The following is a 57,671-nucleotide window of genomic DNA, read 5'->3' on the forward strand; positions in this document are numbered from 1 at the left end:
TACGACAAACGTCGTGTGGGGTTTTTTCGTTTACAGCGCCAAAACGTCAATCCCAAGCTCCGACTCGTAGGGCGCCGTTAGGCCGCAGGCCGTAATGCGCCGCTGGGTGCAAAGCGCCCATATAACTGATATTGAACATATCGATTGTGGTTATCCATTTACTTGCGCCTGTCTCGTACCTCGACGCGTCTGCGTAAATGCATAACCGCAACCTATTAAATTTTATTGCATCCCCAATCGTAATGCGCCGCACCCATGATTGAACCAAATTGCGTTGGTGTAACATGAGGACTACGCCCTCGGCTGTAGGGCGCCGTTAGGCCGCAGGCCGTAATGCGCCGCGGGTGCGAAGCGCCCATATAACCGATATTGAACATATCGGTTGTGGTTATCCATTAACTTGCGCCTGTCTCGTACCTCGACGCGTCAGCGTAAATGAATAACCGCAACCTATTAAATTTTATTGCATCCCCAATCGTAATGCGCCGCACCCATGATTGAACCAAATTGCGTTGGTGTAACATGAGGACTACGCCCACGGCTGTAGGGCGCTGTTAGGCCGAAGGCCGTAATGCGCCGCGCCCATGTGACTCCAGCAAATTACGTTGGTGTAACACGAGGGCTGCGCCCTCGGCGTCAGATTCGCTTCGCGAACCGTGACCTACAAATTGCCCAAAATCCATGGAGATCATTTGCCGCCAATCGTAGGGCGCCGTTAGGCCGAAGGCCGTAATGCGCCGCGCCCATGTGACTCCAGCAAATTACGTTGGTGTAACATGAGGACTACGCCCACGGCTGTAGGGCGCCGTTAGGCCGAAGGCCGTAATGCGCCGTGAGTGCGCAGCGCCCATGAATGAACTAAATTGCGTTGGTGTAACACGAGGGCTACGCCCTCGGCGTCAGATTCGCTTCGCGAACCGTGACCTACAAATTACCAAAATCCATGGAGATCATAGGCCGAAGGCCGTAATGCGCCGTGGGTGCGAAGCGTCCATATATCCGACCAAATTGCGTTGGTGTAACACGAGGGCTGCGTCCTCGGCGTCAGATTCGCTTCGCGAACCGTGACCTATAAATTGCCCAAACTCAATGGCGATCATGCGCTATGGGTGCGTTAATGCATAACCGCAACCCATTATACTCTTATACAAAGGTTGCGGGGTTGCTTCTATTGGAGGCACCTTTTACAACTAACGTACGCTGTTGGCTAGCTCACTTAACAATTGACGCTGTGCGCTTCGATAAACATCTTTACGCGGCTTGTTGAGCTGATAAGAGCCGTCGTTTTGCAATATCCAGCTTTGGGTGTTGTCTGACAGATACGCTTCTAGCTCTTTCTTAACGCGTCTTGCCAATTTGTAGTCTTGGATTGGGAAGGCAACTTCAACACGGTTGTTAAGGTTACGTTCCATGCCATCCGCACTAGACAAAAAGACTTCTGGGTTACGGTTATTATAGAAGTAGTAAACTCGGGTATGCTCTAAGAAGCGGCCGATAATACTTCTTACCCGGATGTTTGAGGACACCCCTTTAACACCAGGGCGCAGTGTACAAATGCCGCGAACAATAAGGTCGATTTTCACTCCAGCCTGAGAGGCCTTATAAAGGGCTTGCACTAGGCGGCGTTCGGTAAGTGAGTTAACTTTGATGATAATACGAGCAGGCTCGCCATTTTGAGCGTTTTTAGCTTCTCGTTCTACCATTTCAAGCAAGCGGTCTCTTAGAGTGAACGGCGCATGCAGGAGCTTTTTAACTTTTAGCTCTTTGCTCATGCCGGTTAACTGTTGGAAGACTCTATGAACGTCATCACCAATTTGTTTATCGCATGTTAAGAAACTGTAATCTGTGTATAAACGGGCGTTACCAGCGTGGTAGTTACCTGTCCCTAGGTGAACATAGCGTTTTAACTCTGCTCCTTCACGACGAACGATCACAATCATTTTTGCGTGGGTTTTATGGCGTACCACACCATAAACAACGATTGCTCCTGCGTCTTGTAAACGGCTTGCTAAGGCAAGGTTTTCAGCTTCGTCAAAACGTGCTCTCAACTCAATGACTACAGTGACTTCTTTTCCATTACGCGCCGCTTCTACTAAAGCATTTGCGATAGGTGAGCGAGCTCCTGTACGGTATAAAGTTTGACGAATAGCTACTACTTTCGGGTCTTTAGCCGCTTCGCTAAGTAAATCCACTACTGGCGCAAAACTTTCAAATGGGTGCATCAGTAAGTAGTCGCGTTGTCTAATCGCTTCGAAAATAGTTCCTGAGTTTGATAGCTTTCTTGGTAGACCTGGCGAGAAAGGTGAGTACATTAGGTCACTTCGATCCACAAGGTCCAATACCGCCATTAATCGGCTGAGGTTTACAGGGCCATCAGTTCTGTATAGGTCTTGTTGCTCAAGGTCAAACTGTTTTAGTAGGGAGTCAACAATGTTGTCAGGGCAGTTGTCAGCAATCTCTAAGCGCACTGAACTACCATAGTGGCGGCTTTGAAGCTCTGTTCTTAGAGCGCCTGCAAGGTCGACACCGATATCGTCAGAGTCTACTTCTAAGTCGGCGTTACGTGTTAGGCGGAATTGATAGCAGCCTTTAACGGTCATACCGGGGAAGAGTTGGTCTGCATGCGCGTGAATAATGGAAGACAAGAAGACCATATTGTCTCCGCCTTCACAGACGTCATCTGGTAATTTGACAAGTCGTGGTAATGAACTTGGTGCTGGTACGATCGCCAGGCCGTTTTCACGCCCAAATGCATCACGCCCTTCTAGTTCTACAACAAAGTTAAAGGTCTTGTTTGCCAGTCTTGGGAATGGGTGAGTTGGGTCCAATCCAATAGGGCTAATGACAGGCAAGACATTTTCATTGAAGTACTTTTTCACCCAGGCAGCTTGTTTGTCAGTCCATAATGAACGACGAATAAAGCGAATGTTTTCTTCCGCTAACTTAGGGAAAATGATGTCGTTTAATATTTTGTACTGACGGCGCACCAATTTATGAGTGCGTTCGCTAATGAGTTTAAGCACTTCTTTAGGGTGCATGCCGTCTGGGCCGTTTTCTTCTCGGCTGTATTCTATTTGGCTTTTTAAGCCTGCGACACGAATTTCAAAAAACTCATCCATGTTAGAGCTGAAAATACACAGGAACATGAGGCGGTTTAAAATAGGATGGTTTTCATCCATAGCCTGCTCAAGGACTCGCGCGTTGAACTGAAGATGGCTGAGCTCGCGGTTGAAATAGAGTTCTGGATCTGAAAGGTCTATTTCTTCAGGCAGGCGCTCTTCTATGGCTAATTTACTCGCATCTTTGGGCTGTTCGGGAATCGGCTCAAGTACCATTTCTTCTGCATCGGCTTCGGTGGCCGCAGCGGTTGAATCGATTTCTTTTATTACTTCTGGAGTGGCTTCAGTGCTTGGTGCTTTTGCTACCACTTCAACTTCAGACTGTTCAGACATGTTTATTTTCCGTTTACATAATATAAAGTATGAACCAGCCTATAGAGAGCTCTATAGACTGAGTAAAATCCTGTACTATGCCTGAGTCGGTTTGGGGAAGCTGTTTACGCTTCCTTATTAAGCTCTAATCAGGCGTGCTACATCTTTTGCAAAATAGGTAAGAATACCGTCTGCACCAGCGCGCTTAAATGCGAGTAGTGATTCCACCATCACGCTGTTTTTATTAAGCCAGCCATTTTCAAATGCAGCCATGTGCATGGCGTATTCACCGCTGACTTGATAAGCGAAGGTTGGCACTTCAAGTTCTTGTTTGACCCGACGAACGATGTCTAGGTAAGGCATTCCGGGCTTCACCATGACCATATCTGCACCTTCATCAAGGTCTAGCATAACTTCACGGATGGCTTCGTTGGAGTTAGCAGGATCCATTTGATAGGTGAACTTATTACCTTTGCCAAGATTACTGCTTGAACCAATGGCATCTCTAAACGGGCCATAGTAAGCCGATGCGTATTTCGCCGCATAGGCCATGATCATGGTATTGATAAACCCTTGTGTCTCAAGCTCGGCGCGAATCTCACCGACACGGCCATCCATCATATCGGATGGGGCGACAACGTCTGCGCCGGCTTCAGCGTGAGACAGCGCTTGCTTAACTAGAGTGTCTACCGTGACATCGTTTAGTACATAGCCATTGTCATCCAAGATGCCGTCTTGTCCATGGCTAGTGAAAGGGTCAAGGGCTACATCGGTAATTATACCTAGGTCTGGATAAGCAGCTTTAAGCGCTCGGACCGCGCGTTGCACTAAACCTTCAGGGTTATAGGCTTCTTCAGCAAGCAGTGTTTTTTTGTCTGCTTCTATGTAAGGGAAAAGAGCAATCGCGGGTATACCCAACTCGACTAATTCTTTTGCCTCTTCTAGTAAGGTATCGATAGAGAAGCGATGAATGTTTGGCATGGAGGAAATGGGTTGCTTTACCTGCTCACCTTCAACAATGAACATAGGGTATATTAGATCATCGGTGGTGAGATGGTGCTCTCTCATGAGACGGCGAGAGAAATCATTTTTGCGCATTCTGCGCATTCGAACATATGGAAATGCCATCCATTAACTCCTACTTCATTATCTTTTAATTTACTGCTCAAATGTGACAGTTTTAAGTCATTAAGCCTTTTTGTTGGGAATGAATCAACTTAAACTGTTTTCAGCTTCTTCTAATGCTTCTTGAGCTTCAAACCATGCTTCTTCATGCTCTTCTAACACTTTTTTCCATTTAGCTTCATCACTTAATAGTGTTTGCAGTTTGTTTTTATTGGCGTCCTCATAGAGGCTGCTATCAGCCATTTCTTCACCAATACGATCAAGATGGCGTTGTGCATCAATCGTGTGTTTTTCATGTTTCTCGATCGTTTTACGAAGAGGGCGAAGCTTCTCTCTCAGCTCTGCGGCTTTACGACGCTCTTCTTTTTTATCTACCTTAATACTGTTCGTTGAGCTCTCAACTGACTGGCTAGCGGCTGACTGTCGAGCTTGTAGCCATTGATGGTAAGCAGCTAAATCACCATCAAACTCGGCTATTTTATGATCTGCCACCAAGAAAAATTGATCTACAGTACTGTTTAATAAATGGCGGTCGTGGGAAACCAGTAGCACGGCACCAGGGAAGGCTTGTAGAGCTTCCGTGAGGGCCTGACGCATTTCTAGGTCCAAGTGATTGGTGGGTTCGTCTAGTACTAATAGGTTTGGCTTTGTCCAGGCGATTAAGGACAAGGCAAGGCGAGCTTTCTCTCCGCCTGAGAATCCTTTAACAGGCCGTAAGGCATCGTCTCCTATAAAGCCAAACCCACCTAGGTAACGGCGAATTTCATTTTCTAGGATAGTAGGCGTTAAACGTTGTATATGAAGTAAAGGTGATGCATCAAGATCTAACGCACTCAGTTGATGCTGGGAGAAATACCCCACTTTTAAATTTTCACCACAGACTCTTGCTCCTGATAAAGGCGGTATTTCACCGACCAGCGATTTGATCAGTGTGGATTTACCCGCCCCATTAGGACCAAGTAGTCCTATTCTTTGTCCATCTCTGATGGTGAAATTAGTTTCACCTAATTGAACCTGTTGTTGTCCGTTTTCTAAAAGGTAACCTAAGTCTGCTTGGGCAAGGTCTATAAGTTGCTGAGATGTTTTGTCTGCAAATGGAATGCTAAACTCAAACTGTGAATCAATGTGAGCAGGTCCAATTACTTCCATTTTTTCGAGCATGCGTAGACGGCTTTGAGCTTGCTTGGCTTTATCGGCTTTATAGCGAAAACGGTCGACATATTGTTGTAAGTGAGCGCGCTTCGCTTGTTGTTTTTCATAATTTACTTGTTGCTGAGCAAGGTGTTCTGCGCGCTGCCTTTCATAGTCTGAGTAGTTACCCTTATAAAGAGTTAACTGTTTCTGATAGAGATGGACAATATGGCTACAGGTGCCGTCTAAAAAATCACGGTCATGGGAGATCAGCAACAAGGTGCCAGGGTATTGGCGCAGCCAATTTTCTAGCCACATGACGGCATCTAGGTCTAAGTGGTTCGTAGGCTCGTCGAGGAGTAATACATCGGAAGGACACATTAGTGCTTTGGCGAGGTTGAGTCGTATACGCCAACCACCAGAAAAGTCTGCTACGGGTCTGTCCATGTCCGACATTTTAAAGCCTAGGCCTTGTAGAAGCGTTTCTCCTCGCGATTTTGCCGTGTAGCCCTGTGCAGCTTCATACTCACCAAGCCATGTTGCATGGGCATGATCATCTTGTTTGTTTTGTGCTTGGCGGATTTGGCTCTCGATATGGCGTAACTGTTCATCACCATCTAAACAATAATCTAAAGCACTACGCTGGGTCTCAGTAACTTCTTGAGCCATAAAGGCAATGCGACGTTGGCCGGGTAAAATGATTTCTCCAGTATCAGCGTGTAGCTCACCTCTAACTAGAGCAAATAACGATGATTTACCTGCACCGTTGGCTCCTATTAGCCCCACTTTTTGTCCTTCAAAAATGGTCATGTCTGCACTTTCTAGTAAAAATTGTGTGCCACGCTGCAAACTTACTTCTGTGAATTGGATCATATTACTTGGTTGTCTCTTAATGGGGTCTCACGGAGGAGGTGCAAATTAATATTTGTTTAGGCTATTTGGCATTTTAGAGTGCCTAACACTTAAACGAAATAGCGCTGCTAAGAATATTCCAAGTTTATCCTTGCTTTAACGTAGATGAATGCTTGCCTCAAAGGTAAAATGGAACAATATATGGTATTAACTTTTTTGATGTGCAGTGCAGACTGCACTAGGTGAGTATTTTTGAATAATTTAACGGTCAATGAAATTCAACGTTTCTCTTTTGACCACACAAATGTGCGTGGTGAAAGAGTGCTTTTAACAAGCGCTTATCAAGAGATTATTCGTCGTAAAGAATACCCTTTGGTGCTTGAGAAGCTTTTAGGGGAGTTTGTCGCGGCAATTGCGCTTTTGCGTGACATTGTAAAAATAGATGGCACCTTATCTTTGCAAGCAAAGGGTAATGGCTTTTTGTCTACCTTAATGACGGAATGTGATGAAAAACAAAACCTGAGGGGCATTGTTCAGTGGCAAGAAGATGCTCAACTACCAGAGCAAATTTCTCTTAAAGAGGCGCTTCAAGGTGGTTACTTAGTCATTACCATTGCTCCTCGCAATGGCCAGACTTATCAAGGAATTGTAGAGTTGGTAGGAGATTCCTTGGCGGAATGTCTTGAGCAATACTTTTATCAGTCAGAGCAACTTCCAAGTCGCATTTGGTTATCGGCTAACGGCTCACAATGCGGCGGCTTATTTTTGCAGCGTCTACCTGAAGAGCAAGCTAAAGAGAATGACGAAGACGCCTGGGAACGATTTGTTCATCTTGCTGATACCGTCAAAGATGAAGAGCTAGTAGGCGTTGAGACAGAGGTATTATTGCACCGTCTGTATCATGAAGAAGAGCTACGTCTTTACGACAAAAAAGTCATGCAGTTTGGTTGCTCTTGCTCCAAGCAACGTACCTTTGATGCCATTCTATCAATCGGCGCGGAAGAAATTCGGGAACTGCTGATTGAACAAGGCAAAATTATGGTGGATTGCCAATTTTGTGCTGAAAAGTACGAATTTTCTGAACAAGACTTTAGTGGTTTGTTGGGCGACCAAGCAGAAACTCATTAAGGCTTTTTGATACTAGGTCTTATGAATGATAGAAATGCCTGTTGTTCATAAGACTAACGTATTAAATAATCTATATTTATGCCCACTATTTCCAATTAGATGATTTCTCATCTATATAGTAAAACTGATATTAAATCTTTTAAAATCAATATAATACGATAGTTTTTGGACTGTTTTGAGCATTTTGATAGCTCCTGTTTTGAATCTTACGTATTTCTTCACACACTCGGTCAAGACATTCATTTGAAAATACGTATAATCGACCTGACCTACTCAAAATCCAAAGCAGGTTGTTCGTTTTTTCCTTCGATTTAGTGTTGGAAAACGATCAGAGGAAAGTAATGGGTAATATTCAGCAAGCGCCTCTTTTCTTTTGAGCAATGTCTGGCCAAAAGCCTTTTACCTGTTATTTTCAAATTCATAATTAGCTATAACACGGCGAAATCATATGACCTCAAACTCTGTAGACGTTTTATTAGTCGGGGGTGGTGCTATGAGCACAACCCTAGGGATGTTATTGAAACAACTTGAGCCTTCCATGACCATAAAAATGGTTGAACGCTTAGATAGCATCGCGAAAGAAAGTACGGATGGCTGGAACAATGCAGGTACAGGCCACGCCGCATACTGTGAATTAAACTACACATCCAAAAATTCTGATGGCAGCATTAATATTGATAAAGCCGTTAATATTAATGCTGCTTTCGAAGTGAGCTTGCAGTTCTGGTCCTACCTAGTAGAGCAGGGCAAATTGCCTACTCCTGAAGAGTTCATTAATCGTGTTCCTCACCAAAGCTTTGTTTGGGGTGAAGACAATGTTAATGCTCTAAAGGCACGCTACGAAGCCATGAGTGCTCACCCTGCTTTTAAAGAAATGCAATACACTGAAAACCGTGAAAAAATGGCGGAATGGATGCCATTAATTATGTCACAGCGAGATGCCAGTGAACCATTAGCAGCGACTCGTATTGAACACGGTAGTGATGTGAATTTTGGTGCTATTGCCCGCCATATGGGGCAGCACCTAATGCAGTCTGAAGGCTTTGAATTGAGCCTCAACAGTGAGGTTGAAAAGCTTACTCAACAGCAAGATGGTAGTTGGGATGTGGTTGTTGACCAAAATGGCCAGTCGCAAACTATTAATGCTAAATTTATTTTCTTAGGCGCGGGTGGCGGAGCTTTGCCACTGTTACAAAAATCGGGTGTTGAAGAAAGCAAAGGCTATGGTGGCTTCCCTGTGAGTGGTCAGTGGTTGGTTTGCGAAAAGCCCGAGTTGGTGAAACAGCATTTTGCGAAAGTTTATGGTGCTGCACCAATAGGAGCGCCACCAATGTCAGTGCCACACTTAGATACTCGTATTATTGATGGCAAAAAAGCGATTCTGTTTGGTCCTTTTGCTGGCTTTACAACCAAGTTCTTGAAAAAAGGCTCGTTTTTGGATCTGCCAAAAAGTATTCAGCTCGATAACCTCAAACCTATGTTGAGTGTTGGAAAAAACAACATGGATTTGACTCGCTACTTGATCAGCGAAGTCCGCCAATCCCATAAAGATCGTTGCGATTCTTTGCGCAACTTCTTCCCAGCGGCAAAAGATGAAGACTGGACCCTGGCTTATGCTGGTCAACGTGTACAGATCATCAAGAAAGACGAAAAATCGGGTGGAAAGCTTGAGTTCGGCACTGAAGCTATTGTGACCAAAGATGGATCACTGGCTGCTCTACTAGGAGCCTCGCCAGGAGCGTCTACTACCGTGAATACCATGCTGGGCATTCTTGAGCGTAGCTTCCCAGAGAAAGTAGCAAGTGAAGAGTGGCAAGCAAAATTAAAAGCCATGGTGCCTTCTTATGGTGAGTCTCTTGTTGATAATACAGACTTGTTATTATCAATTCGTGAGCGTACCCTCTCCACACTAAAACTAAACCCATAATAGGTTTAAGTTGATCTATTAAAAGCTGGGCTAAGCCCAGCTTTTGTGTATCTGAATAACTAATTTGATAATCGAGAACAATATGAACGTAACCTTTGCAGAGCGTGCAGACCAATTAAGTGATGCACTGAGGGAGCTTGAGCACCAAGCTCAAGATGGAGATCAATTATTTTACTGCGCATATTTACTAGGGCTGCTAGGTTTGCATAGTGGTGTTGAAGGCGAAGGCCAAGAAGCTTTTGATGGTGGGTTTTACGAGGCGCTACAAGAGGCATTAGTGGCTGAAAATGTTGCAGACCAGGATCAAAAAAATATCCTGGCATTATGGGAAGCAACACGCAAAGCAACAGAGCAATAATAAAAAAAGCAGAGGCATAGGCCTCTGCTTTGTTATCAAGTTCTTTCCTTAGGATGCTTTCCTATGGGCGAGGAGCATAAGCATATACGTCTGAATAGCTCTTGTCCTGCTCTAGTCCCTTCTGCTCTAACTGTTCTAATGTTCCATACACCATGCCAACTGAGCCGCAAAGAAACGCATGGTAATCGCTAAGGTTTGGGTGATCTGCTATGACGGCTTCATATAACCAGCCAGTGCGCCCCTGCCACTCAGAGTGAGCTTCATTAATTACTATGTTGACATCTATGTCCGGGTTGCGCTGCGCTTCTTCTATCCAGCTTTCTTCAAAGATATCCTGATAAGTGCGCAGTCCCCAATATACAGACACTTTGCCTTGGTAGCCTTGCTTAACTAAGGTGTCATGTAGGCTTTTTATTTGCGAGAAACCAGTGCCGCCACCGATTAATAAGAGATGTTTAGGCGCTTGACCGAGAACACCATTCTCTAGATGGCAATCTCCACCAGGTATGTTGAGAGAGACTTCGGAGTTATTCTGAAAGTGCTCGACAACTTTATGTGCCAAGGAAGTTTCTTCAGATACTTGAATATATAGAGTTAAGGTTGGCAACTCATGGGGAGCACAGCCAATGGAATAGGGAACTTGCTCCCCCGTTAATAAGGGCACCAATAAATATTGTCCCGCAATAAAACTCGTTGCTTCAAGGTGTAAAGAGACCTTGTAGACATTTTGGTTGATAAGTTCGACCGAATTTACGTTCGCAATTACATCTTTCACAAAAACTACTCCAATTGAAGGCATAGCGTTAGTAATTTCAATACTTTAACGCTATGGCTTAGTCATACAGTAAAAAAAAGCCACTTAATAAAAGTGGCTTTATTTGCTCATAATGTTGAGCTATTTATTCTTGCCCTTCATAGATTCGAAGAACTCATCATTGGTTTTCGTTACTCGTAAACGGTCAATCAAAAATTCCGTTGCAGCAACATCTTCCATTGGGTTAAGCAGTTTACGTAGAATCCACATTCGTTGTAATTCATCTTCTGACGTTAGTAAATCTTCACGACGAGTGCCTGAGCGACGAATATTGATAGCAGGGAAAGTACGCTTTTCAGCAATCTTACGGTCAAGGTGAAGCTCAGAGTTACCTGTACCTTTAAACTCTTCGAAGATGACCTCGTCCATTTTTGAACCTGTATCAACAAGAGCGGTTGCTATAATGGTTAAACTGCCACCTTCTTCGATATTACGAGCAGCACCAAAGAAACGTTTAGGGCGCTCTAGAGCATTGGCGTCGACACCACCGGTTAATACTTTACCAGAGGAAGGGATAACCGTATTGTAGGCACGTGCGAGACGTGTAATAGAGTCAAGTAATACAACCACATCACGTTTGTGTTCTACTAGGCGCTTAGCCTTTTCAATTACCATTTCAGCAACTTGAACGTGGCGCGCTGGTGGCTCGTCGAAGGTTGATGCAACTACTTCACCGCGAACAGTTCGAGACATCTCTGTTACTTCCTCAGGGCGTTCGTCAATGAGAAGAACAATGAGGTGACACTCTGGATTGTTACGGGTAATGGCATTTGCGATGTTTTGGAGCATGAAGGTTTTACCAGCTTTTGGCGGTGAAACCACCAAAGCGCGTTGACCTTTACCCATTGGCGCAACAAGGTCAATGATACGTGATGTAACGTCTTCCGTTGAACCATTACCAGCTTCCATGATCAAACGTTCATCAGCAAACAATGGCGTTAAGTTTTCAAATAGTATCTTGTTGCGAACACTTTCAGGCTTATCAAAGTTAATCTCATTAACTTTTAGAAGAGCAAAGTAGCGTTCACCGTCTTTCGGTGGGCGAATTTTCCCTGCAATGGTATCGCCCGTACGAAGGTTAAAGCGGCGAATTTGGCTAGGAGAGACATAAATATCGTCTGGGCCAGCTAGGTAAGAGCTATCAGGAGAACGTAGGAAACCAAAACCGTCTTGGAGGATCTCCAAAATACCGTCGCCGTATATATCTTCACCGCTTTTAGCGTGGCGCTTCAAAATCGAGAAGATTACATCTTGTTTACGGGAACGAGCCATATTATCAATGCCGATTTCTGCGGCGATATCCAATAGCTCATGTACTGATTTCTGTTTTAATTCTGTTAGGTTCATAAAAGGATTTTTTTGATGGCTCATAGTGAGGGCAATTGACGAAATTAGTGTTGTTGTAGTTTAGTTAAAACGCTAATTAGTGTTTGGAAGTATTTAGCATTTGATTAGCTATAAAGTTCAAATCACAAGTAGTGTATCTTGCTTGTTTTGAGTTACTCAAAATAGGTCAGATGATACAGCGTGAACTTACTTGATTGGGGTCTACGACTAATGATGCTGACATCATTTAGCCTCTAGAACACAGTTACTATAGATGGAGTTAACCCCTAGGTCTATAGCCAAAACTCCTAAAAAGTGTTTTTTTTGGCAGTTTTTTGATCAATTCCACTTTTTTCACTCTAAAATTCTGCATTTTCTCTTTGAAAAGAAGAAGGAATCAAGCTTAATCTTACGCAATAGAATATATTTGTATGATAAAAAGGCGAAAATAGCAATGGTGAACTATCTGAGCTATCCTAGCCGCATTCAGTTTTAAACAAAAGGCTTAGCTAATGGAATCCCTCTTTCTGCAACAGTCACATGATTTTCCTTTTGAAAAAATTGCCGCTATCGATTTGGGTTCGAACAGTTTTCATATGGTGGTTGCGCAAGTTACTCATGGTCAAGTTCGTATTACTTCTGAGTTTGGTGAAAAAGTGCAGTTGGCTGCAGGCTTAGTAGATGGTTACTTAGACGATGCCTCACAAAAAAGAGGGCTAGATTGTTTAGCGCAATTCGCTCAAGTTATTGAAGAAATGCCAATTGGCTCTGTGCGTGTTGTAGGGACAAATGCCTTGCGCGTTGCCAAGAACAAGTATGACTTTATTGGCAAAGTAATGGACATCATGGAACACCCGATAGAAATCATAGCGGGGCGAGAAGAAGCACGCTTGATCTATATGGGAGTGGCAAGAACCATGGATCATGGTGAGTCAAAACGTTTAGTTGTTGATATAGGTGGTGGTAGTACAGAGTTCATCATTGGCCAACAGCTTGAGCCCATGCTAACAGAAAGCTTACATATGGGGTGCGTTAGCTACAAAAAGCGTTTTTTTGATGATGGAGAAATCACAAAGTCGCGCTTCCAAAAAGCCATTACCGCCGCGCGTTTGGAGCTGCTAAGTATTCAAGATGACTATTTAGATGAAAGTTGGGATGTGGCAATAGGCTCTTCGGGCACAATTAAAGCAGCTTACAACATCATTAAAGAAAACGGTTGGAGTAAAAAGGGGATAACCCTCAAATCGCTGAAACAAATACAAAAGATGCTGTTAAATGCAGGTCATGTCGATAAGCTAGATTTACCTGGGCTAAAGCCAGAGCGAAAAATTACCTTTGCGGCAGGTGTGGCAATTCTTATTGCTGTGTTTGAATGTTTTGACATTAAGCAGATGGATTTTTCTGTCGGAGCGCTGAGAGAAGGTGTTCTATTCGATATTATGGGGCGGTACGCTGATACTGATATTCGTGAACGCACCGTTAATTATATTTTAAATCAGTACCATATCGATGTAGAACAGGCAAAAATGGTTACCAGTACGGCTCTTTCAGCATTAGAGCAAGTTCGCGAAGCGTGGCGACTTGATTCAATCTCTAGCGAAGACCTGTTGCGCTGGGCGGGCTTAATGCACGAGGTGGGCTTGGGAATATCCCATAGCCGTTACCATAAACATGGTGCTTATATTATCAGCGAGTCTGATTTGCCAGGTTTCTCTCAACAAGAACAACAAGCCCTAGCAAACCTAGTATTAAGACACAGACGCAAGTTCACTCAATCACTAGATTACCGTTTTTCTAAAAGAGACCAGCAAGATTTAGATCGTTTATCTATTTTATTGCGATTAGCTATTATTCTGCATCATGATAGGAAAGAAGGTGATATGGCGATTTTCTCTTTGAAAGCATCGGGTAAAGATCTACACATAGAGTTTTTAGAAGAATGGCTGGATGGAAGACCATTAACAGTCGCAAACTTACAAAGTGAAGCCGAAGTGTTAGCAAACAGTGGTTACAATCTGACTTTCAGCTAAGTCATGTTTTCAATGGATCTGTATAGGTCGGTGACTTCGGCACGACTTAATCCTGTAATACGAGAGCTTCTACCAATACTAGAAGAGACCTGAACCGATTCATTCGTTTTTTCATCTTGGCTTTTGTCTTGAGTGGAGCCTTGCTGGCTTTGCGCTTCCTGCATTAATGAGCGTGCGTACTCTGAAAGTTGTACTGTATCTTGAGGTGATGATTGATTTTGCTGCGGCGAATTGAAGTCCGCTGTCGTTCCTTGAGAAGACAACATGCTCTGCCAATTGTTGTTTGAAATTGAAGAAATAGCCACAACAAACTCCTACTCCATCAGTTGTTTAATTATTGTTCAGTTTTGTAAAAAACACAATGATATTTTTTTGCTTTCCGTGTTTATCTTATTTTTCAAAAAAACGATTTGTATAACACTTATTCCTTCTTGTTATGTCTGAATACAGATAGTTGGCCTAGCATTTGAATGTGTTTTATAAGGTGCAAAAGTCATAGCGGTTGCACCAAAAAATGAAAAAGAAGGGAGATTTAGGGTCTTCTTGGTGCAATTGGTCGCTCTGAATTTGTGCATTATTGGGACGAGTATGTTTGATTGGTTTTGGATGCTGATTTCTGCTGCGTTAGTATTTGTGATGCAGGCAGGTTTTTTATGTTTGGAAAGTGGTCGAATACGCAGTAAAAATAGTATCAATGTTGCGGCCAAAAATATTTCAGACTTTATTGTTTCAACGAGTATTTTCTGGCTGTTCGGCTTTGGCATTATGTTTGGAGAGTCGGTTTCTGGCTGGTTTGGTAGCAGTGACTTCTTCTTCGGTTCAGCGCATTCGCCTGAGCAAATCAGTTTTTTTGTTTTTCAAATGATGTTTTGTGGTACAGCAGCTACGCTAATGTCAGGTGCGGTAGCAGAACGCATGTCTTTCATTGGTTATCTTTGTATTGCGGTATTATTAAGTGCCGTTATTTACCCTGTTGTTGGTCATTGGGCGTGGGCTGGCGCTTATTCAAATAATGCCAGTGGTTGGCTTCAAGCAATGGGCTTTGTTGATTTTGCTGGAGCGACTATGGTGCACTCTGTGGGTGGCTGGGTTGCACTTGCGGCAATCATCATCATTGGACCTCGTCTTGGCCGCTTTGAGCAGGGTATCCGTCTTCCGCCCGGAAACAACCTGCCTTTATCTGCCTTAGGTGTATTGCTTATTTGGTTCGGCTGGATCGGCTTTAATGGAGGGAGTACCTTAGAGCTCAATGAGCAAGTGCCTATTATTCTTTTGAACACTTTCGTTGCCGCTGCATGGGGAGGAATTGGTGCCGCTGCACTTAACTACTACCACGACCGTTATATTGATGTAAGCAGTGTGTTAAATGGCACGATTGCTGGGTTGGTGGCAATCACTGCTTGTTGCCATCTGGTTACGCCCGTCGACTCAGTGGTTATTGGTGTAGTGGCTGGCATCATTGTTTTTTATGGTGCTCTGTTAATGGAAACGCTGCGCTTAGATGATGCTTTAGAAATTATTCCTGCGCATCTATTTGCGGGAATATGGGGGACCTTGTCCGTTGCTTTATTTGGAGACCTATCAGTACTTGGTGAGAATGTCGGTGCTTGGCAGCAATTTTCGATCCAAGCTTTCGGTATTTTAGTGATTGGTATTTATTGCTTCGCAGTTTCTTATGTGGGAATACGGTTACTCAATACCATTTTGCCCCTGAGAGTGAGTAGAGAGCAAGAAGAGCAGGGGCTAAATGTTTCAGAACACAGGGCAACGACTGAGGTCTTAGATTTATTAGTGTCTATGCAATATCAGCAAAAACAGGGTGACTTCTCAAAACCCGTTCCAGAGGAACCTTTCACTGAAGTTGGGCAAATAGCTCATCGTTATAATCAAGTGATTAATAGAGTTCAGTCTGAAATTAACCATAGAGACGACGCGCTAACCCAGTTCAAAGAAAGTGAAATGCGAAAGTCTGCAATATTAAACTCCGCAATGGATTGCATAATCAGCATTAACCAGAAAGGGTTGATCACAGAATTTAATCCTGCGGCTGAGCGTACGTTTGGTTGTTTGAAAAAACAGGTGAAAGGTAAAAGTTTTATTGATGGTTTCGTACAAGAGCAACATAGAGCTGAAATTCGAGAGAGCCTTGAAAGTGGTTTCTTATCGTCTTCGGGGTTGATTTTAAACAGACGCAATGCCTTTCCTTTACAGCGTTCTCCCAATCACGCCTTTCCCGCCGAGATTGCAATAACACGTGCTAACTCAACAAAAAGCCAAGATAGTGAATTCACACTGCATATAAGAGATGTTTCTCAGCGTCTAAAACTACAAGAAAAAATGCGTTTTCTTGCGTATCGGGACCCGCTTACCGAACTGTTTAATCGGGCCTATTTCATGGAGCGATTAGAGTCGATTTTAAGCTCAGACCATAAGCAGCACAGTGCATTGGCTTTGTTGTTTTTAGACTTAGATAAGTTTAAAAATATCAATGATACATTGGGCCACAAAGCTGGAGATGAGTTACTCTGCGAAGTTGCTCTGCGCTTGCGAAAGGTATGCGGTGAATCTGATGTGATCGCACGCTGGGGTGGAGACGAGTTTGTTATATTGGTTTGCGAGAATGTTGTTCAAGAGAAGGTGCTTGAGCAAGCAGAGAGAATACTAGCAGCCATGCGTCAACCCTTCTCTCTGTTGGGTAAGAGTGTCGACGTACCAACAAGTATTGGGATCAGCTTATCGTTAGAAGGTGAGCACAGCGACGCAGATCGCTTTATACAACAGGCGGATATGGCTATGTATCAGGCAAAAGAGCAAGGCAGAGATAACGCCCAGCTCTTTAGCCGTTAGAGTGTTATCTTCTTAGCTGTTTTCGTTGCTTCGAGATTGTTGTTCTGCGAGGTTCTCTCGTTCGCGAATGGTATCCATAAGCTCCACATTTTGAGTCTTTTTATGGGGAGCCACACGATGGTGAAGAGCCGCTTTTGCTACCATGTTGGCCGCCACCGGTGCGGTAATAAGCAAGAATAGAGTGATCAAAAACTCTTTAATAGAGAAGATTTCTTGCCAATAGCTTTGCAAGATCATAGAGGCTAGCAACACACCTGTAATCCCCAGCGTAGAAGCCTTTGTTGGGCTGTGCAGACGCGTATAAATGTCTGGTAATCGCACTAGACCATAGGAGCCTAAGAGTAGGAAACCGCCGCCAATTAGCATTAGGGCACAAACAATCACTTCAAGATAAAAAGGCATAAGTTATCCTATTCAATAATATCGCCGCGAAGTAAGTACTTACATATTGCTGCGGTACTTACAAACCCTAGCATGGCTATTAATAATGCGGCTTCAAAATAGATGGCAGTTTCAACCAGCATGCCATACAACAAGATCAAGGCAATGGCGTTAATGTACATGGTATCTAACGCCAGTATGCGATCGGTTGCCGTAGGTCCTTTCAATAAACGCCATAGATTAAGAACTAAAGCTGCGCAGATACACACAGCAACAATGGAGATAGTGCTCTCTAACATTGAAAAATCTCCTTAACGGGGGCTTCGTAACGGCTTTTTATTTGTTCAATCAAGGCTGTCTCGTCTTCAAGATGTAAGCTATGAATATAGAGGTAAGCTTTATCTTTGGAAACTTCAACGCTCACCGTACCTGGTGTTAAAGAGACGGTGCTGGCTAAAACGGTAATACCCAAATCTGAGTTCAGGTTAATAGGGACAGCAACAAAGCCAGGTCTAAGTTCACTTACCGGGCCAATGATCAACATGGCAACCTCAAAGTTGGCCGTAATGATGTCTTTTATCACCATAAAAACATATCGAATAGCCAACCAAGGTTTTTTAATTCTTGGGTGGTTCTCGTGCATGCTGGCAATTAACAGCGGGATTGTGATGGCAAAAAACACAGCTAACACAATGTGTCCAGGACTAATTGAATTGTTGAGTAACAGCCAAACACAAAACAACATTAGACTGTGGAAGGGCATAGGAAAAAGCTTCATGGTGTTTCTCCTGGCAATAGTCCAACCGCAGACTGTTCTACGTCGTGCAAATAGTTAGCTGCCTGTAGGGTAAATTCGGTGATATCACCACCAAAGATAACCAGCGTAGGTGCGGCTAGAAGCAAGAAGGCAATGGCGAAGATCTCAGCCGGTTGAGCTTGTTGAGGCTCATCGATAGATGATCCACTATGGCGCCAGAACAGTGTAGTGCCAGCGCGCGAGAAGGCCACTAAAGCCGCTAGACTGCTTAATAGTAAGACTGGCCAAATCCAGAGCGTTTCAGCAATCGACTGCGTAGCTTGTAAAATCATTACCTTACCAACAAAACCAGAAAGTGGTGGCATACCTACTAGGGCCAAAGCAGTGAAAGCAAAAGCAAACCCAATTAGCTTGGGTTGCTGTAGCAAGCGTGAGCGTACGAAACGATCTTCTGCCTTGCCTCTTTGTCTGCTAATCACATCAGCGAGTAAAAATAATCCAGCAGAAGCAAGGGTGCTATGCACCAAGTAATACAAAGCAGCCCCTGTGGCTTCTACCGAGTCAATGGCAGCACAAACTAATAAAGTTCCGCTGGAAGTGATCACCAAATTGGCGCTCAACGTTTTGAGTCCAGGGCTTGCTAAAATACCGACTGTCCCTATTACAATAGTGGCAAGTGCTAGAGGCCACAACCAAGGCGTTGCAATATTGGCAAGTTCACCAGCGTGATCACCAAAAATCACTACGTAAACACGGAAGATACTGTAAATACCTACCTTGGTCATAATGGCGAATAAAGCAGCAACTGGTGCCGTGGCGCTAGCATAGGTTTTAGGTAGCCAAAAGTGCAGAGGTAATAATGCGGCTTTTAAGCCAAAAACAACTAGCAATAATAAAGCGCCCGTTTTGGCTAGTGTGGCAGTCCCACCTTGTAGACTGGCTACTTTTAACGCCATATCCGCCATGTTTAGGGTGCCTAACGTGCCGTATAGAATCCCTAATCCAAATAAGAATAAGCTGGAACCGACGAGATTCAATATCACATAATGCAGGGCAGCTTGAGTTTTTTGCTTACCGCCCGCGTGTATCAGCAAGGCGTATGAGGCAATCAGTAAGATTTCAAAGAAAACAAATAGGTTGAAAATGTCTCCAGTTAGAAAAGCGCCATTAATCCCCATGAGTTGAAACATAAATAATGGATGGAAATAGGCTCCACCTTTATCACTGCCTGCAACTGCATATAAACACACCGCAAAGGCTAAAACTGACGTTATCAACACCATGATAATGGATAAAGGGTCAGCAACTAAGGCAATACCAAAAGGTGGTTGCCAACCACCTAGAGCGTAAACAATAACGCCTTGATTTTTGACTTTCAAAAATAGATAGATTGTTGCTAACAGTAGTAACAAGCTACCTACAACAGACGCAACCCGCTGCGTATTTATCTGACGCGATAATGGGGGTAACAGTAATAAAGCCCCGAGGCATAAAGGAATTAAAATCGGGAGAATAGCAAGATGTTGCATTTAGCGCTGACCTCCAGATTTAGATTGACGTTCTTCAGATGGCTTTGGCAACACACCATCTACATGGTCATTGCCTAAATCCGCTCGTGCTCGCATGGCCAAGATAACCACAAACGCCGTCATAGCAAAGCCAATTACAATGGCGGTGAGAACAAGCGCTTGTGGTAGAGGGTCACTGTAAGTATCTGACTGACCTAAGACAGCCGCCGCATTTAGCTTCAAACGGCCACTGGCAAATAGGAATAAGTTCACCGCGTAAGACAATAACGTGAGCCCAACAACAACAGGGAAACTGCGTCCGCGTAGCACTAAAAAGACTCCGCAGGCAGTTAAAATACCCACACAAAAAGCGTACATACCTTCCATTACTCTTGCTCCTCTTGTGTCAGTCTCTCTGAGGTTGTGAGCTGGCCTAAATTGGCAAGAATTAACATGGTGGCTCCTACAACGGTTAAATAAACGCCTAGATCAAAGACCATAGCGCTTGCAAGTTCAAACTTACCTATAGCGGGTAGATAGAAGTAATCGAACCAAGTTTTGAGGAAAGCTTGACCGAATAGCCAGCTTCCTAAACCACTTAGTGTCGAGATACCAACACCAAGCCCGATCATGATTTGATAATCTAATTTTATACGGCTTTTTATCCATTCGACACCGTGTGCAACATACTGTTGGATAATGGCAACAGAAGTAATAAGGCCGGCGATAAAACCACCGCCAGGCATGTTGTGACCACGTAAGAAAATATAAGCAGAAACCAATAGTGCTAGAGGTAATAAGCTCTGGGAGATCACGGCCAGCAAAATAGGGTGTCTATCTTCAGACCAAGGGCGTCCATTGTTGTCGCTGGATGGCATGAATAAACGCATACGAGCAATCAGTTTATAAATACCAAGTGCAGCAATACCCAATACTGTTATTTCACCTAGTGTATCAAAGCCCCTAAAGTCCACTAGAATCACGTTAACAATATTGGTTCCGCCTCCCCCTGTTTTACTGTTGGCAGTAAAGAAGGTAGAAATGGTATCCAGCGGCCGGGTCATTAAGGCGTAACAAATAGTACCAATGACACCCCCTGCAACAGAGGCAATACCTAGGTCTCGAACCACACGACGAGGCGATGACTCTTTTGGTGTTTTCTGAGGAAGGAAGAAGAGCGCCAGCATCAGCAATACAACTGTCACTACCTCTACGGATAATTGCGTTAAGGCCAAATCAGGTGCAGAGAACTTAGCAAACGCCAATGAAACAATTAAGCCAACTACAGACAAGGTTAGTAGCGAAATTAAACGTCTGCGGTGCCAAATAACGGTAGCCAGAGCGGATAAACTCAGCAACACGGCGCCGGTTATTGACACCCAATCAAGAGGGATTTCTGTTCTATGACCCGCCGTTGTATTTAGGTTCATTAAACTTGCAGATGTCATAATTAAAGCGAGCACTAAAGTAAAGAAAACATAGCGCTGTAAAGAGCCATTTTCAGTAAAACTAATGAAACGACCTGCTTGATGGGCAAGGTTCTGAACCACCCCTTCAAAGACTAATTTAGGGTCTTGACCAGGGAACTGAGACTGAAACTTAAATAAATGAGAGCGGCTGTGGTATACCACCAGACCACCAATAAGAGCAATCACACTCATTAAGAGCGGCAAATTAAAACCGTGCCAAATGGCTAGACTATATTCAGGAACAATGCCATTCAAAGTGGCGCTAGCGGCGGCTTGTAGTAGGTCTCCGACCACTAAACTCGGAAAAATACCCACAATCAAACAAAGTGCCACTAATATTTCTACTGGTACTCGCATATAGCGTGGGGGTTCATGGGGTGTTTTGGGTAAGTTAATGGGCTCTCCATTAAAGAACACATCGTGAATAAAGCGTGTCGAGTAAGCAACGGCCAAAATACCACCTAACGTGGCTAATACAGGAATAAACCAAGATAAAGAGCCTAATGAGGCTTGATGTAGAGTTTCGGTAAAGAACATCTCTTTCGATAAAAAGCCGTTCATTAAGGGGACGCCAGCCATAGAGGCTGAGGCCACCATTGCTAAGGTGGCAGTAAAAGGCATGTATTTCCACAAGCCATTGAGTTGGCGCATGTCACGAGAGCCTGACTCATGGTCAATTATGCCAGCCGCCATGAATAAAGAGGCTTTAAAAATAGCATGATTGATAATATGAAAGATGGCCGCAACGGCTGCAAGGTCTGTCCCCATGCCTAGCAATAGGGTGATCAAGCCAAGATGGCTAATCGTGGAGTTAGCCAATAAACCTTTTAGATCATGTTGGAACAAAGCAATATAAGCTCCAACTAAGAAAGTAGCTAAGCCGGTCAAACTGACAATAAGGAACCAAAGGTCGGTTGTAGCAAGGGCAGGATAAAAACGCGCCATTAAAAATATGCCGGCCTTAACCATTGTGGCTGAGTGTAAGTAAGCACTTACTGGAGTAGGGGCTGCCATGGCATTAGGTAGCCAGAAATGGAATGGGAATTGTGCAGATTTAGTAAAAGCCCCAAGTAGTACCAACACCACAATAACAGGGTAGCTCGCACTGGCTCGAATTAAATCGCCACTGTAAAGCACCACTTGAAGGCTGTAACTGCCTACGGTTTCTCCCAATACTAATAAACCTGCTAGTAATGCCAGGCCACCTGCTCCTGTAATAGTAAGAGCCATTCTGGCCCCTTTTCGAGCTTCAGTTTTATGCCCCCAAAAACTGATCAATAAGAAAGAGCTAATACTGGTTAGCTCCCAGAAAAACCATAATTGAATCAGGTTGTCAGACAACACCACACCCAGCATGGCGAACATAAATAAAATTAAATAGGCGTAGAATTTACCGATGGAGTCTTGGGCAGACAAATAATAACGAGCATAAAGAATGACTAATAAGCCAATGCCTAAAATGAGGATGGCGAACAGTAGTGCCAAACCATCTAACCGGAAGGCCAGTTCTAACCCTATGGAAGGAATCCAGGGGATAGAAGCCTGAAATAAACTGCCTTGAAAAATAGCGCCTGCATGAGACAGTACCATGGCAAGTGCTAAGGCGGGAAAAGCCGCGGTCATAAAAGCACAAGCAGTTCGACTAAAGTGGGCAGTCATCAAAGGGACGAACACCCCAAGTAAAGGCAACAGAGGAATCCAGATAAGAGAATTCAAAAGACGAACTCCTTATGACAAAAAACAAACACTTTCATATAGTGATACACAAGTACGTCATCCTATTAGTCAAAAAAAACTAGGCGCTTGCCCAGTATCTTTACATAGACTAAACATTACCAAAATCCCCACGGCCTCGACTAGCTTTTTCAAAAAATATGCATAAAAAAAGCCAACGGCACAATAACATACCGTTGGCAAAGGGTAGGGAGTTAGCTTAGGCCCCCATGAAAACAATGATGAAAAGAAAACCAACCATGCTTTGTTAAGGCCTTAAGCTCTTACAACAAAACGACTGCGATTAACGCTTTTGGATACAACACAGAAAGCGGGAACAGTGCCGATAGCTTCTGAATTTATCGGAACCTTCATTGAGTATAGAAGGGAATCTCAGAAAAGGAGCCAAAACTACAAAAAGCTACGAAACACGTGAGTTGGCTTGAGAGGGTAAGTCATTCATTACTGTTAAAGGATAAAAAAACCGCAAGTAGGGACTACTTACGGTTTTAATATTATTGCAGTCAGTTGTGCGTCGTGTCTGCAATGCTCTGACTTAAAACTTCTTTTAAATCAAGCGCTTGATTGGTGGAGATGGGGGGATTCGAACCCCCGTCCGCCAGTCCTCTGCCATCGGCTCTACATGTTTAGTCACTTCTATTTTTTGACCACGAACCGCCCGAAGGACAGGGTGTTAATGGCGAGCCTACTTGATCTTAGAACCTTATCCCTAGGCGGGGCATCGGTTAGCATCTTGTAATTTATGATACTGCGGAATCTCTGGCTACAAGCAACCGGAGGGCAGCACACTAGCAGGTGTTTAGGCTGCTAAAGCGTAGTTTTCGTCGTTTGCGACTATTAAATTGATACGAGTGGATTTACGAGATCACGTATCACTCTCGACATGCACCTCAGGTTTTGTAACCGTCGTCGAAACCAAGTCATCCCCGAAGTTGCGGCCATTCTAACGGAAACAATTGTGTTTCGCTAGAGATAACCGACTTTAAACACTGTGTTTCATTAGGCGTTCTTTATCTCTTGCCCAATCTCTTGCTTTGGCCGAGTCACGTTTATCGTGGTCTTTCTTACCCGTTACCAAGGCGATTTCACATTTGATTTTATTGCCTTTCCAGTACAAAGCCATGGCCGCACAGGTTTTCCCTTTTTGTTCAGTAATTTGAACAATGCGATCTAGCTCCTTGCGGTTAAGCAATAATTTACGTTGCCTAAGTGGTTCACAAACCACGTGGGTTGAGGCACTTAAAAGTGGCGTGATGCGCGCGCCTACAAGCCAAGCCTCATTCTGGTGAATAATCACGAATGAGTCGACTAGTTGGGCTTTACCCTCTCTTAGGCTTTTTACTTCCCAGCCTGCAAGGGCAACACCAGCTTCGAATTTTTGGTCAACAAAATAGTCGTGTTTGGCGCGTTTATTTAGCGCAATGGTGCCACTGTTGTTGGATTTTTTCTTTGCTTTACTCATAGTCAGAAATTATACGGTCGATACGCGCAAAAACCTATGCTTTTCTTGAGGTATGCGCCTTAATGTAAGAAAATTCAGTTTTATTTAACTATATTAAGCTTTTGCGTGTGGGTAAAAGGGTGGTTGTCCACTTAAGTTTTGGCCCTTGCACGCTCTACTTTTATTCTAGAGCCGTAATTTATGCCTGAAAGTCGATGTTTACAAGGTATTTGGTCAAGCCCATGGGTGTTTATTTTTGCAGCCAGTGGCTCGGCTGTGGGGTTGGGCAATATTTGGAAGTTTCCTTATCTAGTTGGTGAAAATGGCGGTGGAGCGTTTTTGCTCATTTATTGTTTGTGTTTGTTGCTGGTGGGGTTACCTGTGCTGATCGCAGAAGTGGCTTTAGGGCGCACTGTCCGCTCTAACCCGATTGATACTGTTAATGACCTAAGCGAGCGTCAATATTTGCATAAATACTGGGTGGCGGTGCCTTGGCTTGCTGGTATCACAGGTTTTCTGATTTTAACCTTTTATAGTGTGATTTCAGGTTGGTCTCTTGGTTACCTTGAACGGGCGATTGTCGGAGATTTTGTCGGTTTAAACCATGCAGATGCTGTTGTCATGTTCCAAGATTTACTCGCTAAACCCAGTGAAATGTTGTTCTGGCACTCCGTTTTTATGTTTCTTGTGGTATTGACAGTAGGGCAATCTGTCACGCGTGGCTTATCTAGGTTAGTGCGAATATTGCTGCCATTGTTGTTGTTTGTTTTGTTAGCGTTAACAGCCTATTCCCTGACTACTGGCGCGGCTTCGCAAGCGTTAGCTTTTTTGTTTGATTGGTCTTGGGAAGATGTCACATTCGGTGTGGTGCTTTCTGCGGTGGGGCATGCGCTTTTCAGTTTGAGCGTGGGTATGGGGGCTATGTTTGCATATGGCGCTTATATGAGCAAAAGCATGTCCATTGCGCGAGCTTGTGGCATAGTGGTTTTGATCGATTTGGTGGTAGCGGTTTTAGCCGGCTTGCTTATTTTCCCTTTGGTATTTGCATTTCAAATCGATGTTGAGTCTGGCCCTAGCCTTACCTTTATATCACTGCCTATTATTCTAGGAAGCTTGCCAGGTGGTCAGTTCATAGGATTAGCCTTTTTCTCTTTATTGGGTATTGCCGCCTTAACCTCGGCGATTTCTATGCTGGAACTGTTTGTCGCTTGGTTGCACGAAAAAATTTATATTGGGCGCTTGCAAGCGGCTTTTCTTATGGGAGGGGCTGTCTGGTTTATAGGTGTGGCGGTTTTGTTATCATTCAATAAGTGGGACGGTGACATCATGTTTGGTCTAAACGCCTTTGGCTTATTAGACAAACTAACCTCAATCGTTCTGTTGCCTGTTGTGGCTATTTTATTGTCTTGTTTGGTTGCTTGGGCTTTACCTAGAGATATGCTGCAGAAAGAAATGATAGCCCAGCAGAAACATCATTTTGTCTGGTGGCACCGAGTTTTGAAATACATCAGTATTCCCGCCATGGTTGTTATTACCTTAGCGGGTTGGATAGGAGCGTGACTTGAGTTTAATAGAGCGTTTTGCTCATGTGAATTACAGTTGTGAGCAGATGTACCGTCTGGTGAACGACATTAATGCATACCCCGAATTTTTACCTGGGTGTTTAGGGGCGAATTTAATTTCATCAACCGATTTGGAAATAGTCGCCTCTTTAAATGTTGGTAAAGGGCCAATAAACCAGTCTTTTACCACTAAGAACTATCTTGAGGAAAACCGCCAAGTTGAAATGACTTTGCTGGAAGGGCCTTTCAAGAAGTTGCACGGAGTGTGGACATTTACAGAATTGTCATCGAATAGTTGTAAAATTTCCCTTACTATCGAATTTGAGCTTAGTGGCATGCTAAAATTTGCTTTTGGTGGTGTGTTTAGCCAAGTTGCTAATACCATGGTGGAAGCCTTTAGCAAACGCGCAAAAGTTGTGTATGGTGAATAAAATGAAAGTAGAAGTTGCTTATGCGCTGCCCAGTAAGCAAAAAATAGTGGCACTCGAAGTGGAAGATGGCTGTACAGTTCGCGAAGCGGTGCGTCGTTCAAATATCAACGCTTTTTTTCCGGAACTGGATCTGGAGAACGCTAAGCTAGGTATTTTTGGTAAAGCAGTTCGTAATGCCGACTCTCAGGAGCTAAAAGAGGGTGAACGAGTTGAGATTTACCGAGAGCTGCTGGTCGACCCTAAACAAGCAAGGGCAAACCGAGCAGCGAAGGCGAGTAAGAATTAATCGTTAATAATGTCGGTTACTACGCCTTCTGCGAAAATGAGTGTTAAGTTATCTGCTGCGCTCTCTGGTGTTTCTGGTGTAGCGTAGCGAGTAGTGTAAAGGTAGTGCCACTGGTCGGGTTTAAATGTATCTCTGACCATTGGCTCGCCCAATAGGTATTTAACTTGTGATTCTGTCATGCCAACTTGCAATTGTGCGAGTTGCTCTTCAGTAACCAAGTTGCCTTGTTCAACGGGTACCTTGTATGGTGCTGGAAATAAACTGCATGCGCTTAATGAGAAAATGGCGCAAAGAACAAAAATTGATTTTTTCATTGGTAATATCCTAACTCTGGTATGCTAATGATAAAGTAATTATCAACAAGATCGAATAGAGAATGACTCATGAGCAGTGAAAATCAAGAACTAAAGAAAGCTGGACTTAAGGTTACGCTTCCTCGCGTAAAAATTTTACAAATTCTTGAGAATGCAGGGGAGCATCATCTAAGTGCTGATGATGTGTACCGTACCTTGTTAGATCAAGGTGAGGATGTAGGGTTGGCAACCGTTTATCGCGTGTTAACTCAGTTTGAAACTGCAGGTTTGGTTATGCGTCACCACTTTGAGGCAGGCACTGCTGTTTTTGAGTTGGCGAAAGGGGACCACCATGACCATATGATCTGTTTAGAAACAGGCAAGGTCATTGAGTTTGTTGATCCTGTTATTGAAAAACGTCAGCATGAAATTGCAGAAGAATATGGCTATGAAATTGAAGATCACAGCCTAATCATGTACGTACGCCCTAAAAAATCATAAGGCGTTTAAATTTTATGTAAAAAAGCGGAGGTCACATATTGTGCCTCCGCTTTTTTGTTTGAGCTTTACTCTGGTGCCCTGAATTATTGTAGTTGAACGTTACCTAGCATTTCTTTGGCATGAGCAAGGGTTTGTTCCGTTAATTCGATGCCCCCTAACAAACGCGCAATTTCTTCAGTGCGATCGGCTTCTTGTAATTGATTAACTTGCGAAGAGGTAGCTTGATCGACCACCTGCTTGCTGACTCTTAAGTGTTGATTACCTTGTGCCGCGACCTGTGCTAAATGAGTAACACAGAACACTTGTCCGCGAGCACCAACAGAGCGCAACATGCGACCAACGACTTCCGCAACACCACCGCTTATTCCTACATCCACTTCATCAAACACAAGGGTGGGAATAGTGGATGTATGAGCAGTGACAACCTGAATTCCCAAACTAATGCGTGACAGCTCACCACCTGAAGCCACTTTACGAATGGCTTGAGCGGGTTGGCCCGGGTTGGAGGCGATCATATATTCTACTTCTTCAAATCCGTTAGCACTCACCTGGTTGAGAGGTTGGCAATCAATATAGAAGCGCGCATGTGGCATACCTAAGCCGTGTAGTTGCTCTTCTACTTTCTGAGCGAGTTTATCTTTAACTTTGAAACGCTGTTCAGTTAATGAGGTTGCTAATGCAGTGAGTTCTTCATACGCTTGCTCTTCTTTGTCTTTTAGAGCTTCTATACTCGTTTCACTACTTTGTAGTTGAGCAAGTTCTGCGTCAACACTTTCTCTTAGGGGAATAAGTGCTTCAGGGAGTTGTTTGTGTTTGCGAGCGGTGTCGTAAATGTCCGACAAGCGGCTTTCTACATCTGCTAAACGTGCTGGATCTTGCTCCAGAGTGTCTTGATAATGGTGTAGACTGTCTGCTGCTTCTTGGGCTTGAATAAGTGCTTCGTTCATGAGCTCTAGTGCATCTTCCAGCTCCTTGGTAGGAGGGGAAATTTGCGATGCGTTATGAAGAGCCTGATTCAATAAAGAACAAACACTGCCTTCGTCGTTGTCGACCAAAATGCCGCTGGCAAAGTATGCTTTACTTTGGGAGTCAACTATATTGGAGAGAAACGCCTGTTCTTTCTCTAATTCTGCCAGTTCACCCTCTTTTAAATCAAGTTGAGCCAGCTCCTGGGACTGATAAGAAAGTAATTGTATTTTGGCGTCTTGTTCAGAAGAGCGGTTTTGTTGGGCGGCAAGCTCATCTTTGAGTTGACGCCAAATTTGATATTGTTGAGCAACTTGCTGACTCAATGTCGTTAACTGGCCGTATTCGTCAAGTTGTTGGCGCTGAGCGCTTTTCTTTAAAAGCGACTGGTGTTCATGTTGGCCATGAATGTCGACTAAGTGACTGCCAACCTCTTTTAAATCCCCAAGAGTACAAGGGCGGCCATTAATATAGGCTTTAGAGCGACCTTCTTTGCTAATCACGCGTCTTAAGATACATAAATTGTCGTGCTCAAGGTCTCTTGTTTCTAGCCATTGATACACTTCGGGGTATTGTTGAATATCGAAAGTAGCAGAGATGTCTGCTCGTTTTTCTCCGTGGCGAACGACTCCCGCGTCAGTACGGCCCCCCAAGCAGAGAGATAGGGCGTCTACCATGATAGATTTGCCAGCCCCAGTTTCTCCAGAAATGACTGTCATACCGGTCTTGAACTCCAAATCTAGGCTTTCAACAATGGCAAAATTCGAAATCGCGATGCTATTTAGCATAACAAACTCCCAACAAGAGAAATTAAAATATATGGTTATTTATACAGTAGTTTTTTGCTTTTTGCCAAATGCTATTGTTGTTATTTTGTTCGATTTTATTTTTTACTTTTGTAAATTCTATTTAAATCAATTATTTATATGGTTTTTGCGTGGTTTTCTGAAAAACATTAACGAGAGTAAAGAAATATTCGCTTAGATGGCCCTAATTTTTATGAGGTTTTAGTGTTGAAAGGACAAAAGTTGTCCCAATATAGGCCACACAGATAGACAACAGTTTCTGTTATTTGGAGTAAAAAATGAGTGAGCAACAAGGCAAATCAACAGTCGAAGAACAAGTAGCGAGTAACGAAGTTGAAGAGCAGGTAGAAGGCATTCTTGAGCCTGAATCTGAGATCTTTGAAGAAGCCCCAGAAAGCGACGAATTGGCTAAGGCTTTAGAAGACGTAGCTCAGTACAAAGAAGCGGCTTTGCGCGCCCAAGCTGATGCGCAAAATGTGCGACGCCGTGCTGAACTAGATGTAGAAAAAGCACATAAATTTGGCTTGGAGAAGTTTGCTAAGTCTATTGTGAGTGTTGCGGATAACCTAGAGCGTGCTTTGGCCTCCGCTGAGCAGACTGAAGAGTCCGATCCAGTGCGCGAAGGGGTAGAGCTAACCTTAAAAGATCTAGTTGAAACCCTTGCTCGCTTTGAAGTGAAAGCTGTTGACCCACACGGTGAACCTTTCAACCCTGAATTACATCAAGCTATGACTATGGTGCCAAATCCTGAGATGGAACCAAACACTGTCATGGATGTGATTCAAAAGGGTTACACCTTGCATGGACGCCTGTTGCGCCCAGCAATGGTAGTGGTTTCAAGTGCCCCATAAAAAAACGTCATTTTTTTGACACTGGTCGCTTGAAAAGTATTAAAGCGTACCCAAATACAGAATTATCAACGTAACAATTGAACGAATAAACGAATTTATTGGAGATCTAAACCATGGGTAAAATCATTGGTATTGACTTAGGTACAACAAACTCTTGTGTTGCTGTGTTAGATGGCGAAAAATCGCGAGTGATTGAAAACGCAGAAGGCGATCGTACTACTCCTTCTATCGTCGCTTACACTGACGACGGTGAAACTCTTGTTGGTCAATCTGCTAAACGCCAAGCAGTGACTAATCCAAACAACACTATCTTCGCGGTTAAGCGTTTGATTGGTCGTCGTTTCCAAGACAATGTTGTGCAAAAAGACATTTCTATGGTGCCATACAAAATTGTAGGCGCTGAGAATGGCGATGCTTGGGTAGAAGTTAAAGGTGACAAAAAAGCACCACCACAAGTATCTGCTGAAATTCTTAAGAAAATGAAGAAAACAGCGGAAGACTACCTAGGTGAAGGCATTACAGAAGCGGTTATTACAGTACCGGCTTACTTTAATGACTCTCAACGTCAAGCAACTAAAGATGCAGGTAAAATTGCTGGTCTTGATGTTAAGCGTATTATCAACGAGCCAACTGCAGCAGCACTAGCATACGGTCTAGATAAAAATGCTGGGGACTCTACAATTGCAGTATATGACCTTGGTGGTGGTACATTTGATATTTCTATCATTGAAATTGCAGATGTTGATGGTGAGAAGCAATTCGAAGTGCTATCTACAAACGGTGACACTTTCCTAGGTGGTGAAGACTTCGATATGCGTGTTATCGAATTCTTAGCAGACGAGTTCAAGAAAGAGTCTGGCATTGACTTACACAGTGACCCGCTGGCACTACAACGCCTAAAAGAAGCGGGTGAAAAAGCTAAAGTTGAGTTGTCTTCTTCATCTCAAACTGAAGTGAACTTGCCTTACATTACGGCTGATGCAACTGGTCCTAAGCACTTAAATGTGAAGTTGACTCGTTCTAAGCTAGAATCTTTGGTTGAAGAGCTAGTTGTTAATTCCCTAGAGCCTTGCCGTCAGGCGCTGAAAGATGCCGAACTTTCTGCATCTGAAATCGATGAGGTTATCTTGGTCGGTGGTCAAACTCGTATGCCTCTAGTTCAGTCAAAAGTGGCTGAGTTCTTCGGCAAAGAGCCACGTAAAGATGTGAACCCAGACGAAGCGGTTGCTATCGGTGCTTCTATCCAAGGTGCTGTATTAGCAGGTGATGTTAAAGACGTATTGCTACTAGACGTTACACCTTTGTCTCTTGGTATCGAGACCATGGGTGGTGTTATGACGGCTCTTATCGAGAAAAATACGACTATCCCTACGAAAAAGTCGCAAACATTCTCGACTGCTGAAGATAACCAGAATGCGGTAACTATTCACGCTCTACAGGGTGAGCGTAAGCAAGCTGCACAGAATAAATCTCTAGGTCGTTTTGACTTGGCAGATATTCCACCTGCACCACGTGGTGTGCCGCAAATCGAAGTAAGCTTCGACATTGATGCGAACGGTATCTTGAGCGTATCCGCTAAAGATAAAGCGACTGGTAAAGAGCAGTCTATCGTGATCAAGGCGTCTTCTGGTCTAAGTGACGAAGAAGTTGAACAAATGGTTCAAGACGCAGAGGCAAACGCTGAAGAAGATCGTAAGTTCGAAGAGCTTGTGCAGGTTCGTAACACTGCTGACGGTATGATCCACGCTACTCGTAAAACCTTAACTGACGCTGGTGATAAAGCGACAGAAGAAGAGAAAACTGCGATTGAGACAGCAATTAGCGAGCTAGAAGAAGCACTAACGTCTAACGATAAAGAAAAGATCGAAGAGAAAACGAATGCGTTGACTCAAGCGTCTGGCTCTTTGGCTCAGAAAATGTATGCTGAAGCTGAAGCAGCACAGCCAGGTGAAGCAGGTCAAGAATCTGCTCAACCACAAGATGATGCTGTAGATGCAGAGTTTGAAGAAGTAAAAGACGATAAAAAATAAGCCCTAGGCTTATTTTTTATCTCCCCTGAAATTATGGGGGAAGCTAGAAAACACGGTTTTAGGGCCGTGTTTTGCTATCTATAACCCTTCCATTTTAGGGTGAAAAGTAATTTTATTTACGACTCAGACTTAATGATTCAGGAATGCCTGCAATGAGCAAAAGAGACTACTATGAGGTTCTTGGTGTAGCCCAAGACGCAGATAAAAAAGCGATCAAAAAAGCCTATCGCTCACTGGCTAACAAGTACCATCCGGATAAAAATCCAGACAACGCTGAAGCACTTGAAAAGTTCAAGGAAATTGCAGAGGCCTACGAAGTTTTATCCTCTGAGGAAAAGCGTTCAGCCTATGATCGATTTGGTCATGAAGGTGTGAATGGCCAAGGTGGTTTTGGTGGTGGCGCTGGAGCAGGTGGTTTCAGCGATATCTTTGGTGATGTATTTGGCGATATTTTTGGTGGCGGTGGACAGCAAAGCCGTACCCGTCGTGGTTCTGACTTACGTTACACGCTAGAGCTAGATTTAGAGCAAGCTGTATGGGGATGCGACGAGAAAATTCGCATACCAACGGCAGTGTCTTGTAAAACATGTGACGGTACAGGAGCCAAAAAAGGAACGAAACCTGTTACTTGTCAGACCTGTCAAGGGCAAGGGCAAGTGCGTGTATCGCAAGGCTTTTTCTCTGTACAGCAAACGTGTCCACAATGTCATGGCCAGGGTACTATCATCTCGGATCCATGTCATGACTGTCATGGTCAGGGCATGAAGCAAGAGTACAAAACACTGTCTGTTAAAATTCCTGCGGGGGTTGATACAGGTGATCGCATTCGCCTATCTGGTGAGGGTGAAGCTGGACCTCATGGTGGACCGTCAGGAGACTTATTTGTCCAAGTTTCTGTGAAACCACATAATATTTTTGAACGTGACGGTGCTAACCTATACTGTGAAGTGCCCGTTAGCTTCACAACTGCGGCGCTAGGTGGCGAAATAGATGTTCCGACACTAGATGGTCGTGTGCGTTTAAAGGTAACGGCTGAGTGTCAAACGGGTAAGTTATTCCGACTACGCAATAAAGGGGTAAAACCTGTGCGTGGTGGCCCAGTTGGTGATCTAATCTGTAAAGTGGTTGTGGAAACACCGGTTAACTTAACAGAGCGTCAAAAAGAGCTGTTTACCGAGCTTGCTGAAAGTATGGGGGAAGGTACTGATCATTCGCCTAAGCAAAAAAGCTGGTTCGATGGAGTAAAGCGCTTTTTTGATGATATTAAAAAGTAACATTGCTCAACGTAAGAAAAAGGCGCTTATTTAGCGCCTTTTTCTTTTAGTAAGTAGTCTATGTGGTTGCGCAATAAGCTGGCAGCGTTAGTAAAGCTTTTGTTATTAGGGATGATAAAGTCCGCTTTGCTCCGAATCTCAATGGTTTTAAGAGCGGCTTGGCGTACATGACGCATGTAGCGGCTAGTCACTTCATTAACATTACGTCCACGTTCAGCAATGTCTCGCTTCAAACGTCTTACCACAGCAATGTCCATATCAGTATCTACAAACAATAAATAGTCTACGGCATCACGCACACCAGGATCTTGGAACATCATGTGACCTTCCACCAGGACAATATGAGTGGGTTCCAAGTTACGGTAACCAACACGCTTATGCTGAGAGTGGTCATAAACTGGAATCTCATTTGGTTGTTGGCGGTTCTTACAATTGTGAATGGCCAAGGTTAAGCTTTCTAGGTCAAGAGAGCTTAGGTCGTCAAAGTTATACACATCAGGGTCGATGCTGCCACATCCATTGTAAAAATTATCTTGGCATAAAACGGTAATTTTATCGTCTTGTCCTTCTGCCAAAAGAGAGCAAAGGCGGCTTTTACCACTGCCTGATACTCCAGTTACGCCAATTACGAGCGCCATTCGTCACCTCAATGATTAGATAGTTTTATTGCTAACTGCTTTACACCATTTTAACAGAGATCTGTAATCTACGCTGGAGATATATACAAAATTGTTTGCTTAGTCAAAAAGGTGGCTTGCTAGATCTATCTTTTGTTGTGAAATTGTAATCATCTAGTTAAATGAGTTTGTTTGAGGGTGTTTTATTTTCAAGGCTTGGTATGCTTTATATCTAAGGACACATTGACGAGCGTTATGGGTATGCGAAAGTTCTTCTTCATTTTTTTATTCATCCTATCTCCTTTTAGCGTACTGGCCGAAGAGTCAGAAGAGCTAGAAATTGAAAAACCTAAGCTGTTAACTGAAGCTATGTTATTTGGCCTGCCGATTAATGACCTCACGCAAACGGCTTTAGACAAGCAACTGAATGCACGTGGTATAGAAAGCTACCCTTCTTACAAAGAGGGGGTAGTAAACTATGGTTTAGGGGAAGAAGGGATTCTAGGAATAAAAATTCTAACCGTACAATACAATCGTTCAGGGCATTTTAAACAGGCAATTTTTGCAGGCATAGTAGAAGATAACGGTAAGCGTAAAGCCATAGGGGAGTTATTAGAAAGGCGCTATGGCAAACCAGAGTTAGGTTTTGTAAAAGACGGTTATGGCCGAGCAAAGTGGTTATTTGATGACAACTGCTATATTGAACTTCATAATACTACTTTCGATGTGTCAGTGAGTTATGTTGATGCTAGGCCTAAAACGGTTTCTCCATCTGGTCGTATTGATGTACAGGCATTGTCACGTAAGTCTCAATAGCTTTTGGTACAGCCCAAGATAATTCATGCCCTTTTCCGACTTTAATTTAAGATTTGCTTATTTCATTCAGCCTTACCTTAGTGACATTGCACTGGCCCTAGTGGCTACCTGTCTGGTTATTTATGGCGATAAAATTAATGCCTTCATTAAACGCCAAGTTTCTTCTTGGGTCTTTGTGGCCCGCATAATGGCATTTATTCTTATGTGTACTTTTGGGTACGGCTTTCTTACCTTGTGGGGGCAACCAATTGTGCTTTGGACATTGTTGCAGATAGATTTGGTTTACCGGCCCGTGAGTGTGTTGATCTGTTTTAGCATTTTAGGATTTCTTGCCGAAAGAAAACGTTATTTGTAAAAAAAATCATGAAATTTCACTTCATTTTTTGTTATTGAATTACGATATAAAAGAACGAAGTCCGCTTAGCTTTTACTTTTCTATCTTGGTATGTAGTAAAGTTTCTATATCTAGGTTTATTTCTTGTTATTTCAATAAAATATTTTCTAAATATAAGATTTAAAAGGCTTTTTTGTAGCCTTCTTACAATTTGTTTTTACCAATTTGTGACGTTAGACTGCGCCCATGTTGAACCTAAAAGGTCTTATTCAGAGGTAAAAAAATGTCAAATACTTGGTTACAAGCTCTTTCTCAAGCGGAATCTATGATTCCTTTGCTAGGTAAACTGGGCCGCGAGCAATCTGTTAAAGTGCAATTGGCAGGAAACACGCTAATGGCTGATTCTGTAACAAGTTTGATGGAGACCTTTGAATCTTATCCTGAGTTAGATCTTAGCCAAGTATACCAGTTGCTCACGCAACTACAGGAAAGCCAAATTGCTAATACCACCGTCGAACTTGAAACTTTATTAGCAGAAGATGACTTGCAAAACATAGCGAATAGTCAGTCTACAAACACCGATGAAACACCTGTAGTGCTTTACGGATTTGGTCGTATTGGTCGTTTGTTAGCACGCCGCATGTGCTCATTAGGTCATACGACTCCAGGAATGAAGCTTGCTGCGATTGTCGTTCGCAAAGCTTGTGAAACAGACCTAGTTAAGCGTGCTAACTTATTAAAGTACGATTCGGTGCATGGCACTTACGACGGCATTGTAAAGATTGATGAAGCAAACCAAATTTTAGTGATTAATGGTCAGTCAGTAAAAATAATTTACGCCTCTGATCCTGCCACAGTGAATTACCAAGCGCATGGAATTGAAGGTGCGCTGCTAGTTGATAACACTGGCCGCTGGCGTGATCACGATGGTTTGAGTGTGCACCTAAATCGCCCTGGTATTGAGCGTGTGGTATTGACAGCTCCAGGTAAAGAAATGAAGAACGTTGTTTTTGGTGTTAATGACGGTGATATCGCTGAAACAGATCAAATTATCTCCGCTGCTTCTTGTACCACTAATGCAATCACACCAATTCTATCGGTTCTTGAAGAAAAATTTGGCATTGTCTCTGGGCATGTTGAAACTGTTCATGCTTACACAAATGATCAAAACCTGATTGATAATATTCATAAAGGAGATCGACGCGGTCGTGCAGCCGGAACGAATATGGTGATGACAGAAACGGGTGCTGCTAAGGCGGTATCCAAAGCGATACCATCTTTAGAAGGTAAGTTAAGTGGTAGCGCTATCCGTGTTCCTGTCATTAATGTATCAATTGCTGTGCTCAGCTTGAACTTAAAGCAATCGGCATCGGTTAAAGAAATTAATAGCTTGCTGAAAGGGGCGTCAAATACTGCAGAGTTGTCAGGGCAAATTGGCTTTAGCGATTGTGCTGATGCGGTAAGCTCGGATTTTATTGGTTCTCAACAAGCAGGAATTGTTGATTCCTTATCAACAAAAGTCCGTGATAATCAGGCAATCCTATACGTTTGGTACGACAATGAATACGGTTACAGCTGTCAGGTAGTGCGCTTGATGGAAAAGCTTGCGCAAATGAAAAGCCTAGAATGCGACATATTAGACAGTGAAGCTGCTTAGAAAAGCTATTTAATATTCCCTTTAAAAGCAATGTAGCTTACCGCTATGTTGCTTTTTTTATGGAGCTAGAAGGAGCTTAACTGAAATTGCTAAGCACATACAAATTACCATAGGGCGAATTAGTTTAGCTCCCTTGGTGATGACTAAGCGTGAGCCAATCTGAGCCCCCAGCCATTGGCCGACTCCCATCACTATCCCTAATAGCCAAAGAATGTGGCCTGTAAAAGCAAACAAAAACAATGATGTGCAATTGCTGGTGGCATTAAGGACTTTAGTATGGGCGGTTGCCGAAACAATCGATAACCCCATGAAGCATAAATAGGCAGTAGAAAAGAATGCTCCAGTACCTGGGCCGATTAGACCATCGTAAAAGCCAATGCTGGTTCCTACGAAAAAGGCGAACTGGTTTTTTGTTAGCGCAACACGGCTAGCAATAAAGGGTTGGGCTTTGGGTAGGAAGAAGAAAAACACCGCCACAGCGATCAAAATGATTGGCACTGCTTTTAATAAAATGCCACCGTCGATATAGGAAACGAGCAGTGTGCCTAGCATACTTCCGATGGCGGTCATTAAAATAGGCAAACGCATGTCTTTTAACTTCACTTGGCCTTTTTTAACAAAGTGGTATGAAGCAGATAAAGTGCCGGCACAACCTTGTAATTTGTTGGTGGCAAGGGCTTCGGCAGGAGAAAGCCCTGCCATAAGAAGAATAGGCACAGTAATGAGCCCTCCACCTCCGGCGATAGCATCAATAATCCCAGCTATTAAGGCAACTAGAAAGAGCGCTAAGTACACCCAAATAGAAATATCGAACAGTACAAAGTCCATGTATCTTCTGTGTTTGTGAAGAGAGAAATGAAGGCTCAGTTAGTATAGCAAAAAAGCTCACTTAGACAACGTCATAAGTGAGCTTCCTAGAGCTGATAGCTAACCTGAACTATTTATTCATGTATTGCTCAAGTTTGCTTACTTCTTCAGAGGATACTTCAAGACCCAGCTTAGTTCGACGCCATAATACATCTTGTGCAGTGAACGCCCACTCTTGCTCAATTAGGTAGTCTACCTCTGCTTGATAAAGGTCGCTGCCGAAATGCTCCCCCATTTCTTCTAAACTGCCTTTACCTTCCAAGAACAAGTGAGAACGGCTGCCATAGCTATGGGCCAATCGTTTAGCAAGGTGAGCGCCAATAAATGGGTAGCTCTTTTGCAGCTCCATAGTGTAAGTATCTAGCGAAACAGAGAAGTCGCCACCTGGTAATGGTTTACTGTGCGTCCAAGCTGGGCCAAGTTGATCGAAATATGGTGTCAGTTTACTCATCGCCGATAGAGCCAGTTTTCGGTATGTAGTGATCTTGCCACCAAATATGCTTAATAGCGGGGCTTGGCTATTCTCATCTTCTAAGTGTAAGGTGTAGTCACGTGTTACTGCAGATGGGTCGTTAGACTCGTCTTCGAGTAGCGGGCGAACACCTGAGTAGTGCCAAATAACATCATCTTTTGTCAGAGATTTTTTAAAGTGGTCATTGGCTACATTTAAGATGTATTGAGTTTCTTCATCCGAGATTTTTACCTCTTTCGGATCGCCTTTGTACTCTACATCGGTCGTGCCCAATAAGGTGTAATGCTCGCGATAAGGAATGGCAAACACAATACGCTTATCGGTATTTTGCATTATAAAGGCATTAGAGAACTGATGGATTTTTGGCACCACAATATGGCTGCCCTTAATCATTCGGATGCCATAAGGTGCTTTTTTCTCAAGTTTGCTTTCAATGAATGAAGAAACCCATGGTCCTGCTGCATTAACTAGAGCACTGGATGTCACGGTTTGAACTTCATTGGTTAATTGGTTTTCTAGAGTAATGACCCATTGGCTGCCTTCTCGTTTAGCGCCAGTGCAGCGCGTGCGAGCGTAAATGGCACCACCGTTTTGCTGAGCACTTAATGCGTTTGTTACGACTAAGCGCGCATCATCAACCCAGCAGTCTGAATATTCGAAACCCTGCGAAATATCGTTTTTTAGGGGACTGTCTGCGCCGTATTTTACCTTATGAGAGCCGGCCAAGGTGTCACGCTTGCCTAGGTTGTCATACAAAAATAGACCAATGCGGATAAGCCAAGCAGGACGTAAATGAGGTCGGTGAGGCATTTGAAAACGCATAGGTGTGACAAGGTGCGGAGCGACTTTCAAAAGCACTTCTCGCTCAGTTAAAGCTTCTTTGACCAAGCGAAACTCGTAATGCTCCAAATAGCGTAAACCACCATGTATGAGTTTACTACTGGAAGATGAAGTGGCTTGTGCTAGGTCTCCCATTTCACACAAGCCGACTTTCAAGCCTCTACCAGCGGCATCCGCGGCAATGCCTGTACCGTTAATGCCGCCTCCAACTACGAAAAGGTCAAAATGTGCGTTTGTCATGCTGTGCCTCACAAAATAAAATGAACATGAATGTTCGAAAGTGAACATAATTGTTCGATAATAAACTTAACAGGTACCATAGGCAACCAAGCATTGTGAATATTTAATGAAGATCTGAAGAGGGTGATCGAATAAGCGATCACCTAGTCACACTACTTACCTTTGCAAAGCTCCAGTTTGACCTGATGTTCTTTCATTAATTCCGTGATTTCTAAGGGGGGAGTCAGATCCGTGAATAAGGCATCAACTTGTGTGAGGTTGCCAAGTCGTACAACGGCGTTGCGGCCAAACTTTTCACTGTCAGCTGCTAGAAAAACGCGCCGAGAATTGCGAATAATACTTTGGGCGACACGTACTTCTTGATAATCATAATCGAGCAAGGAACCATCTACGGGGTCTATCCCGCTAATCCCAATAATGCCGTAGTCCACGCGGAATTGATTAATAAAGTCTATGGTTGCCTCTCCCATAACTCCGCCGTCCCTTGAGCGCACAGTTCCGCCAGCAATGATGACGTTAAAATCGTCCTTCGAACATAGTATTGTCGCAACATTCAGATTGTTAGTGATAACTTGTAAGCCTTCATGATTCAGTAAGGCTTTGGCCACTGTTTCTGTTGTTGTCCCAATATTAATAAAGAGTGAAGCGTGGTTAGGGATTTGAGCGGCTATGCGTTTTGCTATTTGCTCTTTTGCACTGTGTTGCAACACTTGGCGTGTTGCATAGGATACATTGGTGGTGCTTGAGTCATAACTTGCACCTCCATGATGCCGCCTTATTTTGTCCGTTTTAGCGAGGTTGTTAATATCGCGACGAATGGTTTGCGGGGTGACGGAAAATTGCTCAGCAAGTTCATCAATACTCACATATCCACGCTTTTTAACGAGGGTCATTATTTGTTCTTGACGGGTTAGTTGCCCCATAAAGACGGTTACTCCATTGGTTTCTACTTGCTTAATAGAGGTGCATTGGTTTTTAATATAAATATTCGAATTTGAATATCAATGTTCAAAAATAATAATGAGCATCTTTCTGGGTGCCAACGACCTATAAAAGAGAATACATCATGTCACATTACATTCTTGCCATCGATCAGGGAACCACAAGCTCAAGAGCTATTTTATTTGATGAGAGAGGCCAGCGGATAGCGCAATCTCAACAGGAATTTAAGCAAATATTCCCAGATGATGGGTGGGTCGAGCATAACCCAGAAGACCTTTGGACCTCTACTTTGTCTGTCTGTCGCTCTGTCATAGAGGATACAGGGATTGATGCGCAATCGATAGCCACCATTGGTATTACTAACCAAAGAGAAACAACAATTTTATGGGACACTGAAACAGGTGAGCCTGTTTATAATGCTATTGTTTGGCAAGACCGCCGCACCAGTGAATTTTGTCAGCAACTTGCTGAACAAGGCTATAGCGATATGGTGCAAGAAAAAACTGGCTTGTTAATAGACCCTTATTTTTCTGCCACTAAAATTCGCTGGATTCTAGACAACGTGGATGAAGCGAAAGAAAAAGCTCAAGCCGGTAAGTTAGCTTTTGGTACAGTCGATACCTTTTTGCTTTGGCGACTTACCAATGGACAATCTTACAAAACAGATGCAACCAATGCTGCACGTACTATGGCGTTTAATATCCATAGTCAAGAGTGGGATCAGGAGCTGATTTCTCTACTAGGTATTGGCGATGTGAAAATGCCGGAGGTTATGGATTCTAGTGCCGATTTTGGTGTGATTGACCAAGCTTGGTTAGGGGCTGAAATTCCAGTGAATGGCATTGCTGGTGATCAGCAAGCTGCTTTAGTAGGGCAGGCATGTTTTGATCCGGGGATGGTGAAGAGCACTTATGGTACAGGTTGTTTCTTAATCCTTAATACTGGCGACAAAGCGATTAAGTCAAATCATAAGCTACTGACTACCGTTGGATATCGCATCAATGGCAAAGTGACCTACGCCCTAGAAGGCAGTATTTTCGTAGCGGGGGCCGCCGTGCAGTGGTTACGAGACGGACTACGCTTGTTTGCCGATGCGAAAGAAACTCAATCGCTTGCAAAAAATGCCAAAAATGACAGTTCGGTTTACCTTGTCCCTGCTTTCACAGGATTAGGTGCACCCTATTGGGACCCTGATGCGCGTGGTGCAATGGTCGGGCTTACCCGCGACACCAGTGTGGAAGACATTGTAAGCGCAGGCTTGCGTTCTGTTTGTTATCAAACAAAAGATCTAGTGCGCGCGATGCAACAAGATGGCGCGGAGTTCCAGTCATTACGTGTCGATGGTGGCATGGTTGTGAATGATGTTGTTATGCAGTTCTTAAGTGATATCTTGGATATGTCAGTGGAACGACCTGTTATTACCGAAACAACAGCATTAGGGGTGGCCTTCCTGGCTGGGTTACAGCAGGGCATATATGAGTCATTGGATGATGTGGCAAGCTTTTGGCAAGCCAATAAGCGTTTTAACGCTGAGCTAGATAATCAAGATAGAGAGAATCTTTATAAAGGGTGGCTAGGAGCTATTGAACGTGTTCGTACTCGAACTTAATGTTACAGCTTGTGTTTCTGACTTGAAAAGTGGTTTTGTTATCAGTTAAATTTAGTGTTTACACAATTTTGAGTGTTGCCAGCTAATATTGTCTGGTAATTAGGATACTTAGATGACAAAACTGTATGCAGAAGTCAAAGCAGAAGACTTTATGACGTTTGGTGGTGAAAGACCAAGTTATTTGCAAATTGAAGATGCACTCATGGCCTTAGGTGGCCATGGAGTGTCTGGTAATCAGTACAAAAATGAAATGGTAAAGCTTGCGGGTTGGACTGGTGGGGCTCTCACCACCTACGCTCAACGGCCAGAAGTCGCTCAAGCTGCATTTAATAAAATTCGATTAGTATTGCCTAAGGTTAAAAAGCCTGAAAGCTTAAAAGCCTACTTGTTAAAGACGCAGAAATCTTCTTAGCCTTAAACAAACAATTGGGTTGCGATCCTTTTGATTATGAGGTGATTTTATTCCGCATCGGCAATGACATTTATGCCGTACTCTTCATCAAGAATACGGCCAATAACATTACTGCCTGCAAGGTGATGAGCGTATTGCATATGTAGGCAGCGTACTTGATCCCAGTTGGCTATACCGCCAATACCTAGTTTTTCAAATAACGGTTTGAAGCCTTTCTCTTCAATAATAACTTTATGCTCAGGGCTCATAACTTCCCAGCGACGTTGTATATAATCTCTGTGAGAAGCATGATGGGCTTCTCTTAATTCCTCATCATCTTTAATGCGCTGTTCAAGCTCTTTTACGACTCCTTGGCTTTCGATTTTTGCTAAAGCCTTATCAATCGCTTTACTGGAGAGCCAGTATAGAGTGGGGAAGGGTTGATTAAACACCCAAGTTTCCATTTCTAATACTTGTGGAATACCGTTTGGGGAGTAGTGTGCAATGGCACTGATACCGCTTGGGGTACGACCAAGTTGTGAAGTGATAATATCAAGGTCGTGTTGAGCAATAGCTTGAGTCATAAGAAGGTGTCGTTTAGTAATCGAAAGAGAGAATGAGGTTTATGCGCTGAAAGCAGGGAAGGAGGCGGCGAACTTCTGAATCCACTCGGAAGCGGCTTCGTTATAATTTAAACGGCGACCTTCATTTTTTGCGTTTCTTCGATAACTCTCAATATGAGATAGTTGTTCAACCATACGGACCGAGTAGCAATCTTCTTCGGAAGGAAATTCAATTGCAATTAAATAGCCGCTATCTTGCTGTTGACACCAAGCAACCCTACCACGAACACAAAAGTTGGGATCGATTTCTTCTAAAGTAATTTGTACTGAACGTCCAGAGTCAAAAGCATCATGAGTCAGATAGGTAATTCCTACGAATCCTAGTCTATCTTTGCTAATAGGAGGAAAAGGTTGGTCCTCTATAGCAGTGACGTTTAAAGGAAGTTCATTTGGGTGTTCAACAAATTCCATCGAAACGAGCCATTTTTATATTTAGATAATATGCTTATCGGCCAATTTGGCTGAGTGTTTAAAAAAAGAATGCGAATTGTACGCTTTTTGTTCGTCCTGTACAGATGAAATTGCCGAACTGAGCCATCATTTTCATAGATTTCACTTATATTAAGCCTCTAAATTAGTTGCCTGGTTAATGAAGACATAAACCCATGTTCGTTTACTCTTCACCGGCCTCCTTTTGGAGCGCATAGCATAATTTACCAAGCAATCTTAATGCCGAATCTGTGTAATTATCCCAATTTAGTGCATAGTTTAAACGAAAGTGGTGTGGGTATTGGTCACTAAAGCTGAATGCCGCACCAGGTAGTATGCCAATGTTATTAGCTAGCGCTGAGCTGTGTAAAGAAAGAGCGTCTATACCTTGCGGTAATGTGACCCATAGAATAAACCCGCCTTTGGGAGAGGAAGCATGAGTGCCTGTGGGAAAGTATTCAGTAATGATTTGTTGGCAATGCTTTAGATTCTCTTGATAGGTTTGTCTCGTTTTTCTTAGGTGTCGATCATAGGCGCCATTTTCTAAAAAATTAGCAATGGCTGTTTGAGTAAGAGTTGGAATTGCTAAAGACTGTGCGTACGCCAAGTGATTCACCTTGTCTTGATAAGTGCCTGCCAAGATCCAACCAATCCTAAAACCAGGAGCAATGCTTTTTGAAAAGGAGCTACAATAGATCACGTTATAGTTTGTATCATCTGCTTTTAATGCGCGCTCACGACGTTGGCTGTAGCCTAGTTCGCCATATACATCATCTTCAATAACAACGAAATCATGTAGCTCTGCGAGCTTTAGTAATGATTGACGGGCAGCTAGATTGAGTGTTGCTCCTGTAGGATTTTGATTATTAGGTGTCACAATACAGGCTTTAATCTCTGTATTTTTGGCCTGTTCAGATAGGGTGTGTAAGTCAATACCTGCTTGGCTGGAGCATGGGATTTCAATGACCTTAAGCTTTAAAACTTCGATGGCTTGAAGTATGCCATGATAAGTAGGGCTCTCAATTGCAACAGTATCCCCTGGTTGCGTAATGGCTTGCAAAGCAAGTATCAGAGCGTTTTGACAGCCTAGGGTAATCAAAACATCATCAGGCTGTAACTGACAGCCCGCATCTAACATGCGAATGACAATCTGCCTACGTAAAGCTAATGAGCCAGGAGTGAACTCATAAGCCGCACAAATTTCAGGCTCTAAGCGCATTAACCGGCCTACAGACCTCTGCAGTTGGCGAATAGGTAAGAATTGACTATTGGGAATAGCCGCGCCAAATTGAATGATGTTTTCGTCTTGCGAAGCATGCAATAAACGGTGCAAAAGGGAATGGATGCTTGAATCATCCATTTCAAGGTCCAGTTTGTTTCTATGATCATGAGAGGGCTGATGATCTTGGACAAAATACCCCTTTTGAGGTCGCGCTTTTATAATGCCTCGATCCTCTAGCAAACTGTAAGCTTGTAAGACGGTAGCGACACTGACTTCAAGTTGCTTGCTGGATTTTCGTACAGATGGGATTTTAGTGCCAGCCGGAAATACTCCTTCATGAACTTGTTGTTCTATTGTATCGGCAATTCTTTCGTAAAGAGGTAAGTCCATAAAGTTGAAGTCAAACATGCAATCTAAAAAGAAACAATTTACCAGATCACAGAATTGAAAGAAAACCGAATCATAATGATAGCGTTTAAAAGGGGGGTATCAAAACGGAGAAGACCTAGAAATGAGTTGTTCGCGTGATTCTCAAGTGTGATATAAAATGCAAACAAGGATGCTTTATAAGGGAAATGTAAGTTTTCGCTCAAGAGCGAGAAAATAGGCTTATTTAGTGAAAGAGTTCTTAATGCTCTAAGCTGAACATATGTTTTATTTACTTCTGATTTGAAGGTTAAGTTATGTCACTGTCCGTTATACAGAGAATTGTATTAGGTTTTACTTGTTTGGTTGTGTTACTACTGTTAATCACAGCGTCCGGTTTCTTTGGAATTTCGAAGTTAGAGTCTCGTTTAAAAGTGGTTACGGGGGAAGTCACAGACCTTGTGGCTTATAGTAACCTCCTCAGTGAAGAACTATCTCTATTAAATACTTCCATGCTGCAATACTTGCTGAGTAACTCTCCTGACTCATTACAGAATCTCGAATCTTCTTTTCAGGAGCATAGGGGCACTTTGCAAAAAGTATCTGATGATTTAGCTGAGTTGGTGGAAGGTCAAGAAATTATGACTGACGCGCTTGCCACAATTCAGAACGAAGCGAGAGTGTTTTTTGCCAATACGGACACTGCCTTTCAAAACCATAAACGCATGCTCGAGATAAACAGTAATATGCAGTCAAACAAAGTTGACTTGAAAGACTCACTAAGCTTTGCTGTGGAAGATCTAGCCTACCTCGAAGAGGATGGTGAAAGTTCAGAAACTCGCTTTGCTGCAGCCTATTTGCGTAGCCAAATGGAAAGCTTACAGGTCACGGTCAACGACTATTTTGATGAAACTGATTTGGCTCTGTTAGCCAATTATCGTGAAAGCATGAATGCAGTTATTACTAATATTCAGTCGAAACAGTCTGACATGAATGACGACAATATTAATGAGCTGATAACGGAAGTAGAGTCAGGTGTGTCTTTAAATGATGGGACGATTAGCCAATTCTATGAATATCATGAGCTAAAAGCCGAATCAGAGCGAACTGCGCAGCTTTTGGCAGAAAGTGCAGATAACATTAAGCAGCAAAGTGCTCAATTATTAGCGCAAGCAACAGCGATTCGCGAAGCAGCAGAGGAAGAAGCCAGTAATGTTGCAAGCCTGTCTGTGACAACTATGGGAGCGGTGTCTTTGGTTTCCGTTGTCATTGCGGTACTTGTGGCAATTTGGGTGAGTAAAAGTATCCGTCGTCCACTTGGTGAGGTGATGGCGGTTTTGGCTGAAATTGCTAAAGGTGACTTTACTCAACGTAGCCAGGTTAAAACTAAGGATGAGTTTGGCGAGTTATCTAAATGGGTCAATGATCTCGTTGAGAATCTACAGGGGCTCATAAAAAGTATTAACCAAACGGCTAATCAAGTTGCCGAGTCAGCGCATGAAAATGTTCAGCGCTCCGGAGGCTCAAAAAAATTAATGTCTTCTCAAAATGACCAAACTACTAGTGTTGCATCCGCCATGACCGAAATGGTTGCTACCGTACAAGAAGTTGAGAAAAGTACAGAGGTGACATTCCATCAGATACAGTCGGTTGATCAAAGAGCGACTGAAAATAGATCTAAAATGGAAGCTAATATACAAGAAGTTGAAGTATTGGTAGAAAAAATTGAACACTCGGTTGAAGTGGTTAATCAGCTTGACGAGTATTCACAAAACATTGGCCGTATTTTGGAAGTCATACAGGGTATTGCTGAGCAAACCAACTTATTGGCTCTGAATGCGGCGATTGAAGCCGCCCGAGCAGGGGAGCAAGGCAGGGGGTTTGCCGTGGTTGCAGATGAAGTGAGAACATTGGCGACTCGGACCCATGACTCAACGGAAGAAATCCAAAACGTGATAGGGCAGTTACAGAAAGGTGTGAAAGAAACGGTAGTTAGCATGGAAGCATGCTGTAATAGTGCTCACTCAAGTGTTGCTGAAACACGTATGGTCGGCGAGTCTCTTGCAGAGCTGCAAGAATGTATGCAGGAAATTCGAGACATGAGTACGCAAATATCTACTGCTGCGGGTCAACAGTCTGTTGTTGCTCAAGATATAAACCGCAGTATTCATGATATCTCTTCTATGTCTGAGCAAGCCTCAGACAGTGCGGATCAAAGTGAACAATCGAGTACTGGATTAGCATCGTTAGCTAGCCATCAAAAAGACTTGTTAAGTAAGTTTAAAGTTTAGCGACGACGTAAATGCATTTTATTAGCGTGAAATGGTGTAAAATATCACTATCTTGATAACTTTGGAGAAATAAATGTCGATTCAAGTTGGTGATATGCTACCTAACGGTCAGTTTCAGGTGATGGGGGAAGAAGGCCCTGAAATCATTGATATGACAGAGTTTTTTAGTGGTAAACGAGTATTGATGTTTGCTGTACCTGGGGCTTTTACACCGACTTGTAGTGCGAGTCATTTACCTGGTTATGTGGTGCATTACGATGCTTTGATTGAGAAAGGCTTAGATGACATCGTTTGTCTAACCGTTAACGATGTTTTTGTGGTCAATGCATGGGCGCAAGCGCACAATGCTGAAAACTTAGTTATGGCTTCAGACGGCTTAGCTGAACTAACCTGTTCTCTGGGTCTTGAGTTGGATATATCTGCCGCAAAAATGGGCGTCCGTAGTTTACGTTACGCCATGCTAGTAGAAAACGGTATCGTTCAGCAATTGTGGTTAGACGAGCCGGGTGAGTTTAAAGTCAGCTCAGCAGAATACGTGCTGAGCCAGCTGTAAGAACGAATACGGAGAAAGAGCCCAACAAAAAAGTTGGGCTCTTTTTTAAAGTTATTTACTAAGTAGCTTGGTTACTGTCTCTGAAACGTGTTCAGCTCCTTTTAGAATTTCTTCGATAATGCCAGAAGCATTGCCAATCAGTTGTGCGTTATTACTTGAGCTTTCGCTTACCTTGTCCATACTGGCCTTAGCTTGTCGAGTCAGCTGACTGTTTTGTGCCACCATTTCTTCAATCTCAACCGTAGAGCGGCTTGTGCTAGCGGCAAGCGAACGCACTTCGTCAGCCACAACAGCAAAGCCACGGCCATGTTCACCTGCTCGTGCGGCTTCTATTGCAGCATTAAGAGCCAATAGATTAGTTTGGTCTGCAATAGAACTGATAGTGGTAACAATCTTGGCAATGTTCTCAGACTGAGCGTTTAGCTGCTCGATTAAGGTAGTGGAGCCTTGAATGTCAGTGACTATCTGGTCAGAGGTAACCACAGTTTTACGAAGAATCTCAGCTCCATCTATCGATGCTTGAGATGTCTCAACAGAGGTTGAGTGCGCAATCTCTGCCGCATGCTGAATGGCTTGTTGCTCAAGAATGCGCTGCGTAATGTCTGCAGCCACTTTTAGCACTTTTATAACTTGACCATCCTCGTCGAAGATAGGATTGTAAGTGGCTTCTAGCCAAATGGTTTTACCATGCTTGTCAATCCGCTCAAACTGGCCTGACTTATAATCACCCTTGGCAAGTTCTTGCCAGAAGTTTGGGTTTGCTTGATAAAAAGCGTCATCACAGAACTTTTTGTGGTGCTTACCAATAATTTCTTCTTTTTGATAGCCGACAGTAGACAAGAAGTTTTTATTGGCTCTTAAAATAGTGCCATCTGGCTCAAACTCGATAATTGCAGAAGATCGATCAATCGCGTCATATACAGCCTGCTGCCTATCTGATAACAGCTTAGCTTTAGTTATATCGGAAGCGATTTTTACCACTTTTACAATTTCCCCGTTTTCTTCTATCGGAAAGTAGGTCGCCTCTAGCCACAATAAAGAGCCGTCTTTTTTCTGTCTTAAAAAAGTGCCTTGCTGGCTTTCTCCTTGAGCCAACCGTGGCCAGAAATTTTTGTAATCTGCACTCTCAGCCACTTTGTCTGGACAAAAAAGACGATGTTTTTGCCCTTTAATTTCTTCTAAAGCGTAACCGGTAGTCTTCAAAAAGAGAGTATTGGCTTCGAGAATCGTGCCATCAGGTAAAAAACTGATCGTGGCACAGAACTTTTTCATGGCTGCAATTAGAGCGCTGTCTTCAGTGCATTGTTTATTTTCTTTTGAGGTTTCTTGGGTGGCTTTACGGTTACGAAAAAGCATACATGAGTACCATTTCCTATAAATCTGTAGGCTTTACCCTACAATGATAAAAATGTAACTATATACTGTTTATTTATTAATCTATGTTAAGTTTTGTATCTGGGTGCACATATAGTAGTATTTTAATACTTAATTGGTTTTGTATGATTTCATTGTCTTGGCCAATCCATCTCAAGGTTATTAGGAGAGCACCCAATCTATGGAAGTTGTTTTTAACATTACCGCACCTATTTTTTTATTGATCTTGCTCGGTTTTATCTCTGTTAGGTTCTCATTGTTATCATCAGAAGCACTACCCTTATTGAGCCGTTTTGTAATTTACTTGAGCCTGCCGAGTCTTATTTTTACTAAATTGTCTAGTTTGGACTTCAAACAGCTTGTGAATGGCGAGTTCGTTTTTGTATATGCTTTCGGTGCTCTACTGTCTTTCTTTTTAACGACAGTGATTTGTCGGTTCAGTTTTGCAATTAACTGGAGTAAAGCGGGAGTACGGGGTGTAGGTGGCAGTATGTGTAACAGTGCTTTTATTGGTTTGCCTATTCTTATTCAGTCGTTTGAGCACCCTCCAACACAAGCCTTTGCTATGGCGTTAATGGTTGAAAATATCATTTTGCTGCCCATTTTTCTGATTTTTATTGAGAGCACAAACCGGGATCTCCATGAGTCCAGCAACTATTGGCACATTATGAAAACGGTTGGTGGAAGAATCTCTTCGAACCCATTGTTGTTGTCTGTAGGAAGTGGTGTTTTATTTTCTTTATTTGGTTGGCATTTGCCCTCTTTCATGGAGCGAGGGCTCTCTATTTTAGGTGGAGCAGCTTCTCCCACAGCGTTAATCATTATCGGTGGCGCTTTAGTTGGTGTATCTATTCGTGGCGAGCTAAAGCAAATTTTCAGTGTTGCCGCTTTGAAGTTATTAGTCTTTCCTGTCATTGCAATGGGGCTGCTGCTATTAACCCCCGACTTGCACGACGACTTGAAGTTGGCTGTCATTATATTGGCGGCTATGCCTATGTTTACCTCTTACCCTATTATCTTTGGCGAGTACGGTGAACGTGCCTTCTGTGCAAGTTCCTTGTTGGTTACTACAGTGCTATCCTTTTTCACGCTAAGTGCCTTACTTCTGTTTTGGCTTTGAGCCGGTGTAATATAATGGGCGGATTTTATAGAGGATCGAGAATGTCAAAAATTATTGTGTTAAATGGCCCCAACTTGAATTTGCTCGGAACTCGTGAGCCTGAGCAATATGGTTATGAGACTCTTGCCGATGTAGAAGAGCTGTGTCGCCAAGTAGCGAGTCAACATGGTTATGAAACCCAGTGCCTACAGTCAAATCATGAAGGGGTTTTAATTGATGCGATTCATGAAGCTGGCCAACAAGTCAAAACAGGGGAGGCGCTAGGTGTGGTGTTTAATCCGGGTGCCTATACTCATACTTCTATTGCCTTGCATGATGCTATTAAAGGGGCGGATGTGCCGGTTATTGAAATCCACATTTCCAATGTGCACGCACGAGAAGCATTTCGCCATCATTCTTATATTTCCCCTGTGGCCCAAGGCACTATTGTTGGCATGGGAGTAAAAGGTTACGAACTTGCGATCTTAGGGCTGATAGCCAAAAAAGCTTAAACCTATCCAGCCCTACTGGGCTGGATACTTCTCAGAATATGTAATTAATGGCTAGAGAATAAGCGAACTGCCGCGATCGTTGTCATTACTCTAATAAGCCATTTAACTTGACTAAATTTCAATTTGTTCACTGTCCAGTATCCAATTAAGCAACCGACTAATAATCCTGGTAATGCTTGAAAGCTGTAACCCAAGCTTTGAGAAGACAATAAACCAATGCTATAGAAGAGCGGTAACTTGGCGAGGTTTATGAAAAATATGCACCAGACTCGGGTAGCGATATAGTCTCGTTTAGGTAGATTTTGAGCCATAAGGTAGAGGCTAAATAATGGCCCTGCGGCGTTGGAAATCATACTGATAAACCCTGCGAACGCCCCTAAAACGCCCCCTGTCGTTTTATTTTTCATAAAGCGAGTGTCGTGGAAGTCGAGCCATATTCCTAGAACCAACATACCAACAATAATAATGCCTAAAATGGTGTTAAAAGCAGAAGCGTCAATGCTTGCTAATAGAAAAGTACCTGCAAACACGCCGGCTAAGGAGAGAGGTAGCACCTTCGCTAGAGTTTGCCAGTGAATACCTTTTCGATAACTTATGATGGCCAATATATCAATAATAATGTTAATTGGGATCAGAATGCTAAGCACTTCCGGGCCAGGGAAAACAACCATGAGAAGGGGCAGAACGAGTAACCCCATACCTCCAATAGAAAACTTAGAGAAGCCTGAAATTAGGCCTGCAAGCAGCAAGAAAAGCAATGTGGAATCCATGTGTTAAACCTCCTAGAGCTAGCAACCTGAGAGTCATTTGGCTTGTGGCTGTTACTGACTCTCGGTGGGCTGTGTAAGTAGTGTATAGTATACCTTTTATACAATGTTCTTTCTGTCTAAAACCACTCTGAGATAATGAGCATAAAGCGAATAAATAGGTTTTTACCCGCTTTATACTGAACCGGAAAACATATTTAAAGTTGTTTGAAGGCTTCTCTAGTGAGGTTCCTAGCTCGTCCACTCTTGGCCACGACATTGTCTTCAATACGTATGCCGCCATAGGGCATAAACTGTTGGATCTTGTTAAAATCACAGCCGTGTTGTTTCACTTCAGACTGCATCTTTTCTAGTAACATGGGAATGAAATATAACCCTGGCTCAATCGTGACTACCATATTTTCTTCTAGAGGGCGGGTGAGCCTTAGGAAAGGGGCGCTGTCAACTTTGCGAGTAGTACCGGATTTATCAATTTGGAAACCACCAACATCGTGAACCTGTAAACCAAGTAGGTGGCCAACACCATGAGGAAAGAAAACCTGAGGAATACGTTTCTCTAGTTGCTCTTCTATACTGAGATGACAAATCTGGTGCTTCTGCAAACAGTGGGCAATACCAATGATGGTTTGCTGATGGATGCTCGGATAATCGACGCCCGCCAGAACTGACTCTGCTAAGGCTTGCTCTAGGGCGTCAAGGCTGTCTACTAGAGCACTAAATTCATCTTTAGTTCGAGTAAAGGTACGAGTGATATCGCTGGCATAGCCGTGTTCACTGGCCCCCGCGTCAATCAATAGAGTGTGAGAGTGTGCCTTGTTTTGCGTTTCTTTGTTCTCGTAATGCAGTACAGCTGCGTGTTCATTTAAACCAACAATACCAGGGTATGGCTCTTCACTTGCAGATTGCTGGCTGTGTTGAAGAAAGGCCAGATGAATATCCAGTTCACTTGCACCGGCTAAAAAAGCATTTTTTGCCGCTAAATGTCCTTTAGCACCTCTCAAATTGGCCTGTTCCATAGCAGAAATTTCATAGGGGGTTTTGATGGCTTTATCATAATCTAGATACGCCTGTAGCCCTGTTGTTTCTACAGTAAAAGAGGGGGGATTAGGGCCAAGCCAAGCCGTTTTAGCCGGTAGTTGTGAAAAGACAGCATCATCCTTACGAGCCTCGACTATGTGCCATTCGTTACTCCATTCACCTGCCGGCACAGGGGTGGGGGCATGCCAAAAGTCGTCTCTTACTGGCCAGATTAAAGTGGGCTTTTTGCCTGCTTGTATAATCAAGTAGGTCTCAGCGCTTAAAGTGAAAGGCAGCCACTGTTGAGCACCAGAATAGCTATGAAAAGGAAATGCATGGTCATCTTGAAAGTAATAGTCTTTTGTACCACTGGCAAGCACAATAGCGCTTAAGTTAAAGTGTTCTAGGGCTGCTTCATAGCGTTCTTGCAAGGTCTCAATGTGGGATTTATAAGAGGCCTGTGAGTGATAGCTGGCAGATGAAATGATGGACATAAAAACTCCGGGGCAGGAAATCAGACCTGACTTAATGGGTAAAATGATTAATATTGAGATTAGTTTAAAGATCTTGTGTTTAACTTGTCTATAAAACATTTCGCCATATACAATGTAGGCTTATTTTTGAGTAGGGAAACATCTCCTTGTCCGATTTAGAAATGTCATTACTCGCAGACCTTCTCGAAGCGCTGCCTAAAACGAAGCAGCCTATCTATGCCAAGTTGAAACAAGCCATTAGCTACAAAATCGCAACTGGCGAGTGGAAAGCTAAGCAAAGGGTTCCCTCAGAAGCCGAGATAGTCACGGCGTTAGGGGCAAGCCGGATGACGGTGAATCGAGCTTTAAGAGAGCTAACGGCAGAGGGTTTATTAGTACGTCAGCAGGGTTTAGGAACCTTTGTGGCCGAGAAAAAAGCCCACTCAGCCTTGTTCGAAGTTCACAATATCGCCGAAGAGATTGCTGCGCGCGGTCATCAGCATCAGGCGGAACTTTTAGTTTTGGAGTCCTCTAAAGCTACTGTAGAGGAAGCAATAGCGCTTGGTGTGCGTACAGGCCATGCTATTTTTCGTTCAGTGGTTCTGCATTTCGAAGGAGAATTACCTATTCAAATCGAGGAGCGGGTTGTCAACGCTCAGCTAGCACCCGATTACGATCAGCAAGATTTTACCCGCTTAACTTCATATGAATATCTAATGAGTGTGGCTCCCATGACGGAAGGTGAGCACTTAGTAGAAGCTATTTTACCAAACGAGCAAGAGTGTCAGCGTCTCCAGATCGCCAGTAGCGAGCCGTGTTTACAAATTAAGCGTCGCACTTGGTCACAAGACCAGATTGTAACGGCAGCCAGATTGATTCACCCGGGGAGTCGTTTTCAATTGTTTGGTCATTTTGGCCGCTAGAGACGGTGATCCGTGATCAGGATCAAGGTCCCTAGCCCTTTCTTTAGTACAGCGTGAAAGGGCTCCTTAAAGTGTGCTAGTGCGCCGTTTTTAACCTCTATTTGCTTTTCACCTTCCACTAAGAGGCTATCTTGATGGGCATAAAAGTAGCCTGCAAGAAAGCTCTCCTGTTGACCCATTGAGCTCATTTCTAGTCTAGATGAGGCATAGAAGGTGTTGATCTTGGCTCGTGTATCTTGCTGACGCACCATGATGTTGAGTACTTCGACGGCTTTACTGTTTAACCTTGCCTGAACGGGGGTTGCTCCTGAATAGGAAATCGAATCGTAACGCTGGGTAAGCTCTAGTGATTCCTGTGTTCCTTTTAAATCTAATCGGACATGGCCTTCACTAAGTAAAACCATAGTGCGCTCTAAATCAGGAAAAAGAGAAAATGCTCCACTAGCGCCTATGGTCGCACGGCTTAAGCGATAACGTGTAGCCTGCGAATCTACATGCTTAGTCAGTTCTACCGTATGACCTAGACCATTCTTCCACGGCATCTTGATAAAATTATGAGCCTCTAGAATGTGAATTTGGCTAGGCTTCATACATTACCTTTTTTATTACTCGAATGAAGTTTGCTTTGCTTTCTTCTTCTAAGGGATGGCGGAAGTCTTTGATTAGTGCTCGACCCGCTACGAAAACATCTTTAATTAGGTTCTCATTACAGGCAAATAGCCAGCGGTTTACTCTATCCTTGGGGGTGCTGGTGGCAATAAAAGGGTGAGATGAGTCTAATACCATGAAATCCGCTCTAGCGCCTTGGTATAGGCCGATGTTCGTTTGGCAGGCTTGGTTGCCACCCACTAATGCTTGGTTAAAGAGGTGCTCCCCAATATTGGTCTGATTAGCATTGTATAGCCGATTTCTCTGTTGATCTCTTAAGCGCTGACCATACTCTAAGGTGCGCAGCTCCTCAACAACCGACAAACTTACGTGGCTGTCGGAGCCAATTCCCCAGCTTCCTCCTGCTTGCTCATAAGACACTGCGGGGAAAATTCCATCCCCTAAGTTAGCTTCAGTGGTTGGGCAAAGCCCTGCTATGGCCTTGCTTTGAGCAAGTTGATGGCGCTCTTGCTCGTCCATGTGAGTGGCATGTACTAGACACCAACGTTCGTTAAGACCCACTTCATCGGCTAACCACTGAATAGGGCGGCGGCCACTCCATGCTAGGCAGTCTTGCACTTCTTTTTGTTGCTCAGCGATGTGTATGTGGATTGGGCTGGTTTCAGGTAAAGCCTTTAATACTTGATGAATCTGCTGGGGAGTAACGGCTCTTAATGAGTGAAAGCAAATCCCCAGCTTATGTTTCAGGTCTTGATTATTTTGCAGGATGGCGGTTTCGCAGGACTGATGTAAGTTCAGGTACTGATCTGTACTGTTAATGAAGCGTGCTTGGCCTTTATGGGGAGCTTGTCCGCCAAACCCTGAATGGGAATAGAGTACAGGTAATAATGTAAGACCTATGCCCGAGGCATTGGCACTATGCAGTAAGCCTTGAGCCATCTCAGATGGGTTGTTATAAGCCTTGCCAGCAGGAGCATGGTGCAAGTAATGAAATTCACCGACTTGCGAATAGCCGGCTTTTAACATGTCTATATAGAGCTGGGTTGCGATAACTTGCGCATCTTCTGGGGTGAGCTTCTGAACCACCTTATACATCAGATCACGCCAGCTCCAGAAGCTGTCATTGGGATTCAGGTTAACTTCAGCGGCGCCAGCCATAATCCTTTGAAAGGCATGTGAATGCAGGTTTGCAATGGTAGGAAGCGCAGGACCAGATAAAATGGTGTCGTTACCTTGCGGTTGGCAACCAGTGGCTATCTCCTCAATGACTCCTGCTCGTACACTAATACGAACCTTTTCTGCCCACCCTTTGGTAAGAAGCGCGTGTTCAGCAAAAAATACCTGACTGTCTATTGCACCAAGGTTATGCATGCCTGTCTCCCTTATTTGATAATGAGAAAGTGTAAATCAAAAAAAAGCATTTTGTATATACAAGTTTATCTTAAAAAGATAAAACTATTAGAAAATTTCGTTTATAGGTTGAAATTAGCAAAACAAGTGGCTATGTTTGTCTTAACTTGTATATACATATTGAAACTTGATTTGTGCAACTTTAAGTGGGGAGACACTCATGGCTCAGCAAAATTCTAATCACAAGCGTTATCGTAGTGGGGTTGTTAAAGCGGCTACAGGCACGACATTGTCCGCTAAGTCTTGGTTAACAGAGGCGCCTATGCGAATGTTAATGAACAACCTAGATCCTGATGTTGCTGAAAACCCTGAAGAGCTGGTGGTGTATGGTGGTATTGGCCGTGCGGCACGAGATTGGGAATGCTACGACAAAATTGTTTCTTCTCTAAAAGAGCTAGAAGAAGATGAAACGTTATTGGTGCAGTCGGGCAAACCGGTTGGTGTTTTTAAAACCCATGCCAATGCGCCTCGTGTCTTAATTGCAAACTCCAACCTAGTGCCTCACTGGGCAAATTGGGAGCACTTTAACGAGCTGGATGCAAAAGGCTTGGCGATGTATGGCCAAATGACAGCAGGTTCATGGATTTACATTGGTAGCCAAGGCATAGTCCAAGGCACCTACGAAACCTTTGTTGAGGCTGGACGTCAGCACTACAATGGTGACCTGAGCGGTAAGTGGGTGCTTACTGCCGGTTTAGGTGGTATGGGTGGCGCTCAGCCTCTAGCTGCAACTCTTGCAGGTGCTTGTTCATTAAATATTGAGTGTCAGCAAAGCCGTATCGATTTCCGTTTACGTACGCGTTATGTGGACGAGCAAGCAGCCGATCTTGATGACGCAATGGCTAGAATTAAAAAATACACAGATCAGGGAAAAGCCGTTTCCATCGCGCTATGTGCTAACGCTGCAGAAGTGCTACCTGAAATGGTTAAGCGTGGCATTCGCCCCGACATGGTAACAGACCAAACCTCAGCCCACGATCCATTGAATGGATACCTACCCATTGGTTTAAGCTGGGAAGAATACCGTGAACAAGGTCAGAACCGCCCACAAGAAATAGTAAAAGCCGCCAAACAATCTATGGCTAAACACGTAGAAGCTATGTTGGCGTTCCAGGAAATGGGGATTCCCACTTTTGATTATGGTAACAATATTCGTCAGATGGCGTTAGAAGAAGGGGTAGAGAATGCCTTTGATTTTCCTGGCTTTGTCCCAGCTTACATTCGCCCACTATTTTGTCGAGGCATTGGGCCATTCCGCTGGGCTGCTTTATCGGGAGACCCAGAAGATATCTACAAAACTGATGTGAAAGTAAAAGAATTAATTGCTGACGATGCGCATTTGCATCATTGGCTAGACATGGCTCGTGAACGCATTCAATTCCAAGGTTTGCCGGCACGTATTTGCTGGGTTGGTTTGGGTCAGCGGGCCAAACTGGGCTTAGCTTTCAACGAAATGGTGCGTAGCGGTGAATTATCAGCCCCTATAGTGATTGGTCGAGATCACTTAGACTCAGGTTCAGTATCAAGTCCTAACCGTGAAACAGAAGGCATGCAAGACGGCTCAGATGCTGTATCAGATTGGCCTTTATTAAATGCACTCCTTAATACGGCTTCCGGTGCTACTTGGGTGTCTTTGCATCACGGTGGTGGTGTAGGCATGGGGTTCTCCCAGCATTCAGGTATGGTTATCGTTTGTGATGGTAGTGATGAAGCTGCTGAACGTATTGGACGTGTTCTTACGAACGACCCTGCAACAGGGGTCATGCGTCATGCTGATGCCGGTTATGATATAGCCATTGAATGTGCGCAAGAGCAGGGTCTGAACCTGCCAATGATTAACAAATAAAGATGGATTTAACTAGGAGCCTAACGGCTCCAGTGAGGGCAAAATGTTCGAATTAACAATTAAGCCAGGCCAATTAAGCCTGCAAGACTTGCGTCAAATTAGCCGTGAATCTG

51 protein-coding genes and 1 other RNA gene (1 of these 52 running past the window's edge) are annotated in these 57,671 nt (G+C 43.5%); 24 read left to right on the plus strand and 28 right to left on the minus strand.

Translation table 11 applies throughout. The features are described from left to right. Positions 1-1,190: 1,190 nt before the first annotated feature. The 3 genes from ppk1 to ACYVGZ_RS08885 all read right to left on the minus strand — a co-directional run bounded on the left by ppk1 (position 1,191) and on the right by ACYVGZ_RS08885 (position 6,560). Complete coding sequence (ppk1, locus tag ACYVGZ_RS08875) at positions 1,191-3,452, minus strand: polyphosphate kinase 1 (protein ID WP_460754158.1); 2,262 nt, start codon at positions 3,450-3,452, stop codon at positions 1,191-1,193. Positions 3,453-3,569: 117 nt separating this feature from the next. Next, positions 3,570-4,559: a porphobilinogen synthase gene (gene hemB / locus ACYVGZ_RS08880; protein ID WP_460754161.1), complete on the minus strand. Its 990-nt coding sequence runs from the start codon at positions 4,557-4,559 to the stop codon at positions 3,570-3,572. An 84-nt stretch (positions 4,560-4,643) separates the two neighbouring features. Then, positions 4,644-6,560, minus strand: coding sequence for an ABC-F family ATP-binding cassette domain-containing protein (locus ACYVGZ_RS08885; protein WP_460754164.1), 1,917 nt, complete (start codon positions 6,558-6,560; stop codon positions 4,644-4,646). A gap of 231 nt (positions 6,561-6,791) precedes the next feature. Between ACYVGZ_RS08885 and hslO the strand changes: the two genes are divergently transcribed. From hslO to ACYVGZ_RS08900, 3 genes are all read left to right on the plus strand, one after another. Next, positions 6,792-7,667, plus strand: a complete 876-nt coding sequence (gene hslO / locus ACYVGZ_RS08890) for an Hsp33 family molecular chaperone HslO (protein ID WP_460754167.1) — start codon at positions 6,792-6,794, stop codon at positions 7,665-7,667. 448 nt (positions 7,668-8,115) lie between these two features. Then, entirely contained in the window at positions 8,116-9,594 is a 1,479-nt protein-coding gene (gene mqo, locus ACYVGZ_RS08895; protein ID WP_460754171.1) for a malate dehydrogenase (quinone), read from the plus strand. 82 nt (positions 9,595-9,676) lie between these two features. Next, entirely contained in the window at positions 9,677-9,952 is a 276-nt protein-coding gene (locus ACYVGZ_RS08900) for a YfcL family protein (protein WP_460754174.1), read from the plus strand. A gap of 61 nt (positions 9,953-10,013) precedes the next feature. Here ACYVGZ_RS08900 and ACYVGZ_RS08905 read toward each other — a convergent pair whose 3' ends face one another. Both ACYVGZ_RS08905 and rho read right to left on the minus strand, forming a co-directional pair. After that, positions 10,014-10,727 (minus strand): NAD(P)H-flavin reductase, encoded by a 714-nt coding sequence (locus ACYVGZ_RS08905; RefSeq protein ID WP_460754176.1) that lies wholly within the window; start codon positions 10,725-10,727, stop codon positions 10,014-10,016. Positions 10,728-10,847: 120 nt separating this feature from the next. Then, a complete protein-coding gene (gene rho, locus ACYVGZ_RS08910) occupies positions 10,848-12,113 on the minus strand; it encodes a transcription termination factor Rho (protein WP_460754361.1) in 1,266 nt (421 codons plus the stop codon). A gap of 491 nt (positions 12,114-12,604) precedes the next feature. Between rho and ppx the strand changes: the two genes are divergently transcribed. Continuing rightward, positions 12,605-14,122: an exopolyphosphatase gene (gene ppx, locus ACYVGZ_RS08915; RefSeq protein WP_460754179.1), complete on the plus strand. Its 1,518-nt coding sequence runs from the start codon at positions 12,605-12,607 to the stop codon at positions 14,120-14,122. Here the strand turns inward: ppx and ACYVGZ_RS08920 are convergent. Continuing rightward, the gene (locus ACYVGZ_RS08920; protein ID WP_460754182.1) at positions 14,119-14,427 is read right to left on the minus strand and encodes a hypothetical protein; all 309 of its coding nucleotides are present in this window, start codon (positions 14,425-14,427) and stop codon (positions 14,119-14,121) included. The genes ppx and ACYVGZ_RS08920 overlap by 4 nt on opposite strands. 283 nt (positions 14,428-14,710) lie before the next feature. Between ACYVGZ_RS08920 and amt the strand changes: the two genes are divergently transcribed. Next, a complete protein-coding gene (gene amt, locus ACYVGZ_RS08925) occupies positions 14,711-16,969 on the plus strand; it encodes an ammonium transporter (RefSeq protein ID WP_460754185.1) in 2,259 nt (752 codons plus the stop codon). 12 nt (positions 16,970-16,981) lie between these two features. Here the strand turns inward: amt and ACYVGZ_RS08930 are convergent, their stop codons facing one another. From ACYVGZ_RS08930 to smpB, 8 genes are all read right to left on the minus strand, one after another. Then, on the minus strand, positions 16,982-17,371 hold the full coding sequence (locus ACYVGZ_RS08930) for a Na+/H+ antiporter subunit G (protein ID WP_460754187.1): 390 nt from the start codon (positions 17,369-17,371) through the stop codon (positions 16,982-16,984). An 8-nt stretch (positions 17,372-17,379) separates the two neighbouring features. Continuing rightward, on the minus strand, positions 17,380-17,649 hold the full coding sequence (locus ACYVGZ_RS08935) for a K+/H+ antiporter subunit F (RefSeq protein ID WP_460754190.1): 270 nt from the start codon (positions 17,647-17,649) through the stop codon (positions 17,380-17,382). Beyond that, positions 17,643-18,128, minus strand: a complete 486-nt coding sequence (locus ACYVGZ_RS08940; RefSeq protein WP_460754193.1) for a Na+/H+ antiporter subunit E — start codon at positions 18,126-18,128, stop codon at positions 17,643-17,645. The genes ACYVGZ_RS08935 and ACYVGZ_RS08940 overlap by 7 nt, the downstream gene beginning before the upstream one ends. Continuing rightward, positions 18,125-19,636, minus strand: coding sequence for a monovalent cation/H+ antiporter subunit D (locus tag ACYVGZ_RS08945; protein WP_460754196.1), 1,512 nt, complete (start codon positions 19,634-19,636; stop codon positions 18,125-18,127). Before ACYVGZ_RS08945 ends, ACYVGZ_RS08940 begins: the two co-directional genes overlap by 4 nt. Then, on the minus strand, positions 19,637-20,002 hold the full coding sequence (locus ACYVGZ_RS08950; protein WP_460754199.1) for a Na+/H+ antiporter subunit C: 366 nt from the start codon (positions 20,000-20,002) through the stop codon (positions 19,637-19,639). Further along, the gene (locus tag ACYVGZ_RS08955) at positions 20,002-22,800 is read right to left on the minus strand and encodes a monovalent cation/H+ antiporter subunit A (RefSeq protein WP_460754201.1); all 2,799 of its coding nucleotides are present in this window, start codon (positions 22,798-22,800) and stop codon (positions 20,002-20,004) included. The genes ACYVGZ_RS08950 and ACYVGZ_RS08955 overlap by 1 nt, the downstream gene beginning before the upstream one ends. Before the next feature lie 583 nt (positions 22,801-23,383). Next, positions 23,384-23,746: a transfer-messenger RNA gene (gene ssrA / locus ACYVGZ_RS08960) on the minus strand. 54 nt (positions 23,747-23,800) lie between these two features. Continuing rightward, positions 23,801-24,280, minus strand: a complete 480-nt coding sequence (gene smpB, locus ACYVGZ_RS08965; protein ID WP_460754204.1) for an SsrA-binding protein SmpB — start codon at positions 24,278-24,280, stop codon at positions 23,801-23,803. 180 nt (positions 24,281-24,460) lie between these two features. On the opposite strand from smpB, the gene ACYVGZ_RS08970 reads away from it, so the two are divergent. The 3 genes from ACYVGZ_RS08970 to ACYVGZ_RS08980 are packed head-to-tail and all read left to right on the plus strand — an operon-like array spanning position 24,461 to position 26,538. Continuing rightward, positions 24,461-25,819 carry a sodium-dependent transporter gene (locus tag ACYVGZ_RS08970; protein ID WP_460754207.1) on the plus strand — a complete coding sequence of 453 codons (1,359 nt, stop codon included), beginning with the start codon at positions 24,461-24,463 and terminating at the stop codon, positions 25,817-25,819. A gap of 1 nt (position 25,820) precedes the next feature. Further along, positions 25,821-26,252: a type II toxin-antitoxin system RatA family toxin gene (locus ACYVGZ_RS08975; RefSeq protein WP_460754210.1), complete on the plus strand. Its 432-nt coding sequence runs from the start codon at positions 25,821-25,823 to the stop codon at positions 26,250-26,252. Between the two features lies 1 nt (position 26,253). After that, positions 26,254-26,538: an RnfH family protein gene (locus tag ACYVGZ_RS08980; protein ID WP_460754213.1), complete on the plus strand. Its 285-nt coding sequence runs from the start codon at positions 26,254-26,256 to the stop codon at positions 26,536-26,538. On the opposite strand, the gene ACYVGZ_RS08985 is transcribed toward ACYVGZ_RS08980, so the two are convergent. After that, positions 26,535-26,852 (minus strand): outer membrane protein assembly factor BamE, encoded by a 318-nt coding sequence (locus tag ACYVGZ_RS08985; protein WP_460754216.1) that lies wholly within the window; start codon positions 26,850-26,852, stop codon positions 26,535-26,537. The two genes, ACYVGZ_RS08980 and ACYVGZ_RS08985, sit on opposite strands and share 4 nt — an antisense overlap. Before the next feature lie 69 nt (positions 26,853-26,921). Between ACYVGZ_RS08985 and fur the strand changes: the two genes are divergently transcribed. Beyond that, positions 26,922-27,332 (plus strand): ferric iron uptake transcriptional regulator, encoded by a 411-nt coding sequence (gene fur, locus ACYVGZ_RS08990; RefSeq protein WP_460754218.1) that lies wholly within the window; start codon positions 26,922-26,924, stop codon positions 27,330-27,332. An 83-nt stretch (positions 27,333-27,415) separates the two neighbouring features. Here the strand turns inward: fur and recN are convergent, their stop codons facing one another. Continuing rightward, positions 27,416-29,086: a DNA repair protein RecN gene (gene recN, locus ACYVGZ_RS08995; RefSeq protein ID WP_460754221.1), complete on the minus strand. Its 1,671-nt coding sequence runs from the start codon at positions 29,084-29,086 to the stop codon at positions 27,416-27,418. 296 nt (positions 29,087-29,382) lie between these two features. Here recN and grpE point away from each other — a divergent pair, with 296 nt between their 5' ends. The 3 genes from grpE to dnaJ all read left to right on the plus strand — a co-directional run bounded on the left by grpE (position 29,383) and on the right by dnaJ (position 33,259). After that, positions 29,383-29,955 (plus strand): nucleotide exchange factor GrpE, encoded by a 573-nt coding sequence (gene grpE, locus ACYVGZ_RS09000; protein ID WP_460754224.1) that lies wholly within the window; start codon positions 29,383-29,385, stop codon positions 29,953-29,955. 113 nt (positions 29,956-30,068) lie between these two features. Next, positions 30,069-31,985: a molecular chaperone DnaK gene (gene dnaK / locus ACYVGZ_RS09005; protein WP_460754226.1), complete on the plus strand. Its 1,917-nt coding sequence runs from the start codon at positions 30,069-30,071 to the stop codon at positions 31,983-31,985. A gap of 152 nt (positions 31,986-32,137) precedes the next feature. Beyond that, positions 32,138-33,259, plus strand: coding sequence for a molecular chaperone DnaJ (dnaJ, locus tag ACYVGZ_RS09010; RefSeq protein ID WP_460754229.1), 1,122 nt, complete (start codon positions 32,138-32,140; stop codon positions 33,257-33,259). A gap of 26 nt (positions 33,260-33,285) precedes the next feature. Here dnaJ and ACYVGZ_RS09015 read toward each other — a convergent pair whose 3' ends face one another. Beyond that, entirely contained in the window at positions 33,286-33,897 is a 612-nt protein-coding gene (locus tag ACYVGZ_RS09015; RefSeq protein WP_460754231.1) for a uridine kinase family protein, read from the minus strand. A gap of 234 nt (positions 33,898-34,131) precedes the next feature. Between ACYVGZ_RS09015 and ACYVGZ_RS09020 the strand changes: the two genes are divergently transcribed. The 3 genes from ACYVGZ_RS09020 (at position 34,132) to ACYVGZ_RS09030 (ending at position 36,683) form a co-directional block, all read left to right on the plus strand. After that, a complete protein-coding gene (locus ACYVGZ_RS09020) occupies positions 34,132-34,692 on the plus strand; it encodes a uridine kinase (RefSeq protein WP_460754234.1) in 561 nt (186 codons plus the stop codon). A 25-nt stretch (positions 34,693-34,717) separates the two neighbouring features. Continuing rightward, positions 34,718-35,047 (plus strand): DUF3392 domain-containing protein, encoded by a 330-nt coding sequence (locus ACYVGZ_RS09025; protein WP_460754236.1) that lies wholly within the window; start codon positions 34,718-34,720, stop codon positions 35,045-35,047. A gap of 262 nt (positions 35,048-35,309) precedes the next feature. Next, positions 35,310-36,683, plus strand: a complete 1,374-nt coding sequence (locus tag ACYVGZ_RS09030) for a glyceraldehyde-3-phosphate dehydrogenase (RefSeq protein ID WP_460754239.1) — start codon at positions 35,310-35,312, stop codon at positions 36,681-36,683. 57 nt (positions 36,684-36,740) lie between these two features. Here the strand turns inward: ACYVGZ_RS09030 and ACYVGZ_RS09035 are convergent, their stop codons facing one another. The 3 genes from ACYVGZ_RS09035 to ACYVGZ_RS09045 all read right to left on the minus strand — a co-directional run bounded on the left by ACYVGZ_RS09035 (position 36,741) and on the right by ACYVGZ_RS09045 (position 40,025). After that, on the minus strand, positions 36,741-37,511 hold the full coding sequence (locus ACYVGZ_RS09035) for a TSUP family transporter (protein WP_460754242.1): 771 nt from the start codon (positions 37,509-37,511) through the stop codon (positions 36,741-36,743). 109 nt (positions 37,512-37,620) lie between these two features. Continuing rightward, complete coding sequence (gene glpD, locus ACYVGZ_RS09040; protein ID WP_460754244.1) at positions 37,621-39,102, minus strand: glycerol-3-phosphate dehydrogenase; 1,482 nt, start codon at positions 39,100-39,102, stop codon at positions 37,621-37,623. 152 nt (positions 39,103-39,254) lie between these two features. Next, the gene (locus ACYVGZ_RS09045; RefSeq protein ID WP_460754247.1) at positions 39,255-40,025 is read right to left on the minus strand and encodes a DeoR/GlpR family transcriptional regulator; all 771 of its coding nucleotides are present in this window, start codon (positions 40,023-40,025) and stop codon (positions 39,255-39,257) included. Positions 40,026-40,168: 143 nt separating this feature from the next. Between ACYVGZ_RS09045 and glpK the strand changes: the two genes are divergently transcribed. Continuing rightward, on the plus strand, positions 40,169-41,653 hold the full coding sequence (gene glpK, locus ACYVGZ_RS09050) for a glycerol kinase GlpK (protein ID WP_460754249.1): 1,485 nt from the start codon (positions 40,169-40,171) through the stop codon (positions 41,651-41,653). Between the two features lie 112 nt (positions 41,654-41,765). After that, on the plus strand, positions 41,766-42,065 hold the full coding sequence (locus ACYVGZ_RS09055; RefSeq protein WP_460754252.1) for a hypothetical protein: 300 nt from the start codon (positions 41,766-41,768) through the stop codon (positions 42,063-42,065). Positions 42,066-42,112: 47 nt separating this feature from the next. Here the strand turns inward: ACYVGZ_RS09055 and ACYVGZ_RS09060 are convergent, their stop codons facing one another. The 3 genes from ACYVGZ_RS09060 to ACYVGZ_RS09070 form a co-directional block, all read right to left on the minus strand. Continuing rightward, entirely contained in the window at positions 42,113-42,628 is a 516-nt protein-coding gene (locus ACYVGZ_RS09060) for a DUF501 domain-containing protein (protein ID WP_460754254.1), read from the minus strand. Positions 42,629-42,667: 39 nt separating this feature from the next. Beyond that, complete coding sequence (locus ACYVGZ_RS09065; protein WP_460754257.1) at positions 42,668-43,078, minus strand: energy transducer TonB; 411 nt, start codon at positions 43,076-43,078, stop codon at positions 42,668-42,670. Positions 43,079-43,280: 202 nt separating this feature from the next. Continuing rightward, the gene (locus ACYVGZ_RS09070) at positions 43,281-44,708 is read right to left on the minus strand and encodes an aminotransferase-like domain-containing protein (RefSeq protein ID WP_460754260.1); all 1,428 of its coding nucleotides are present in this window, start codon (positions 44,706-44,708) and stop codon (positions 43,281-43,283) included. 293 nt (positions 44,709-45,001) lie between these two features. Between ACYVGZ_RS09070 and ACYVGZ_RS09075 the strand changes: the two genes are divergently transcribed. Continuing rightward, on the plus strand, positions 45,002-46,975 hold the full coding sequence (locus ACYVGZ_RS09075) for a methyl-accepting chemotaxis protein (RefSeq protein ID WP_460754263.1): 1,974 nt from the start codon (positions 45,002-45,004) through the stop codon (positions 46,973-46,975). 73 nt (positions 46,976-47,048) lie between these two features. Continuing rightward, positions 47,049-47,528, plus strand: a complete 480-nt coding sequence (locus ACYVGZ_RS09080; protein ID WP_460754266.1) for a redoxin family protein — start codon at positions 47,049-47,051, stop codon at positions 47,526-47,528. A gap of 51 nt (positions 47,529-47,579) precedes the next feature. Here the strand turns inward: ACYVGZ_RS09080 and ACYVGZ_RS09085 are convergent, their stop codons facing one another. Beyond that, a complete protein-coding gene (locus ACYVGZ_RS09085; RefSeq protein WP_460754268.1) occupies positions 47,580-48,884 on the minus strand; it encodes a methyl-accepting chemotaxis protein in 1,305 nt (434 codons plus the stop codon). Between the two features lie 199 nt (positions 48,885-49,083). Here ACYVGZ_RS09085 and ACYVGZ_RS09090 point away from each other — a divergent pair, with 199 nt between their 5' ends. After that, on the plus strand, positions 49,084-50,022 hold the full coding sequence (locus ACYVGZ_RS09090) for an AEC family transporter (protein WP_460754271.1): 939 nt from the start codon (positions 49,084-49,086) through the stop codon (positions 50,020-50,022). 41 nt (positions 50,023-50,063) lie between these two features. Beyond that, positions 50,064-50,513 carry a type II 3-dehydroquinate dehydratase gene (gene aroQ / locus ACYVGZ_RS09095; RefSeq protein WP_460754274.1) on the plus strand — a complete coding sequence of 150 codons (450 nt, stop codon included), beginning with the start codon at positions 50,064-50,066 and terminating at the stop codon, positions 50,511-50,513. A gap of 44 nt (positions 50,514-50,557) precedes the next feature. Here aroQ and ACYVGZ_RS09100 read toward each other — a convergent pair whose 3' ends face one another. Together ACYVGZ_RS09100 and pepQ are read right to left on the minus strand one after the other, a co-directional pair. Next, entirely contained in the window at positions 50,558-51,283 is a 726-nt protein-coding gene (locus tag ACYVGZ_RS09100; RefSeq protein WP_460754277.1) for a sulfite exporter TauE/SafE family protein, read from the minus strand. A gap of 194 nt (positions 51,284-51,477) precedes the next feature. Continuing rightward, on the minus strand, positions 51,478-52,791 hold the full coding sequence (pepQ, locus tag ACYVGZ_RS09105; RefSeq protein ID WP_460754280.1) for a Xaa-Pro dipeptidase: 1,314 nt from the start codon (positions 52,789-52,791) through the stop codon (positions 51,478-51,480). Positions 52,792-52,937: 146 nt separating this feature from the next. Here pepQ and hutC point away from each other — a divergent pair, with 146 nt between their 5' ends. After that, positions 52,938-53,693, plus strand: a complete 756-nt coding sequence (gene hutC, locus ACYVGZ_RS09110; RefSeq protein WP_460754283.1) for a histidine utilization repressor — start codon at positions 52,938-52,940, stop codon at positions 53,691-53,693. On the opposite strand, the gene ACYVGZ_RS09115 is transcribed toward hutC, so the two are convergent. Both ACYVGZ_RS09115 and ACYVGZ_RS09120 read right to left on the minus strand, forming a co-directional pair. Beyond that, positions 53,690-54,283 (minus strand): HutD/Ves family protein, encoded by a 594-nt coding sequence (locus ACYVGZ_RS09115; RefSeq protein ID WP_460754285.1) that lies wholly within the window; start codon positions 54,281-54,283, stop codon positions 53,690-53,692. The two genes, hutC and ACYVGZ_RS09115, sit on opposite strands and share 4 nt — an antisense overlap. Continuing rightward, the gene (locus ACYVGZ_RS09120) at positions 54,273-55,673 is read right to left on the minus strand and encodes a formimidoylglutamate deiminase (RefSeq protein ID WP_460754288.1); all 1,401 of its coding nucleotides are present in this window, start codon (positions 55,671-55,673) and stop codon (positions 54,273-54,275) included. The genes ACYVGZ_RS09115 and ACYVGZ_RS09120 overlap by 11 nt, the downstream gene beginning before the upstream one ends. Before the next feature lie 199 nt (positions 55,674-55,872). On the opposite strand from ACYVGZ_RS09120, the gene hutU reads away from it, so the two are divergent. Both hutU and hutH read left to right on the plus strand, forming a co-directional pair. Next, the gene (gene hutU, locus ACYVGZ_RS09125) at positions 55,873-57,558 is read left to right on the plus strand and encodes a urocanate hydratase (protein ID WP_460754291.1); all 1,686 of its coding nucleotides are present in this window, start codon (positions 55,873-55,875) and stop codon (positions 57,556-57,558) included. Positions 57,559-57,601: 43 nt separating this feature from the next. After that, on the plus strand, positions 57,602-57,671 hold the 5' portion of the coding sequence (gene hutH / locus ACYVGZ_RS09130; RefSeq protein WP_460754293.1) for a histidine ammonia-lyase. Its footprint extends 1,469 nt past the window's final position; 70 of the gene's 1,539 nt are visible here — the first part of the coding sequence; the start codon lies at positions 57,602-57,604; its stop codon lies off the right edge, out of view.

It is taken from the genome of Marinomonas epiphytica, assembly GCF_054780655.1.

Bases quoted from the DNA above. Each gene is read 5' to 3' on its own strand.
- ACYVGZ_RS09030 (WP_460754239.1), top strand. From the start codon at position 35,310: ATGTCAAATACTTGGTTACAAGCTCTTTCTCAAGCGGAATCTATGATT.
- ACYVGZ_RS08970 (WP_460754207.1), top strand. From the start codon at position 24,461: ATGCCTGAAAGTCGATGTTTACAAGGTATTTGGTCAAGCCCATGGGTG.
- glpK (WP_460754249.1), top strand. From the start codon at position 40,169: ATGTCACATTACATTCTTGCCATCGATCAGGGAACCACAAGCTCAAGA.
- ACYVGZ_RS09055 (WP_460754252.1), top strand. From the start codon at position 41,766: ATGACAAAACTGTATGCAGAAGTCAAAGCAGAAGACTTTATGACGTTT.
- ACYVGZ_RS09075 (WP_460754263.1), top strand. From the start codon at position 45,002: ATGTCACTGTCCGTTATACAGAGAATTGTATTAGGTTTTACTTGTTTG.
- ACYVGZ_RS09015 (WP_460754231.1), bottom strand. From the start codon at position 33,897: ATGGCGCTCGTAATTGGCGTAACTGGAGTATCAGGCAGTGGTAAAAGC.
- ACYVGZ_RS09120 (WP_460754288.1), bottom strand. From the start codon at position 55,673: ATGCATAACCTTGGTGCAATAGACAGTCAGGTATTTTTTGCTGAACAC.
- ppk1 (WP_460754158.1), bottom strand. From the start codon at position 3,452: ATGTCTGAACAGTCTGAAGTTGAAGTGGTAGCAAAAGCACCAAGCACT.
- ACYVGZ_RS09020 (WP_460754234.1), top strand. From the start codon at position 34,132: ATGGGTATGCGAAAGTTCTTCTTCATTTTTTTATTCATCCTATCTCCT.
- glpD (WP_460754244.1), bottom strand. From the start codon at position 39,102: ATGACAAACGCACATTTTGACCTTTTCGTAGTTGGAGGCGGCATTAAC.
- ACYVGZ_RS09060 (WP_460754254.1), bottom strand. From the start codon at position 42,628: ATGACTCAAGCTATTGCTCAACACGACCTTGATATTATCACTTCACAA.
- pepQ (WP_460754280.1), bottom strand. From the start codon at position 52,791: ATGTCCATCATTTCATCTGCCAGCTATCACTCACAGGCCTCTTATAAA.
- ACYVGZ_RS08945 (WP_460754196.1), bottom strand. From the start codon at position 19,636: ATGCAACATCTTGCTATTCTCCCGATTTTAATTCCTTTATGCCTCGGG.
- ACYVGZ_RS09025 (WP_460754236.1), top strand. From the start codon at position 34,718: ATGCCCTTTTCCGACTTTAATTTAAGATTTGCTTATTTCATTCAGCCT.
- mqo (WP_460754171.1), top strand. From the start codon at position 8,116: ATGACCTCAAACTCTGTAGACGTTTTATTAGTCGGGGGTGGTGCTATG.
- ACYVGZ_RS08935 (WP_460754190.1), bottom strand. From the start codon at position 17,649: ATGTTAGAGAGCACTATCTCCATTGTTGCTGTGTGTATCTGCGCAGCT.
- amt (WP_460754185.1), top strand. From the start codon at position 14,711: ATGTTTGATTGGTTTTGGATGCTGATTTCTGCTGCGTTAGTATTTGTG.
- recN (WP_460754221.1), bottom strand. From the start codon at position 29,086: ATGCTAAATAGCATCGCGATTTCGAATTTTGCCATTGTTGAAAGCCTA.
- rho (WP_460754361.1), bottom strand. From the start codon at position 12,113: ATGAACCTAACAGAATTAAAACAGAAATCAGTACATGAGCTATTGGAT.
- dnaJ (WP_460754229.1), top strand. From the start codon at position 32,138: ATGAGCAAAAGAGACTACTATGAGGTTCTTGGTGTAGCCCAAGACGCA.
- ACYVGZ_RS09100 (WP_460754277.1), bottom strand. From the start codon at position 51,283: ATGGATTCCACATTGCTTTTCTTGCTGCTTGCAGGCCTAATTTCAGGC.
- grpE (WP_460754224.1), top strand. From the start codon at position 29,383: ATGAGTGAGCAACAAGGCAAATCAACAGTCGAAGAACAAGTAGCGAGT.
- ACYVGZ_RS08940 (WP_460754193.1), bottom strand. From the start codon at position 18,128: ATGAAGCTTTTTCCTATGCCCTTCCACAGTCTAATGTTGTTTTGTGTT.
- ACYVGZ_RS09070 (WP_460754260.1), bottom strand. From the start codon at position 44,708: ATGGACTTACCTCTTTACGAAAGAATTGCCGATACAATAGAACAACAA.
- ACYVGZ_RS09080 (WP_460754266.1), top strand. From the start codon at position 47,049: ATGTCGATTCAAGTTGGTGATATGCTACCTAACGGTCAGTTTCAGGTG.
- ACYVGZ_RS09045 (WP_460754247.1), bottom strand. From the start codon at position 40,025: ATGGGGCAACTAACCCGTCAAGAACAAATAATGACCCTCGTTAAAAAG.
- fur (WP_460754218.1), top strand. From the start codon at position 26,922: ATGAGCAGTGAAAATCAAGAACTAAAGAAAGCTGGACTTAAGGTTACG.
- hutU (WP_460754291.1), top strand. From the start codon at position 55,873: ATGGCTCAGCAAAATTCTAATCACAAGCGTTATCGTAGTGGGGTTGTT.
- ppx (WP_460754179.1), top strand. From the start codon at position 12,605: ATGGAATCCCTCTTTCTGCAACAGTCACATGATTTTCCTTTTGAAAAA.
- hemB (WP_460754161.1), bottom strand. From the start codon at position 4,559: ATGGCATTTCCATATGTTCGAATGCGCAGAATGCGCAAAAATGATTTC.
- ACYVGZ_RS08950 (WP_460754199.1), bottom strand. From the start codon at position 20,002: ATGGAAGGTATGTACGCTTTTTGTGTGGGTATTTTAACTGCCTGCGGA.
- dnaK (WP_460754226.1), top strand. From the start codon at position 30,069: ATGGGTAAAATCATTGGTATTGACTTAGGTACAACAAACTCTTGTGTT.
- ACYVGZ_RS09090 (WP_460754271.1), top strand. From the start codon at position 49,084: ATGGAAGTTGTTTTTAACATTACCGCACCTATTTTTTTATTGATCTTG.
- ACYVGZ_RS08885 (WP_460754164.1), bottom strand. From the start codon at position 6,560: ATGATCCAATTCACAGAAGTAAGTTTGCAGCGTGGCACACAATTTTTA.
- ACYVGZ_RS08985 (WP_460754216.1), bottom strand. From the start codon at position 26,852: ATGAAAAAATCAATTTTTGTTCTTTGCGCCATTTTCTCATTAAGCGCA.
- ACYVGZ_RS09115 (WP_460754285.1), bottom strand. From the start codon at position 54,283: ATGAAGCCTAGCCAAATTCACATTCTAGAGGCTCATAATTTTATCAAG.
- aroQ (WP_460754274.1), top strand. From the start codon at position 50,064: ATGTCAAAAATTATTGTGTTAAATGGCCCCAACTTGAATTTGCTCGGA.
- ACYVGZ_RS09065 (WP_460754257.1), bottom strand. From the start codon at position 43,078: ATGGAATTTGTTGAACACCCAAATGAACTTCCTTTAAACGTCACTGCT.
- ACYVGZ_RS09085 (WP_460754268.1), bottom strand. From the start codon at position 48,884: ATGCTTTTTCGTAACCGTAAAGCCACCCAAGAAACCTCAAAAGAAAAT.
- ACYVGZ_RS09035 (WP_460754242.1), bottom strand. From the start codon at position 37,511: ATGGACTTTGTACTGTTCGATATTTCTATTTGGGTGTACTTAGCGCTC.
- smpB (WP_460754204.1), bottom strand. From the start codon at position 24,280: ATGAGTAAAGCAAAGAAAAAATCCAACAACAGTGGCACCATTGCGCTA.
- ACYVGZ_RS08900 (WP_460754174.1), top strand. From the start codon at position 9,677: ATGAACGTAACCTTTGCAGAGCGTGCAGACCAATTAAGTGATGCACTG.
- ACYVGZ_RS08980 (WP_460754213.1), top strand. From the start codon at position 26,254: ATGAAAGTAGAAGTTGCTTATGCGCTGCCCAGTAAGCAAAAAATAGTG.
- ACYVGZ_RS08930 (WP_460754187.1), bottom strand. From the start codon at position 17,371: ATGCCTTTTTATCTTGAAGTGATTGTTTGTGCCCTAATGCTAATTGGC.